The organism is Tenacibaculum ascidiaceicola, assembly GCF_047470925.1.
In the GTDB taxonomy this organism is placed as follows: Bacteria; Bacteroidota; Bacteroidia; order Flavobacteriales; family Flavobacteriaceae; genus Polaribacter; species Polaribacter discolor.
The window spans coordinates 1-57,671 of record NZ_JAZKJP010000004.1; the positions used below are offsets into that span (position 1 = coordinate 1).

The 57,671-nt window shown below is 31.1% G+C and carries 42 protein-coding genes (1 of these 42 running past the window's edge); 20 read left to right on the plus strand and 22 right to left on the minus strand.

Going from position 1 to position 57,671, the window contains the following annotated elements; all coding sequences use genetic code 11:
- The 3 genes from VBY68_RS01920 to VBY68_RS01930 form a co-directional block, all read left to right on the plus strand.
- Window positions 1-2,390 (plus strand): gliding motility-associated C-terminal domain-containing protein (locus VBY68_RS01920; protein WP_415268699.1); only part of this gene is annotated, 2,390 nt, incomplete at its 5' end.
- 10 nt (window positions 2,391-2,400) lie between these two features.
- Window positions 2,401-3,339, plus strand: a complete 939-nt coding sequence (locus tag VBY68_RS01925) for a PorP/SprF family type IX secretion system membrane protein (protein WP_121146684.1) — start codon at window positions 2,401-2,403, stop codon at window positions 3,337-3,339.
- 11 nt (window positions 3,340-3,350) lie between these two features.
- Complete coding sequence (locus VBY68_RS01930) at window positions 3,351-5,228, plus strand: OmpA family protein (RefSeq protein ID WP_415268700.1); 1,878 nt, start codon at window positions 3,351-3,353, stop codon at window positions 5,226-5,228.
- A gap of 88 nt (window positions 5,229-5,316) precedes the next feature.
- On the opposite strand, the gene VBY68_RS01935 is transcribed toward VBY68_RS01930, so the two are convergent.
- The 3 genes from VBY68_RS01935 to VBY68_RS01945 all read right to left on the minus strand — a co-directional run bounded on the left by VBY68_RS01935 (window position 5,317) and on the right by VBY68_RS01945 (window position 6,939).
- Window positions 5,317-5,808 carry a CAP domain-containing protein gene (locus VBY68_RS01935; RefSeq protein ID WP_415268701.1) on the minus strand — a complete coding sequence of 164 codons (492 nt, stop codon included), beginning with the start codon at window positions 5,806-5,808 and terminating at the stop codon, window positions 5,317-5,319.
- A gap of 112 nt (window positions 5,809-5,920) precedes the next feature.
- Window positions 5,921-6,358, minus strand: a complete 438-nt coding sequence (locus VBY68_RS01940; RefSeq protein WP_415268702.1) for a DUF4268 domain-containing protein — start codon at window positions 6,356-6,358, stop codon at window positions 5,921-5,923.
- Window positions 6,358-6,939 (minus strand): MiaE family protein, encoded by a 582-nt coding sequence (locus VBY68_RS01945; protein WP_099214586.1) that lies wholly within the window; start codon window positions 6,937-6,939, stop codon window positions 6,358-6,360. Before VBY68_RS01945 ends, VBY68_RS01940 begins: the two co-directional genes overlap by 1 nt.
- A gap of 255 nt (window positions 6,940-7,194) precedes the next feature.
- On the opposite strand from VBY68_RS01945, the gene VBY68_RS01950 reads away from it, so the two are divergent.
- Window positions 7,195-12,690 (plus strand): alpha-2-macroglobulin family protein, encoded by a 5,496-nt coding sequence (locus VBY68_RS01950; protein WP_415268703.1) that lies wholly within the window; start codon window positions 7,195-7,197, stop codon window positions 12,688-12,690.
- A gap of 138 nt (window positions 12,691-12,828) precedes the next feature.
- A complete protein-coding gene (locus tag VBY68_RS01955) occupies window positions 12,829-14,142 on the plus strand; it encodes a DEAD/DEAH box helicase (protein ID WP_415268704.1) in 1,314 nt (437 codons plus the stop codon).
- 53 nt (window positions 14,143-14,195) lie between these two features.
- Here VBY68_RS01955 and VBY68_RS01960 read toward each other — a convergent pair whose 3' ends face one another.
- The gene (locus tag VBY68_RS01960) at window positions 14,196-15,143 is read right to left on the minus strand and encodes a tRNA dihydrouridine synthase (protein ID WP_415268705.1); all 948 of its coding nucleotides are present in this window, start codon (window positions 15,141-15,143) and stop codon (window positions 14,196-14,198) included.
- A 250-nt stretch (window positions 15,144-15,393) separates the two neighbouring features.
- Here VBY68_RS01960 and VBY68_RS01965 point away from each other — a divergent pair, with 250 nt between their 5' ends.
- From VBY68_RS01965 to VBY68_RS01985, 5 genes are all read left to right on the plus strand, one after another.
- Window positions 15,394-15,795 (plus strand): hypothetical protein, encoded by a 402-nt coding sequence (locus VBY68_RS01965; RefSeq protein ID WP_415268706.1) that lies wholly within the window; start codon window positions 15,394-15,396, stop codon window positions 15,793-15,795.
- An 82-nt stretch (window positions 15,796-15,877) separates the two neighbouring features.
- Entirely contained in the window at window positions 15,878-20,200 is a 4,323-nt protein-coding gene (locus tag VBY68_RS01970; protein ID WP_415268707.1) for a CusA/CzcA family heavy metal efflux RND transporter, read from the plus strand.
- A 10-nt stretch (window positions 20,201-20,210) separates the two neighbouring features.
- Window positions 20,211-21,335 carry an efflux RND transporter periplasmic adaptor subunit gene (locus VBY68_RS01975; RefSeq protein ID WP_415268708.1) on the plus strand — a complete coding sequence of 375 codons (1,125 nt, stop codon included), beginning with the start codon at window positions 20,211-20,213 and terminating at the stop codon, window positions 21,333-21,335.
- Window positions 21,336-21,437: 102 nt separating this feature from the next.
- Window positions 21,438-23,777, plus strand: a complete 2,340-nt coding sequence (gene pbpC / locus VBY68_RS01980) for a penicillin-binding protein 1C (RefSeq protein WP_415268709.1) — start codon at window positions 21,438-21,440, stop codon at window positions 23,775-23,777.
- Between the two features lie 58 nt (window positions 23,778-23,835).
- Complete coding sequence (locus VBY68_RS01985) at window positions 23,836-25,659, plus strand: cation:proton antiporter (protein WP_415268710.1); 1,824 nt, start codon at window positions 23,836-23,838, stop codon at window positions 25,657-25,659.
- Here the strand turns inward: VBY68_RS01985 and dnaX are convergent.
- Complete coding sequence (gene dnaX, locus VBY68_RS01990; protein ID WP_415268711.1) at window positions 25,648-27,351, minus strand: DNA polymerase III subunit gamma/tau; 1,704 nt, start codon at window positions 27,349-27,351, stop codon at window positions 25,648-25,650. The two genes, VBY68_RS01985 and dnaX, sit on opposite strands and share 12 nt — an antisense overlap.
- 144 nt (window positions 27,352-27,495) lie before the next feature.
- Between dnaX and msrA the strand changes: the two genes are divergently transcribed.
- Complete coding sequence (msrA, locus tag VBY68_RS01995; RefSeq protein ID WP_415268712.1) at window positions 27,496-28,155, plus strand: peptide-methionine (S)-S-oxide reductase MsrA; 660 nt, start codon at window positions 27,496-27,498, stop codon at window positions 28,153-28,155.
- Window positions 28,156-28,224: 69 nt separating this feature from the next.
- Here the strand turns inward: msrA and VBY68_RS02000 are convergent, their stop codons facing one another.
- The 13 genes from VBY68_RS02000 to VBY68_RS02060 form a co-directional block, all read right to left on the minus strand.
- Complete coding sequence (locus tag VBY68_RS02000) at window positions 28,225-30,486, minus strand: TonB-dependent receptor (protein ID WP_121146693.1); 2,262 nt, start codon at window positions 30,484-30,486, stop codon at window positions 28,225-28,227.
- 52 nt (window positions 30,487-30,538) lie between these two features.
- The gene (locus VBY68_RS02005) at window positions 30,539-30,862 is read right to left on the minus strand and encodes a hypothetical protein (protein WP_099214575.1); all 324 of its coding nucleotides are present in this window, start codon (window positions 30,860-30,862) and stop codon (window positions 30,539-30,541) included.
- A gap of 78 nt (window positions 30,863-30,940) precedes the next feature.
- The gene (locus tag VBY68_RS02010) at window positions 30,941-31,720 is read right to left on the minus strand and encodes a TerC family protein (protein WP_099214574.1); all 780 of its coding nucleotides are present in this window, start codon (window positions 31,718-31,720) and stop codon (window positions 30,941-30,943) included.
- Window positions 31,721-31,723: 3 nt separating this feature from the next.
- Window positions 31,724-32,140 (minus strand): hypothetical protein, encoded by a 417-nt coding sequence (locus tag VBY68_RS02015; RefSeq protein ID WP_099214573.1) that lies wholly within the window; start codon window positions 32,138-32,140, stop codon window positions 31,724-31,726.
- The gene (gene purB / locus VBY68_RS02020) at window positions 32,140-33,483 is read right to left on the minus strand and encodes an adenylosuccinate lyase (protein WP_415268713.1); all 1,344 of its coding nucleotides are present in this window, start codon (window positions 33,481-33,483) and stop codon (window positions 32,140-32,142) included. The genes VBY68_RS02015 and purB overlap by 1 nt, the downstream gene beginning before the upstream one ends.
- Window positions 33,484-33,788: 305 nt before the next feature.
- On the minus strand, window positions 33,789-34,220 hold the full coding sequence (locus VBY68_RS02025; protein ID WP_415268714.1) for a hypothetical protein: 432 nt from the start codon (window positions 34,218-34,220) through the stop codon (window positions 33,789-33,791).
- A gap of 101 nt (window positions 34,221-34,321) precedes the next feature.
- Entirely contained in the window at window positions 34,322-34,867 is a 546-nt protein-coding gene (locus VBY68_RS02030) for a hypothetical protein (protein WP_415268715.1), read from the minus strand.
- Window positions 34,860-35,699 (minus strand): hypothetical protein, encoded by an 840-nt coding sequence (locus VBY68_RS02035; RefSeq protein WP_415268716.1) that lies wholly within the window; start codon window positions 35,697-35,699, stop codon window positions 34,860-34,862. Before VBY68_RS02035 ends, VBY68_RS02030 begins: the two co-directional genes overlap by 8 nt.
- Window positions 35,696-37,804 carry a hypothetical protein gene (locus tag VBY68_RS02040; protein ID WP_415268717.1) on the minus strand — a complete coding sequence of 703 codons (2,109 nt, stop codon included), beginning with the start codon at window positions 37,802-37,804 and terminating at the stop codon, window positions 35,696-35,698. The genes VBY68_RS02035 and VBY68_RS02040 overlap by 4 nt, the downstream gene beginning before the upstream one ends.
- A gap of 18 nt (window positions 37,805-37,822) precedes the next feature.
- Window positions 37,823-39,250 (minus strand): T9SS type A sorting domain-containing protein, encoded by a 1,428-nt coding sequence (locus VBY68_RS02045; protein ID WP_415268718.1) that lies wholly within the window; start codon window positions 39,248-39,250, stop codon window positions 37,823-37,825.
- Window positions 39,251-40,215: 965 nt separating this feature from the next.
- Window positions 40,216-40,821, minus strand: a complete 606-nt coding sequence (locus tag VBY68_RS02050) for an SMI1/KNR4 family protein (RefSeq protein WP_415268719.1) — start codon at window positions 40,819-40,821, stop codon at window positions 40,216-40,218.
- A 174-nt stretch (window positions 40,822-40,995) separates the two neighbouring features.
- Window positions 40,996-42,294: a RelA/SpoT domain-containing protein gene (locus tag VBY68_RS02055; protein WP_415268720.1), complete on the minus strand. Its 1,299-nt coding sequence runs from the start codon at window positions 42,292-42,294 to the stop codon at window positions 40,996-40,998.
- 309 nt (window positions 42,295-42,603) lie between these two features.
- Window positions 42,604-43,200: a Crp/Fnr family transcriptional regulator gene (locus VBY68_RS02060; RefSeq protein WP_415268721.1), complete on the minus strand. Its 597-nt coding sequence runs from the start codon at window positions 43,198-43,200 to the stop codon at window positions 42,604-42,606.
- Between the two features lie 71 nt (window positions 43,201-43,271).
- Here VBY68_RS02060 and VBY68_RS02065 point away from each other — a divergent pair, with 71 nt between their 5' ends.
- On the plus strand, window positions 43,272-43,685 hold the full coding sequence (locus VBY68_RS02065; RefSeq protein ID WP_028892127.1) for a group III truncated hemoglobin: 414 nt from the start codon (window positions 43,272-43,274) through the stop codon (window positions 43,683-43,685).
- Here the strand turns inward: VBY68_RS02065 and VBY68_RS02070 are convergent.
- Complete coding sequence (locus tag VBY68_RS02070) at window positions 43,675-44,013, minus strand: hypothetical protein (RefSeq protein WP_415268722.1); 339 nt, start codon at window positions 44,011-44,013, stop codon at window positions 43,675-43,677. The two genes, VBY68_RS02065 and VBY68_RS02070, sit on opposite strands and share 11 nt — an antisense overlap.
- A gap of 129 nt (window positions 44,014-44,142) precedes the next feature.
- Here VBY68_RS02070 and VBY68_RS02075 point away from each other — a divergent pair, with 129 nt between their 5' ends.
- The 7 genes from VBY68_RS02075 (at window position 44,143) to VBY68_RS02105 (ending at window position 51,218) form a co-directional block, all read left to right on the plus strand.
- Complete coding sequence (locus tag VBY68_RS02075) at window positions 44,143-46,161, plus strand: VWA domain-containing protein (RefSeq protein ID WP_415268723.1); 2,019 nt, start codon at window positions 44,143-44,145, stop codon at window positions 46,159-46,161.
- Window positions 46,161-46,340 carry a CPXCG motif-containing cysteine-rich protein gene (locus VBY68_RS02080; RefSeq protein ID WP_047790511.1) on the plus strand — a complete coding sequence of 60 codons (180 nt, stop codon included), beginning with the start codon at window positions 46,161-46,163 and terminating at the stop codon, window positions 46,338-46,340. The genes VBY68_RS02075 and VBY68_RS02080 overlap by 1 nt, the downstream gene beginning before the upstream one ends.
- Before the next feature lie 5 nt (window positions 46,341-46,345).
- Entirely contained in the window at window positions 46,346-46,744 is a 399-nt protein-coding gene (locus tag VBY68_RS02085) for an acyl-CoA thioesterase (RefSeq protein ID WP_099214563.1), read from the plus strand.
- 33 nt (window positions 46,745-46,777) lie between these two features.
- A complete protein-coding gene (locus VBY68_RS02090; protein ID WP_415268724.1) occupies window positions 46,778-47,116 on the plus strand; it encodes a hypothetical protein in 339 nt (112 codons plus the stop codon).
- Between the two features lie 109 nt (window positions 47,117-47,225).
- The gene (locus VBY68_RS02095; RefSeq protein WP_415268725.1) at window positions 47,226-49,379 is read left to right on the plus strand and encodes a TonB-dependent receptor; all 2,154 of its coding nucleotides are present in this window, start codon (window positions 47,226-47,228) and stop codon (window positions 49,377-49,379) included.
- 68 nt (window positions 49,380-49,447) lie between these two features.
- Window positions 49,448-50,350 carry a cation diffusion facilitator family transporter gene (locus tag VBY68_RS02100; protein WP_415268726.1) on the plus strand — a complete coding sequence of 301 codons (903 nt, stop codon included), beginning with the start codon at window positions 49,448-49,450 and terminating at the stop codon, window positions 50,348-50,350.
- A gap of 37 nt (window positions 50,351-50,387) precedes the next feature.
- Window positions 50,388-51,218, plus strand: coding sequence for a prohibitin family protein (locus tag VBY68_RS02105; RefSeq protein WP_099214560.1), 831 nt, complete (start codon window positions 50,388-50,390; stop codon window positions 51,216-51,218).
- Window positions 51,219-51,289: 71 nt separating this feature from the next.
- Here the strand turns inward: VBY68_RS02105 and VBY68_RS02110 are convergent, their stop codons facing one another.
- Together VBY68_RS02110 and VBY68_RS02115 are read right to left on the minus strand one after the other, a co-directional pair.
- Window positions 51,290-53,089 (minus strand): DEAD/DEAH box helicase, encoded by a 1,800-nt coding sequence (locus tag VBY68_RS02110; RefSeq protein WP_415268727.1) that lies wholly within the window; start codon window positions 53,087-53,089, stop codon window positions 51,290-51,292.
- A 125-nt stretch (window positions 53,090-53,214) separates the two neighbouring features.
- A complete protein-coding gene (locus VBY68_RS02115) occupies window positions 53,215-54,573 on the minus strand; it encodes a hypothetical protein (RefSeq protein ID WP_415268728.1) in 1,359 nt (452 codons plus the stop codon).
- A gap of 177 nt (window positions 54,574-54,750) precedes the next feature.
- Between VBY68_RS02115 and VBY68_RS02120 the strand changes: the two genes are divergently transcribed.
- A complete protein-coding gene (locus tag VBY68_RS02120) occupies window positions 54,751-56,373 on the plus strand; it encodes an ABC-F family ATP-binding cassette domain-containing protein (protein ID WP_099214557.1) in 1,623 nt (540 codons plus the stop codon).
- A 24-nt stretch (window positions 56,374-56,397) separates the two neighbouring features.
- Here the strand turns inward: VBY68_RS02120 and VBY68_RS02125 are convergent, their stop codons facing one another.
- Window positions 56,398-57,671, minus strand: the 3' portion of a protein-coding gene (locus tag VBY68_RS02125) for a response regulator (protein ID WP_415268729.1). The gene runs 850 nt beyond the window's last position; only the last 1,274 of its 2,124 coding nucleotides appear in the window; its start codon lies beyond the right edge, outside the window — the gene reads right to left on this strand; it ends in the stop codon at window positions 56,398-56,400.

Below are 57,671 nucleotides of genomic sequence, written 5' to 3' on the forward strand. Positions count from 1 at the left end.
ATGACGCATGTGGATCAGAATACTTAATAACTAGAAAATGGACAGTATCAGATTGTTCAGGAAACACGACAACACATATTCAGGTAATTACAGTAGAAGATACTACAGCGCCAGAATTTGTGGAGACTTTACCAGCAGCAGAAATCACTGTAAGTTGTGATAACATTCCAGTGATGGAAACCTTAACAGCAACCGATAATTGTGATGCTTCTGTAACAGTAATTCCAAGTGAAGTAACCAGTGGAGATGATGACGCATGTGGATCAGAATACTTAATAACTAGAAAATGGACAGTATCAGATTGTTCAGGAAACACGACAACACATATTCAGGTAATTACAGTAGAAGATACTACAGCGCCAGAATTTGTGGAGACTTTACCAGCAGCAGAAATCACTGTAAGTTGTGATAACATTCCAGTGATGGAAACCTTAACAGCAACCGATAATTGTGATGCCTCTGTAACAGTAATTCCAAGTGAAGTAACCAGTGGAGATGATGACGCATGTGGATCAGAATACTTGATTACTAGAAAATGGACAGTATCAGATTGTTCAGGAAACACGACAACACATATTCAGGTAATTACAGTAGAAGATACTACAGCACCAGAATTTGTGGAGACTTTACCAGCAGCAGAAATCACTGTAAGTTGTGATAACATTCCAGTAATGGAAACCTTAACAGCAACCGATAATTGTGATGCCTCTGTAACAGTAATTCCGAGTGAAGTAACCAGTGGCGATGATGATGCTTGTGGATCAGAATACTTAATAACTAGAAAATGGACAGTATCAGATTGTTCAGGAAACACGACAACACATATTCAGGTAATTACAGTAGAAGATACTACAGCACCAGAATTTGTAGAGGAATTACCAGCAGATGTAACAGTAAGTTGTGATGCAGTTCCAGCAGCAGTAGTTTTAACAGCAACCGATAATTGTGATACTTCCGTAACAGTAAATTACTCAGAAGAATTTACAGGACAGGACGATGAATGTGCATCAGTATATACAATCACAAGAACATGGACAGTACAAGATTGTGCGGGTAATACTACATCACATACTCAAGTAGTGACAGTAGAAGACACTACAGCACCAGAGTTTGTAGAGGAATTACCAACAGATGTAACAGTAAGTTGTGATGCAGTTCCAGCAGCAGTGGTTTTAACAGCAACCGATAATTGTGATACTTCCGTAACAGTAAATTACTCAGAAGAATTTACAGGACAGGACGATGAATGTGCATCAGTATATGCAATTACAAGAACATGGGAAGTACAAGATTGTGCGGGTAATACTACATCACATACTCAGGTAGTGACAATAGAAGATACAACAGCACCAGAGTTTGTAGGAGAATTACCAACAGATGTAACAGTAAGTTGTGATGCTATTCCTGAAGCTGTAACATTGACAGGAACAGATAATTGTAATTCTGAAGTAATAGTTGTATATTCAGAAGAGCTTTCTGGACAAGAAGAAGGATGTGCTTCAGAGTATACAATTACTAGAACATGGGAAGTACAAGATTGTGCAGGTAACAGTACATCACATACTCAAGTTATAACAATAGAAGATAATGAAGCACCAACCTTGGTATCAACATTAGAAGATATAACAGTAGAGTGTGATAATGTTCCTGAGGTTCCAACTTTAGAGTTCACAGATAATTGTTCTTCAAATGTAACACAAACAAATTTTGAAGAAACAAGCACATTTGATGGAAGCGATAGTGACTATACAATAACTAGAACATGGACAGTTACAGATGACTGTGGAAATGTAGCAGACTTTACACAATATATTACAGTAACTGTAAAGACATCAGTAACTGAAATAGCAGACTCAAGATGTATTGATGATGGAACGATTGATTTGAATGACTATTTAGCAAATCAAAGTGAAGATGGAACTTGGGAAGTAACTCAAGGAAGTGTAACATTATCTGATGATGGAAGTTTTGATCCGTCAGGATTAAACTTAGGAGATTACATATTTACATATACATCACCAAATAATGGATGTTTAACATCAACAAAAGTTACAATTAATATAAACGACGATTGTATAGTATTACCATGTGGACAAGAAGATGTGGTAATATCTAAAGCAGTAACCCCTAATGGAGATTCATGGAATGAATTTTTCGAAGTTACAGGAGTAGAATCCTGTGGATTCATAGTTAATGTAAAAATATTTAACCGTTGGGGAGCTAAAGTTTTTGAATCAAACAATTATGCAAATAATTGGAACGGAGTTTCAGACGGAGCTACGTTTGGAGGAGCTGAAAGACTACCAGCCGGTACATATTACTACATTGTAATATTAGAAAATAGTGGTTTAAAACCATTTACAGGAGCAATTTACTTAGGAACCAAATAATATTATAGCTATGAACCATAATTACAAACTATTACAGGCAGTTATTGTACTGTTTTTTACAACAGTTTTAACAGTTCAATCACAACAGTTACCACAGTTTACTCAGTATATGTATAATACAATTTCTATTAATCCAGCCTATGCAGGAAGTAGACAAGTATTGAGTATTGTGGGGTTACATAGAAGCCAGTGGGCGGGATTAGATAGAGCACCAGAAACGCAAACACTATCTATTCACACTCCTCTTAGAAATGATAAAATAGGATTAGGATTATCATTTATAAATGATCAATTAGGATATGAAAAATTCACCTATTTATATGGAGATTTTTCATATACCATTCAACTTAATGATGACTTAAAATTAGCCTTTGGACTTAAAGCAGGGTTTACACAATATAATATTGATGATGCTTTAATAGCAGCCGAAGGTTCAGATCCAGGGATTTCAGGAATTCAAAATAGATGGGAACCAAATATAGGTAGTGGATTGCTACTACATACCAATAAATGGTATGTAGGGCTTTCTGCCCCAAGATTATTGAATATAGATCATAATGATTTAGAAATTAATGGAATTAATTACGGAGTTGTAGATAAAGTAAGTTATTACTTAACAGGAGGGTATGTTTTTGATGTAAGCGATAACGTAAAATTCAAGCCTTCTACATTATTAAAAGCAACCAATGGAGCACCGTTATCATACGATATCACAGCAAACTTTTTATTCAATGAAAAATTTTGGTTAGGAGGTTCGTATAGAATTAATGAAGATACAGGAGCTTTAGGAGCATTAGTAGATTTTCAAGTATCACGACAGTTCCGAGTAGGTTATGCGTATGAATACCCATTATCAGATATTAATCAGTATTCAAATGGAACACACGAAATACTATTGATGTTTGAATTGCATAAAGTAAATAGAGTTAAATCTCCTAGATATTTTTAAAAAGCATAGTTATGAAGACAAAAATTACACTTTTAATCTTAATTTTTTCATTCTCTTATTCATTTTCTCAGAAAAGAGTAGCAGATAAGTTCTTTAGGGATTATGCTTATGTAAAAGCAGCTGAATTTTATGAAAACGCAGTGAAAAAAGGAGATAGTACTACATATACGTTAGCAAGACTTGGTGATTGCTATTATAACAATTCAGATTCAAAAAAAGCAGCTCATTGGTATCAATTAGCATCAGAAAGTGAAGAAGGGTTGAGTAATGAAAATATTCATAGATACGTACAAGCATTAAGAAGTATTGGTGAATATGAAAAAGCAGATGAATGGTTACAAAAATTACCTGACGCTAAAGGGAGTTTATCAAAAGAAGATTATGAAAAACTCATGACCTTAAATAATGATACGATTAATATCTATAATCTAGAGGTAAATACTAAAAACTCGGATTTTGGACCTTATGTAACAGGAAATAAATTTGTTTTTTCATCAGCAAAAAACAATGAAGGCAAAATTTATGAATGGAATAATGAGCCTTATTTAGATTTATATGAAGCGAAAATAAATGTAGAGAATGGAATAAAAACTATAGAAGATGTAGTGCCAATTACATCCTCAAAAATTAACACAAGTTTTCATGAATCAAGTGTAGCTATTACAAAAGATGGTACCACAATGTACTTTACCAGAAATAACTTAAATAAAAGAGATAAGTTAGATTATGATAAAGAAGGAACATCTCACTTAAAAATATATAAAGCTACATTGATTAATGGGCAATGGGATAATATTGAAGAACCATCATTTAATGATGAAGTATATTCAAGCGGACACCCTGCATTAAGTCCAGATGAAAAAACACTGTATTTTACGTCAGACAGACCTGGAGGATATGGTTTTACTGATATTTATAAAGTTGCTATTTTATCAGATGGAACTTATGGAGATCCTGTAAATATGGGTGATAAAATTAATACTATTGGTAGAGAAATGTTTCCTTTTGTAGCAAAAGATTACACACTATATTTTTCTTCAGATGGATATGCAAATTTAGGACTGTTAGATATTTATAAGTCTAGCTTATTAAATAATAACTCATCAGAAGTAAAAAACTTAGGAGCACCTTTTAATAGTGGTTATGACGACTTTGCCTTCTTTTTAAATGAAGATAATAAAACAGGGTATTTTTCATCAAATAGACCAGGAGGAAAAGGACATGATGATATATATAGCTTCGAAAAATGTAAGCAGTTTATTTCAGGAAAAGTATTTGATAAAAAAACAAATGAGCTATTGGCAGATGCGTTAGTAGAACTAGTTGATGCTACAGGAAAAGTGTTAGAAAAAATTACAACACAAGCAGATGGATCTTACTTTTTTGAAGTGAATTGTGGAAAGAAATATGTTCTCAGAGGATCAAAAAATGATTATAAAGATGATTTAAAAGACATATTAACGACAAATGAAGATAATAAGAATATAGAGCTAGATTTGTATTTAAGACCTTTAATCATAGGTAATGAGATAGTAATTGATCCTATATTTTTTGATTTTGATAAGTGGAATATACGACCCGATGCAGCCTATGAATTAGAGCACATTGTAAGAGTTTTAAATAATAATCCCAAAATGATTATTAAAATAGAAGCTCATACCGATAGTAGGGGAAGTGATAGTTATAATGAAACTTTATCAGATAAGAGAGCTAAATCTACTAGAGATTATATTTTCTCAAGAGGAATAAATGCCAATAGGATAGAAAGTGCTATTGGTTATGGAGAAAAGCAATTAGTAAACAAATGTTCTAACGGTGTTCCTTGTACAGAAGAGGAACATCAAGAAAACCGACGATCAAAATTTATAATCACGAACGATTATAAATAGTAAAATAAGTAATTAGTCTCCCGTAGAGTAGTTTTCTTTAGCCCCGATTCAATGCGCATATTGGATTGGGGTTTTTTAATTTACTTCACTATTTCTTTACAAAAATATTAGTGTAATACCATTTACCGTTAGCGCTTTTTTCAGCAGTAACTTCAAAGTGAGTATAATCACCTTCAATATTTTCTCTGTGCCCATTGCTTTTAATCCAAGCATAAACCACAGCTTCTGCAGTAGAATAGCCATAAGCTACATTTTCACCTACTTTAACAGCATCAGCATTTTCAGCTAAATACTCTTTACGTTGGTAAAAAAAGTCGTGTGAAACTTCGTCTTTTTCAATCATATAATTAGTATGATTACTTGTTTGAGACTTAATAGTTTGTAACTTGTTTAGTGAAGAAAAGCCATTATCAACTCTATAAGAGTTAATTAGGTCTAAAATATCTGCTTCAATCGGTTTTTCACTGACGTTAGCTGACATTTCTGGGGTACTGTCAATTATCTCGGCTTCATTAGAAGAACAAGATGTTATTATTAGTGCACAAAATAACACCAATAACTTGAGGGGGTAGTTATTCATGATTATAGGGGTTAAGGGGTTAATCAAAAAACGGTGTAAAGATATAACGAAAACTCAATACAAAACAAGTTAATTGTATGTATTTGAGGTAAAAAGGGGTTTTTTCCTGTGACTAGATAGCTTGTTTTATAAAGTCTTCATACTCGTAAAAAAAGAGTTCAAACTGTGTCATAGTTTCAACATAAAACTCATAACAATCTCGCCAAGTATCTTTATTGTGAATGCTAAATTTCTTGTCAAAAGGAACATAAATTCTACGAATAATTTTATGACTATCTAATTCAAAACTATCATCAAATATAACTTCAGGTAAATACTCACTTTCCAATATTTTCTTTAAAGAAAGGAGTTGATCATAAAGTAATTCATTGGCTATTTCTTCAGGATGTTCAAAATCTAAACAAACAGAAGCTTTTTTTCTGTCCGCTTGAAATTTAAAAGCAAATCCTTTTATTTTGGTATTGTATAACAACCATTTTCTTGGAAAGGACTTTCCAAAACTTGTCCAAAACTCTTTACGTAAACGAGCAGATTCTTCTTTACTAAACACTATCCGTGGACTTTTGCAGTTTTACCCCTTTCACGCATCATTTCAGCTTCAAAAGCCAATAAATCTTCCCATTTTTTATCAACTATTTCACGATCCATATACTTACGAGCATACCCTAAAAATAAGGTATAATGATTTGCTTCAGAAACCATTAAATCTATATAGAATTTTGATAATTCTTCATCTTCCATATTATCAGCAAAAACTTTAAAACGCTCACAGCTACGTGCTTCTATTAAGGCAGCAACCAAAAGTCGATGAATTAAAGCTTCGTTTCTATTTTTGGTATGTGGGAAGAATTTTTGCAATTTTAAAGCATAGTCATTTTTAGTAGCTTGTCCTAAAACCATACCTCGTTCTACCATGATATTATGTACCATTCTAAAATGTTCCATTTCTTCAATGGCAATATCACTCATGTCTTTAACCAGTTCAGTTTCTTCAGAGTAATTAATGATAATTGACACAGCGTTCGAAGCCGCTTTTTGCTCAGCAAAAGCATGATCGGTTAATAACTGTTCTAATCCATTTTTAGCAACTTCAACCCAAGAAGTTTCTGTGTCAAATTGTAATCCAAGCATAATGTATTATTGAGGTTGTAAAAGTAAAAAATATAAGCACTAATTGTATACTAAATAGCCTAAAAATAGCTAGATTTGTTGTTAAAAAAAACTCTTAAGAAAATTGCTTAAAAATATTGATTCGTAATAACGAATACTAAATGAATTGCTACAAATTCTAAATAGATAATCTTTTAAAAAGATTTTTCAGTAGTTTTAGGTAAAATTGAGAAAGACAAAACTCCTAAGGAAATGAAATCACAGTTATTTAAAAAAATGAAAAAAATTATTGGGGCTTTTACATTAATATTTTTGATGCTTATCGCAAACTCATGTAAAAAGTCTATTGTTACGGAAAGTAACGTTAATGAGTTTAGCGAGTATATTAGTGTTTTTCCAGATAAATTAATATCGGTAACTCCAAACTTAAAATTTGTATTAAAAAAGAAGGTAACTACAAATTTCGAGGCTACAGAAGTTATTACTACCAAACCAGCTATAAAAGGAGAAGTAGTTTTAAATGACAACGAACTAATTTTTGTCCCTGCTGAAAAATTAAAAAGCAATCAAGAATATTCTATAACACTCCATTTATCAAAATTATATGAAGATGTTGATGAGAATTTAGAAGACTTTACTGTTAATGTAAAAACAAAAGAGCTATTATTTAATGTCTCTTTACAGTCTCCAAGCGTTTATAATAAAAACCTATATGCAGTTGAAGGAGAGTTGATAGCTAGTGATATAATTGAAACAGAGAAAGTATCATCTTTGGTAAAAGCTACATACAACGGAAAAGCAAAACCTATAAAATTTAGTACTGTAGGAAAAGTAAGTTCTAAAGTTTATTTTAAAATAGATAGTATACAACGTTTTGAAGATGATAAACAGTTAAAGGTTGAATGGACTGGAGCTCCGGTTCAATCAGAATCTAAAGGAAGTAGAGAAGTAACTATTACAGGAAAAAATAACTTTAAAGTATTAAGCGTAGAAGTTATTGATACAGACAAACAGCACATAGAAATAAGTTTTTCTGACCCATTACAAAAATCACAAAACTTAAAAGGATTAATTCAGTTTTTAAATACCCAAAAAAGAGCTTTCACTTATAAAGTAAATAGTAATAAAGTAACTGTATACCCTAAATCATCATTTACGCAAAAAGTTGATATAGAAATATTCAAAGGAATTAAGAGTACTGATGGTTATGCTTTGAAAGAAAATACGATTAAAACAGTGTATTTTGAAGAATTAAAACCAGCTGTAAAGTTTATAAAAAGTGGATCTATACTTCCAAATTCTAGTAATTTAAAAATCAACTTTAGTGCAGTAAACCTAAAAGCAGTTGATGCAACTGTCTATAAAGTTTATAAAGAAAATGTACTACAATTTTTACAATATAATGATTTAAGTAATCAAGGAAATTTACGTTATGTAGGACGTCCAGTAGCAAAATACACAGTAAACCTAGGTAATCAAGGATTAGATTTAAGTAAAGAAAATGCTTTTGCTATTGATTTAGCTGAAATAGTAAAAGTGGAGAATGGAGCAATGTATAGAGTTGAGTTTTCTTTTAACAAAGACTATTCAAATTATAAATGTGATGAAGGTGCTTCAACCAAAACCATAGTTTTTGGAAAAAAAGAAATAGACACTAAAAGTTATGATAGTCCTAATTATTATGATGATTACTATTATGATTATAGCTGGAGAGATAGAGAAAACCCTTGTACAACTTCATACTATTACAATAAAAATATTAGCACAAACATTTTAGCTACGAATATTGGTGTTATAGTAAAAAAAGGAAACAATAATAAAATAGTAGTAGCAGTTACAGATATACTTACTACTAACGTTATTGAAGGTGCTAAAGTAACTTTATACAACCTACAAAAACAAGAAATAGCTTCAGCTACAACTAATAAAGAAGGTGTAGTTTCTTTTTCTGATGTAACAAATGCCTTTTTTGCAGTAGTTACTAAAAATAATAACACAACTTACATAAAATTAAAAGATGGAGAAGCACTTTCAATGAGTAAGTTTGATGTTTCTGGAGTGAAATTACAAGAAGGAATTAAAGGATATATTTATGGAGAACGAGGAGTGTGGCGACCAGGAGATCAATTATTCTTAACATTTGTCTTGAATGATAACGCGAATCCAATTCCAGAGGAACACCCAATAAAGTTTGAATTAATAAATCCAAGAGGAAAGATAATCGATAGAAAAGTACTTCCAAAAAAAATAAACAATGTATATGCATACGCTCCAGTAACAAATCCAGAAGCTATTACTGGTAATTGGAAAGTACGTGTAAGTGTTGGAGGAGCTGTTTTCAACAAAACATTAAAAGTTGAAACCATAAAACCGAATCGATTAAAGATTAAACTAGCTACAGATTCAGAATTTATTAAAGCAAACTCAACTATTACAGGAAATGTAGAAGTAAAGTGGTTGCATGGAGCAATAGCAAGAGGTTTAAAGTTAGATATCAACGGAAAATTCTCACAAACCAACACAGAGTTTCCAAAATTTAAAAACTATAATTTTGATGATGTAACTCGTAGATTTGGAACTGAAGAGTTTAAAGTTTTAAAAGGGAATTTAAGTAGCGAAGGAACTACTAAATTTTCAGTAAAGCCTAAATTAGATAGTAAAGCTCCAGGAATGCTAAGAGCGAGCTTTATAACCAAAGTGTATGAAAATGGAGGAGACTTCAGTACTGATGTATTTTCTAACAAAGTGTCACCGTATACTTCATATGTAGGGTTACAAGATGCTGAAGAACCACAATCTAAAAACTATTTATTTACAGATGAAGAATATACATTTAATGTAGCTTCAGTAAATGAAGATGGGGTAGGAGTAACAAATAGTTTAGAAGTAAACGTATATAAATTATCATGGCGTTGGTGGTGGAGTACTTCTGATAACGGTTTGTCTAGTTATGACGGTACACGTTATCATGAACCTTATAAAAAACTAAAAGTAACTACAAACGCAAATGGTAAAGGAACCTTTAAATTAAAGGTTGATGAAAACGATTGGGGACGTTATTTAATAAAAGTAAAAGATTCAAAAAGTAATCACGTTACCTCAAATGTAGTGTATTTTGATTGGCCTTCTTGGTATGCTAAGAAAAAAGGAAACCAAGATAAGAGCAACGCTACGATGTTGATATTTACAACCGATAAAGAATCGTATGAAGTAGATGAAAAAGCAACTGTTAAGTTTCCTTCTTCAGAAGGGGGAAAAGCGTTTATAACAATAGAAAACGGAACAGAAGTATTAGATCATTTTTGGGTGCCAACACAAGCACAACAAACAACGTTTAGTTTTCCAGTAAAAGCGAGTTATACACCAAATGTGTTTGTAAATATTTCGTTACTACAAAAACACAGTCAAACAGTAAATGATTTACCAATTCGTATGTATGGTTCAATTCCTATGCTAGTGAATAATCCTGCAACCAAATTGGAACCAAAAATTCAGTTAGCAGACGAGTTACGACCAGAATCTACCGCAACTATTCGAGTGAAAGAAGAAAAAGGTAGACCAATGACCTATACGATTGCATTAGTAGATGAAGGCTTATTAGACTTAACACGTTTTAAAACGCCAAACCCTTGGGGAGTATTCTATGCACGTCAGTCTTTAGGTGTAAAAACTTGGGATATATTTGATGATGTTATAGGAGCTTATGGGGGAAAAGTAAATCAAATATTAAGTATTGGGGGTGATGAAGCTGAAGCAGGAAGTAAAAACAGAAAAGCCAACCGATTTAAACCAATGGTTACCTATTTAGGTCCTTTCGATTTAGAAATGGGAGATATTAAGGAACACAAGGTTAAAATTCCAAAGTATGTAGGATCTGTTCGTGCAATGGTAGTGGCTACTGATACTAAAAAAGATGCGTATGGTAGTGACGAGAAAACAGCTTTTGTAAGAAAGCCAGTAATGATTTTAGCATCATTACCTCGTAAAATAACGCCACAAGAAACTGTTACCTTACCAGTTACTGTTTTTGCAATGAAACCAAATATCAAAAATGTAAAAGTTACAGTACAACCAAACGAGGCATACACAATTGTAGGAGATAAAACACAGACAGTTTCATTTAATCAGCCTGATGAAAAAATGGCCTACTTTACTTTAAAAGTGAATGATTTTAAAGGAATAGGTAAAGTAAAAATAGATGCAAGTTCAGGAAGAGAAAAAGCATCTTACGAAGTAGAAATAGATGTGTTAAATCCAAATCCTGTAACTACTGAGATAAAAGACGTAGTATTAAAATCAAATGAAGTAGGAGAAATCAACTTTACAAGTTTTGGTACAAAAGGAACTAACGCGGCTACAATAGAATTATCGACATTGCCTCCAATGAACTTTACCAAACGTTTGGGGTATTTAATTCGTTATCCACATGGTTGTGTAGAGCAAACCACATCAAGTGCATTTCCACAATTGTTTTTACCAGAAATATTTGAATTACCGAAAGAAAAAATAGCTTCTACAGAAAGAAATATTAAAGCAACAATTCAACGATTATCAGACTTTCAATTGTCTAATGGAGGACTTTCATATTGGCAAGGAAATAGTACCGCAGATAGCTGGGGAACATCGTATGCAGGTCATTTTATGATAGAAGCTGAAAAGAAAGGATATGTATTGCCTATAGGTTTTAAATCAAAATGGGTAGGGTATCAAAAACAACAAGCACGTAATTGGAGAAATAGCTCACGTTATTACAATAACTCACTTTCACAAGCATATAGATTATACACGTTAAGCTTAGCAAATAGTCCTGATTTAGCTTCAATGAACCGTTTACGTGAATCAATGGGAGTTTTAGATGAAGCAAAAATGAGATTAGCTAGTGCGTATGCTTTAATAGGTAAAAAAGCTATTGCTAAATCTATTTTAAAAGAAATAACAGGTTATACGTATACAAAGCGATATTATTCAAATTATGGGTCTGAAACGAGAAATAAAGCAATGTCGTTAGAAACCTATATGTTGTTAGACGACGAAACTAAATCAATAAAATTAGCAAAAGAAATTGCCGAAAACCTATCGAGTGAGCGTTGGATGAGTACACAAACTACAGCTTATAGTTTATTAGCAATGAGCCAATATGCTTTAAGAAATGGAGGTAGTAATGGAATTAGTGCTAGCTATATTTTAAATAAGGCTTCAGGAGAAGCAAGTACTTCAAAATCGTTGTTAGCAAAAGATTTAATAGCTATCCAAAAGGAGAATTCATTAAAAATAACAAACAAAAATAATGGAGTTTTATATGTACGTGTACTAAACAAAGGAATCTTACCAGTTGGTGAAGAAAAAGTATTCCAAAAGAATTTAGAAACAACTATTACATATAAAACAAAAGATGGAGCTCGTATTACTCCAGATAACTTGTCACAAGGAACTAACTTTGTAGCTGAAGTTACAGTAAAGAATCCAACGAGTGAAACGATTGACAATGTAGCATTAACACAATATATTCCTTCAGGATGGGAAATTGTAAATACTCGTTTTACTGATTTTGGTAACAATACAATATCTTCAAAAGTAGATTATACAGATATAAGAGATGCAAGTATTAGTAACTATTTTACATTAAAAAAATACGAGACAAAAACATTCCGAGTATTGTTAAATGCGTCGTATTTAGGTGAGTATTATTTGCCAGGAGTACAAGTAGAAGCGATGTATGATAACGATTACATTGCACGTACGAAAGGTGAATGGATTAAAGTGGTGAAGTAGTTTATAAATAATTAAAAGAGATAAATAAAGCTTACTGATTTCAGTAAGCTTTATTTATTTCTAAAATACTTAATCTTTCCTTGTGTAAGACTACCTATCTTTGCCCATCAATATAAAATTCATAGATATAAAAAGATTATGGTAAATACAGTTAAGACACAAGAAGATATTTTAGCAAAGCTAAATATCTATGAATTAAATGAAATGCAACAAAAAGCCATTTCAACTATTGATAAAACAACCAATACAGTAATATTATCACCTACAGGAACAGGTAAAACATTAGGATTTTTATTACCAACATTAAAGTTAATAGATCCTAATAATAAAGAGGTTCAGGTTTTAATTTTAGTACCCTCAAGAGAATTGGCTATTCAAATAGAACAGGTGATTCGTGAAATGGGAACAGGTTTAAAAGTGAATGCCGTATATGGTGGTCGTTCAATGGCAAAAGATAAGATAGAACTAAAACATACACCAAGTATATTAATAGGCACACCTGGTAGAATCTCTGATCATTTTGCTAACGATCGTTTTTCTAAAGAAAGTATTAAAACCTTAATTTTAGATGAGTTTGATAAATCGCTAGAAGTTGGCTTTGAGTATGAAATGCGCGGAATTATTAATCAGTTACCTAACATTAACAAACGTATTTTAACTTCAGCAACTCAAGAAGCTGAAATTCCAGATTTTGTACGTTTAAACAATCCTACTGTATTAAACTATTTAACAGATAAGAAACCAAAGAAATTAACTTTAAAAACGGTTGTTTCTCCATCAAAAAATAAAAATCAAACCTTAGTTGAGTTATTACATCACATAGGAAACCAACAAGGAATTATTTTTTGTAATTTAAAAGATAGTATTGCCAACGTAAGCGAGTTTTTAACGAAGAACAAAATAGCACATAGTTGTTTTTCTGGTGGAATGGAGCAAAGAGATCGCGAACGTTCTTTAATAAAGTTTAGAAACGGAACAAGTCAAGTACTATTAGCTACTGATTTGGCTGCAAGAGGAATTGATATTCCAGAAATGAAATACATTATTCATTATGAGTTACCACAAAGAATAGAAGAGTTTACGCATAGAAACGGGCGAACAGCAAGAGTAAATGCCAAAGGAACTGCTTATGTTTTAAAGTGGCAAAAAGAAAGCTTACCTGAATTTCTTAAAAACATACCCAATGCGGATATTTCTCAGAAACAAAAGTTAAAGCCTGCTTATTGGGAGACTTTATTTATTTCAGGAGGAAGAAAAGACAAAATATCTAAAGGAGATATTGCAGGTTTATTCTTTAAAAAAGGAAATCTGACAAAAGAACAGTTAGGAGTTATTGAACTAAAACAAGATTGCGCTTTTATTTCGGTTCCTGTTACTGAGTCAAAAAGATTATTAGAAGATTTAAACAATACACGTTTAAAAAACAAAAAAGTTCGTATTAGTGTTGTGTAAAGTAAATAAAAATAAAACTATAAGTTATTACTGTTTGTTAGGGGGAAGTAATGTTATTTTTCACTATCTAAAATATCCTTAACAGCCGCTTGATACTTCTTAGGATTTGTCGCTTTTTTAATTTTTTTATAAGTTTTACGAGGATCAGAAAACGATTGAGAAAAATACTCCCAAAAACCTAGCATTTTCATTTTTATAGGCGTTGGTCCAGATAAGGCAGCATCATATTGCTGGTATATTTCATCATGAAACTCTCCAAATATTTTCCATCTGTCTTTTGGATATTCAGTAGTGTTATCTTTAATCATTTGTGGTAAAAACGGATCTGCAATTAAACCACGTCCAATCATAAAATGTGTAATACTAGGAAAACGCTCTTTCATGGCTTTAAAACCTGCTACTGTAGTAATATCACCATTATAATATAATTGATGTTTGGCAACATCTATACATTTTTGAAAAGCATCTAAATCAACACCTCCTTTGTACAATTGTTTTCCAATTCTTGCATGAATAGCTACGTTTTTTAACGGATACTTTTCTAAAATAGGAAAAGTATGCAATATTTCTTCACTGTTTTCATAACCCATTCTCATTTTCATTGATACTAGAATGTCGGTTTCGTTATGAGCGCGATGTAGTATTTCATCTATACGAGTAGGATTACAAATTAAACCAGAACCCATACCTGATTTTGTAACCATAGGGTAGGGACATCCTAAATTCCAATTCAACTCTTTATATCCTAAACTTTGTACATATTTGGCAACAAATAAAAACTCTTCAGCATCATTGGTTATAACTTGCGGAATAACCGTTAAAGTTGTGTTATTTTCAGGGAGTAAATCACGTTCATAACTCGATTTTATTTTAAACTTCCCATTTAATCGAATGTAAGGAGCATAAAAAGTATCAATACCACCAAAATATTTTTGTTGGGCATTCCTAAAACGAAAATCGGTAAACCCTTGTAAAGGTGAAGAAAGTAAGTTAAAACTCATAGTATAATTTGAGTTGCAAATATAACAGACTTATCGACTAAATGTTTGCTGTAAACTTTATACTTTTGAGATATATAAGTTGTCTTTGAAAATTGTTTTGTTGATGCCGATTGTGTTTCTTAAAAAATAAAAACATTAAAATTTTTATAAAAAATATAGAGAATCATCACTATACAGTGGTTATTTTTTGTTATTAACATAATATTAAGAATATTTAAATGTAAAAAAAGAGCTAAAAAAGTATCTTTGTTTGCAAGTGAGAACATCATCCATAATATTATCTATAGTAATGCTTTTTCAAAGTTTAAATATTACGTGTAATAATATTTTAAACTTAGATAAATTAATAGAGCATGCACAGTTTCATAAAGAAGCCTATAGCGATGGTTTTATTACTTTCTTATCTAAACACTATGGAGAATTAAAAGTAACTCACTCAGAAAAGCATCAAGAAGAAAAAGAAGAACATGAGAAACTTCCTTTTCAATTTGATTATCATTTAGTAGACTTTCACACAATTACATTCGAAAATACAGAAGTTTCTTTACCCTCTACATTAGCTTTCATTGAAAGAAAGCTAATATTTTATCACCAAAATTTTTATAACTCACCAGACGCATTAGGGGTATTTCAGCCACCTAGGTATATATAATTCATATACAAATAGTAATTAAAATATCGATTTAATCCATAACAGATCGGTATAAAACATGTAATTATTTAAAAGATGAATTATGTTATCAAAAATTATACAATTCACTATAAAGAATAAATTTATAGTCCTGCTATTTACAAGTTTTATTGTAGGGTTCGGAATTTATTCACTTTCACAAATCCCTATAGGGGCTGTACCAGATGTAACAAATAATCAGGTGCAGGTAATCACCACATCACGAAATCTTTCAACACAAGATATAGAACAGTTTATAACTTATCCTGTAGAACTAGAAATGGCAAATCTACCAGGGGTAAAAGAAATAAGATCTGTTTCAAAATTCGGTTTATCTGTAGTAACCATAGTTTTTGAAGAATCTATGGGAACTTATTTACCGAGGCAGTTAATAGCCGAAAAAATTAAAACCGCTTCAGAAAAGATACCAGAAGGATTTGGTTCACCAGAAATGGGGCCTATCACTACAGGACTAGGAGAAGTATATCAATATATATTAGATGTAAAGCCAGAGTTTAAAGACCGTTACAGTACAACAGATTTACGAACTATTCAAGATTGGGTAGTAAAGAGGCAATTATCAGGTATTCCAGGAGTTGTTGAGGTTAATACTTGGGGAGGCTATTTAAAACAATATGAAGTAGCTATTAATACTCAAAAACTAAATGCGATGAATATTTCAGCAAAAGAAGTATTTACAGCATTAGAAAATAACAATAGTGTTGCAGGAGGAGGATATATAGAAAAAGTAAATCAGTCTTACTTTATAAGAGGAGAAGGATTAGCTAAAACGCTTGAAGACATAAAAGATATTGTTGTAACAAATAAAGAAGGAATGCCTATTTATGTTAAAGATGTTGCAACAGTAGGCTATGGAAGTGCTACACGATTTGGAGCCATAACCGCAAATGGAGAAGGAGAAAAAGTGTTAGGACAAGTAATGATGTTGAAAGATGCTAGCTCAAAAGATGTAATTGAAGCTGTAAAAGAAAGAGTAGCAAGCATTGAAAAATCATTACCTGAAGGAGTATTCATTAATGCATTTTTAGAGCGAAGTGAACTTATAGGTAAAACAACATTTACAATTACTGAAAACCTAGTATTAGGATGCATAATTGTAATTTTTGTAGTAGTTCTTTTATTAGGAAACATTCGCTCAGGATTGGTAGTAGCATCTGTAATTCCTTTATGTCTCTTATTTGCTCTATCGTTAATGTACATTTTTGGGATTGATGCAAACTTGATGAGTTTAGGAGCTATAGATTTCGGAATTATAATAGATGGAGCTGTAATTATTGTTGAATACATTACTTTTAAAATCACCCAGCAAAAAGACACCTTCGTTACACTAAACAAAAAAGATCAACAACAAGTTAAAGACTCAGTTAGTAATGAAGGAGCTTCAAAAATGATGAGTTCTGCGGTATTTGGGCAATTAATAATTCTCATTGTTTTTATACCAATTTTATCCTTAAGTGGTGTTGAAGGAAAAATGTTTAAGCCTATGGCTTTAGTATTCAGTTTTGCATTGATAGGGGCTATTTTACTATGCTTAACTTATGTTCCTGTGATGGCATCTATATTTTTAAAACCTTCAAACATTACAGATAAAAACATTTCGGTACGATTAATAAATAAACTGAATCAATGGTATGCACCAGTAATACATTGGGCATTGCATCGAAAAAAGGTAGTTCTAGGAATAGCATTATCTATGTTATTATTTTCTGTCTTTATTTATACAAAAATGGGCGGAGAGTTTGTTCCTACATTAGATGAAGGAGATTTTGTAATTCAACCTGTTTTAAAAACAGGAACAACGCTGAGCAACACAATTGAGACAACTACAAAAATTGAAAAAATTTTAAAAGACAACTTTCCAGAGGTTAAACAGGTAGTATCGCGTATTGGTGCTGCTGAAGTACCAACAGACCCTATGAGTATGGAAGAAAGTGATGTAATAATTACGTTACAACCCAAAGATGAATGGACTTCTGCTGAAAGTAAAGATGAGTTGGCAGATAAGTTTAAAGAAGCTTTAGAGATAATTCCAGGAATGGAAGTTGAATTTACACAACCAATTGAAATGCGTTTCAATGAGTTGATTACTGGGGTGAGAGCTGATATTGCAATCAAGATTTTTGGAGAAGACCTATCAGTTTTAGCTCAGAAAGGAAATGAAATAAAAAAGTTAGTAGAAAATGTAGAAGGAGCTTCTGATATCATTGTCGAAAAAATTGAAGGTTTACCTCAAATGAATGTTGCTTACAACAGAACTAAAATTGCAAGATACGGTCTTAATATAAAAGAAGTTAATGAAATGGTATCTATGGCATTTGCAGGAAAAACAGCAGGAAATGTTTTTGAAGGTGAAAAACGCTTTGATTTAGTGGTGAGGTTAGATAAAACTAACCGTACTGATATCAGTGATTTAAAAGAGTTATATATAGATTTACCTAATGGAGGAAAAGTACCGTTAGATGAATTAGCAACTATTACGTATCAAAAAGGAGCAGCAAAAATTTCAAGAGACGATACTAAACGTAGATTAGTAGTAGGAATCAATGTTCGTAACAGAGATTTACAATCTGTAGTAGATGATGTTCAACAATTGATAAACAAAAATGTAAAACTACCTACTGGGTATACAATTACGTATGGCGGACAGTTTGAGAACTTACAAAGTGCTTCTAAACGTTTAATGATAGCTGTTCCTGTAGCGTTAATATTAATATTTATTATGTTATATTTTGCTTTTAAGTCAGTAAAAGAAGCATTGATTATTTATTCAGCAATACCATTTGCAGCTATTGGTGGGGTATTATTGTTATGGATACGCGATTTACCTTTTAGTATATCAGCTGGTGTTGGTTTTATTGCGCTTTTTGGAATAGCAGTGCTCAACGGAATTGTATTAATAGAGCATTTTAAAGAATTAAGAAATAAAGAATTCTCTACTATTGAAGAATTGGTAAAACAAGGAGCAGCAGATAGGTTAAGAGCTGTACTACTAACAGCATCGGCAGCAGCATTAGGTTTTTTACCTATGGCGATATCAACTAATGCAGGAGCAGAGGTACAACGACCTTTAGCAACAGTAGTTATAGGAGGTTTAGTAACTTCTACAATTTTAACATTGGTAGTGTTGCCTGTATTGTACACAATTTTTGATAACCCGAAGAAATTAAAAATTAATAAAAAGGTAGCGAGTTTAGGTGTTATACTTCTTATGGGATTGTGTACTGTTCAAGCACAACAAACTCCTAAAGGATTACAAAGTTTAATAGACTTAGCTGAAGAAAATAATAAAGGCTTGCAAGCTCAACAATTAAAGGTAGAAAAAGCCAAAGCAGCCATTACTTCAGCTTATACTTTTGATAAAACAGAAGTTTATTATAGTCGAGATGAAAACAATACAGTAGCAGATCATCCTTTAGATATTTTTGGTATTCAACAAACATTCGCTTTTCCAACAGTTTATGGAGCTAATAAGAAAGTACAAAGATCAGCATATAGCTTAGAAAGTAATCGATACGAAACAGCTAAAAAGAAGCTGATAAAATCAGTTGTAAACGCTTATTACACCTATCAATACACGAAAGCGCAAGAGAATATTTATAGGAGTTTAGATAGCCTCTATAATAAGTTTTCGTATGCAGCGAAACGACGATTTGAGTTGGGAGAAACTAATTATTTAGAAAAAATAACAGCAAAAGCAAAACAGAAGCAAGTAAAAAATGATTATCGAAACACAGTAGTTGCTTCCCGCATAGCTTATCAAAAAATTAAAGCGCTAGTTCAGGTGAAAGATAGTTTGGTAGTAGAAAAAGAAGCTATTATTCAACCAATGCAAGTACAAAGCATTAATCTAAATAAAATTACTGAACTTCAGGGTTATTATGAAAGAGAGCAGTTAGCAAAAAGACAATTGTCACAACAAAAACAACAATTGTTACCAGACTTATCTTTAGAAGTCTTTAGAGGAAGTAATCAATATATAGCTAAAGACTTTTATGGATATCAAGTAGGAATTAAAATTCCATTATTATTTAGTGGAGAATCTTCTAAAATAAAGCAATCAAAAATAATAAAAGAAATTGCTAAAAATGAAACTTTAAATTATCAAAAACAGTTAGAAACCTACTATACAAACCTTAAAAATAAGTTACAAGAACAAACAGTATCATTAGCTTATTATCAAGAAGAAGGGATGCCTTTGGCGAATGAAATCCTGAAAACAGCAAACATGAGTTTTAAACATGGTGAAATAGATTTTTTTCAATACATACAAAGTGTTGAAAATGCATATCAACTAAAGTTAGCTTATGTAAACAGTATAGAGTCGTACAACAATATTGTGATAGATATTAACTACTTAACGTATTAAAAAAATAAAGATGAAATATATAATTTATAGTATCCTACTTGTAACTGTAATAGGATGTAAATCAAAAGAAGCAGAAAGTACTACTGAATCTTCAGTAGTAATTACTGATGATAGAGTTTTTATAACGAATGAACAATGGGAAAAAAACAGTATGAAATTAGTTACTGTTGAAGAAAAAGATTTTCCAACAACAATTAAGGTAGTAGGAAAAATAGATGTACCGCCTAAAAATAAGGTTGTAGTAACTGCTAAAATGGGAGGATTTATAAAAAACATTCCTTTATTAGTTGGTGATAAAGTTAAAAAAGGACAACGTTTGATAGCGATAGAAAATCAAGAATTTGTAGCTATGCAACAACAGTATTTAGAAACAAAACAAGAAATAACTTTTTTAAAGTCTGAATACGAACGTCAAAAGACTTTGTTTGATGAAAAAATAACATCAGAAAGAAATTATTTAAAGGCAAAGAGAGATTTTGAAGTAGCACAAACTACGTTGGTTAGTTTACAAAAACAGTTACAAATGATTAATATATCTGCAAGTAAATTAAATAGTAGTTCAATAACTTCTGTAACGGGTATTTATGCTCCTATTTCAGGAAATGTTACTAAAATCAAAGCAGTTACTGGTTCGTATATATCTCCTGCTGATGAAATTTTAGAAATTATAGATAATAAGCACTTGCATTTAGAGCTTTCTGTTTTTGAAAAAGATGCTTTAAAATTAAAAGTTGGTCAAGAAATCAGTTTTAGGGTTCCAGAACTATCATCAGAAAAATACAAAGCAGAAGTTCATTTAATAGGAAAAAGTATTAACGAAAACAGAACGGTAGATGTACATGCACATATTGAGGAAGAGAAAAAAAGAAATTTCTTGTCAGGTATGTTTGTAGAAGCTGTAATAGAAACGAATAGCAATAAAGTTAATTCATTACCAGAGACTTCAGTAGCTGAGATAGAAGGAGAAATGTTTGGATTAATTTTAGATGAAAAATCAAATGAAGGCTATTATTTTAAAAAGAAAAAAGTTGAGGTTGGAAATACGTTTGAGAAGAATGTAGAATTAAAAAACTCAGAACTTAAAAAAGAAACAAAATTTTTAGAAAAAGGAGTTTTTAATTTATTAATAGAATAGAAAAAATGAGCTAAATCATAATTTTTATATTTTTTTTATAATAAAAAAGCAAAGAAATGTATGAAAATATATATTTCTTTGCTTTTTGTTAAAAGAAGGAAGATGATTAAGACTAAGAAAAAGAAAATATTATTAATCTTGACTTTTATAGGAGTCATTTTCTACTATTTCTGTCTACCTAAAAACCTATTTGATAACCCAACATCAACAGTCGTAACAGCAAAAAATAATGAATTGTTAGGAGCTGTTATTGCTAGTGATGGTCAGTGGCGATTTCCTGAGTTAGATTCCGTTCCTAAAAAGTTTGAACATTGTATTTTACAATTTGAAGATGTTTATTTTTATAAGCACTTTGGTTTTAATCCTGTTTCCATAGGAAAAGCAATGGTAGAAAATATCAAAGCAAAAAGAGTTGTAAGAGGAGGAAGTACACTAACACAGCAAGTAATTCGATTATCAAGAAAAAATAAAGAGCGTTCGTATTTTGAAAAGTTGCAAGAGTTAGTATTAGCTACTCGATTAGAATTTCGTCATTCCAAAAAAGAAATTTTAAAATTGTATGCTTCGCATGCACCATATGGAGGTAATGTTGTTGGATTGGAAATGGCATCGTGGCGTTATTTTGGATTAAAACCATATCAATTATCATGGGCAGAAACAGCCACTTTAGCAGTGTTGCCAAATGCTCCATCATTGATTTATCCAGGAAAAAATCAACAAAAATTAAAAATCAAAAGAAATAGGTTATTGCAAAAATTACATGAGGAGGGAATTATTGATCAAATTACGTATGATTTAGCTATTGAAGAAGAATTACCGCAGAAACCATATCCGTTACCCACAGTAGCACCTCATTTTGTACAAGAAGTAACTCAACAGTATAGAGGACAACGAGTAAAAAGCTCTATAGATATTCATCTACAAAAACAAGTAAATAATTTAGTTAAGCAGCATTATTTCCATCAAAAACAAAATGAAGTATATAATATGGCTGTGTTGGTGTTAGATGTTAACACAAGAAAGGTAGTATCTTATGTAGGGAATTCTCCAACAGATAAAGCACATCAAAAAGATGTAAACAATATTATTGCTCCAAGAAGCACAGGAAGTACTTTAAAACCATTTTTATATGCACAAATGCTTCAGTCGGGAGACTTATTACCCAGTCAATTAGTTGCAGATGTACCAACTGAAATAGCAGGGTATTCTCCTAAAAACTTTAACTTAACTTTTGATGGGGCAGTTCCAGCGAATGAAGCATTAACACGTTCTTTAAACATACCTTCAGTACGTATGTTACAGAGATATGGATTGGAAAAATTTAGAGAAGATTTAAAAGCATATCACATTAACGATATTAATAAATCAGCAGATTATTATGGGCTTTCATTAATTTTAGGAGGAGCGGAAGCTAGCTTATGGGATTTATGTAAAACCTTTGCAGGATATGCAGGTATTGTAAATCACTATGAAGAATTAAAACATAATTATTATCAAAATGAATTTACAGAACCGAGTTTTTTGTTTGAAGGAACTCCAGATTTTGGTAAAGTTCAAGAAGACTATACAACTTTAGACGCTGGAGCTACTTTTTTAACACTAAATACTTTAATAGAGGTAAACAGACCTTATACAGATCAAGCTTGGAAGTATTACGATTCGTCTCAAAAAATAGCGTGGAAAACAGGAACAAGTTTTGGAAATAAAGATGCTTGGGCTGTTGGAGTTACCCCTAAGTATGTAGTAGGAGTATGGATAGGGAACTCAGATGGAGAAGGACGTCCAGATCTTACAGGAGTTGGTAGTGCAGCCCCTTTATTATTTAATGTTTTTGATGTGTTACCGAAGTCTAATTGGTTTTTGGAACCTTATGAAGATTTAATAGAAGTAGCTATTTGTGAAAAAAGTGGTTTTTTGGCCAAATCAATTTGTCCGTCTGTAACAAAAAGAGTTCAAAAAAGTGCGATGAAAGCAAAATCATGTTCATACCATCAAGAAATAACTGTAAATATATCTGAAAAATTCAGAGTGAATTCAAACTGTGAATCTATTTCAAATATGGTAACAAAATCATGGTTTGTGTTACCTCCACTAATGGCATACTACTATCAACAAAACAATGCGGATTATAGATCGCTGCCCAAGTTTAGATCAGATTGTAACCAGTTAGAAAGTAATACAATGGATTTTGTTTTTCCAGCTAAGTATACATCAAAAATATCTTTAACGAGAGGAGAAAACAATAAACTAAACCCTATAATTTTAAAGTTAACACATGCTAATGCAGAAGCAAAAGTTTATTGGTATTTAAACAAAGAATTTATCGGAATAACAGAGCAATATCATGAACAAGCAATTATACCTAAAAATGGAATTCATACAATTACAGCGATAGATGATTTTGGTAATGAGTTAAAGAGAATTATAGAGGTAAAAAATTAAATAAATATAAATACGGTTTAATTAAAAGCTGTATTTTTAGTCTTTTTAAAAATAAACTATGTTAGAACTAGCAGGGATAATTATACTTGGAATTTTGGCGCAATGGGTAGCTTGGAGGTTTAAAATACCAGCAATTTTACCTTTAATCTTAATTGGATTACTTGTAGGGCCTATTGCAGCAGAATTTTTTAATGATGATGGAAGTAAATGGATAGAACCTATATGGAATGGAGAAAAAGGATTGTTTCCTGGTGATGGACTGTATTATTTCGTGTCATTATCTATTAGTATTATTCTTTTTGAAGGAGGACTAACTTTACGACGAGGAGAAATAAAAAATATAGGCCCAGTTATTACAAAATTAATAACCCTAGGATCGGCGATTACTTTTTTTGGAGGAGCCATAATTGCTCACTATGTGTTTGGTTTAAATTGGGAATTATCATTTTTGTTTTCAGGTCTAATAATTGTTACAGGGCCTACAGTAATAACACCAATTCTTAGAAATATACCGCTTAAAAAAGACGTTTCAGCAGTTTTAAAATGGGAAGGAATATTAATAGATCCAATTGGAGCTTTAGTAGCTGTACTTGTTTTTGAATTTATAAGTGTAGGAGGTGGTGCAGGTTTTACAGGGACTGCTTTATTAGAGTTCTTAAAAATAATCCTTTTCGGAACCACTTTCGGATTCACTTTTGCACACGCCTTAATTTTTGTGATAAATAAAAAATGGGTGCCACATTACTTATTAAATGTGGTTTCTTTATCCACTGTTTTACTAGTGTTTGTAGAATCTGAATTGTTTGCTCATGAGTCAGGATTACTAGCTGTTGTGGTTATGGGAATGGTACTAGGAAATAGTAAACTTAAGAATTTAAAAGAGATATTATACTTTAAAGAATCATTAAGTGTTTTATTAATCTCAATACTATTTATTTTACTATCAGCAAATATTGATTATAAAGAACTAACACTATTATACGAGTGGAAAACATTGCTTTTATTTGCTTTAATAGTGTTCGTAATACGTCCATTAGCAGTATTTTTAAGTACATCAAAATCAAACTTAAAAACAAACGAAAAACTGTTTATTAGTTGGGTAGGACCAAGAGGTATTGTTGCGGCAGGTATTGCTTCTTTATTTGGAAGTAAACTGCTAAAGCAAGGAATTGATGGTGCTGAGTATATAACTCCTTTGGTATTTATGGTAGTTTTAGGAACTGTTTTGTTAAACGCAACAACAGCAAGATTGTTTTCTAAGCTAGTAGGAGTGTTTTTAGAGCGTTCTAATGCAATTATGATAGTTGGAGCTTCAGATTTAGCAAGAATGATTGCTAAGTACTTAAAAGAGAATAAAAGAAGAGTAGTATTAATTGATTCTAATATTGAAAATGTAGAAAAAGCTAAAGAAGAAGGATTAGAATCAATTGAAGTAAATATTTATGATGATGAGTTAACAGATAATATTGAATTAAATGATGTAGGATATTTAATAGCAATGACAGGAAGTGATTCAATTAACAAATTTGTGATCTCAAACTTTTCATCGATTTTTGGTGAACAAGGAGCTTATCGTTTAGCAACTTCACAAGAAGTCATTACGAAAGATTATGAAGATGAAGATCATTTATTTACAATAGAAGATGATTATATTAATTTAATGGAAGCTGTAAGAGAATTCCCTGAAATTCACGAAACAGTAGTAAATTCTATTGATGACTATAAAAATAAAATAGATGAAATTAATCGTGATCAAAAATCAATACCAATTTTTGTTAAGAGCCAGAAAAATGAAATTCTATTAATTTCAGAATTTGAGAAAAACGTTAAGAAAATAGAAGATTGGAAGTTAGTTTATGTAGGTAAGAATTTAAACATCTAACCCGAAAGTATTCTTTAACGTTTCAATTAACGGATTTTTTTCTTTTAGTTTGTCATACTTCTCTTGAGGAGTATAGGCAAACTTTTTTTCTACAGTTTCATTTACAATAACATTAATTTGAATACCATAGTTATTTAACTTTTCACGTAAAAAGCGTAATAGTTTAGGCTTACCTTTTTCAAGTTGAGACTTCATTAAGTCATTAGGTAATGAAAAAATAATAGTAAAATCCTCTTGTAACTTAGGCTCATCAGAAGCTAAAATGGCAGCTATACTTCGTTCTCCAAAATTTTGTAGTTGGAAATAGTATTTTTTCCAGGCATCTTTTAACTCATCTTGAGTGAAAGGAGTTCTTGGATGATTGTCGTAGTTTTCTTCTACATCTATAGTACTTTTTACTTCTTTCTTTTGATGTAAACTTTTTAAAGATAAAGCAGAAGTACGACGCTTAATATTCTTTAAAACAGGTTTAGTAGGAGGAGCCTCTTTTGTAACTGTAGTTATTACAGGAGTTGCTTCAGCTTTTTTAGGACTTTTAGCAACAGCAGGTTTTACCTCAGTCTTTTTAACTGAAGGAGATAAAGAGGTAAAAAAAGTAGCAGGAATTATGTAGTTGCTAGATTTTTTTTTTGCTCCATCAAAAGTGATAGAGGCAATTTGCATTAAAGTAAGTTCTACCAATAATCGTTGGTTTTTACTTCCTCGATATTTCAAGTCGCAATCATTAGCCTTGTCTATAGCAGGGAGTAAAAACTGCATACTAGCTTTAGAAGCCTGTTCTAAGTATTTTTTCTTAGTATTATCACCAACCTCTAGTAAAGCTATAGTAGCTTGATCTTTTGCAACTAACAAATCTCTAAAATGAGAAGCCAAACCGTTTATAAAATGATGTCCCTCAAAACCTTTTCCCAACACATCATTAAAAGCCATTAAAACTTCTGGAATTTTATTTCCAAGTAATAAATCGGTAATGTTAAAATACACATCGTAGTCTAACACATTTAAGTTTTGGGAAACAGCTTCGCGAGTTAGGTTGTTTCCTGAGAAACTTACAACCCTATCAAAAATAGAAAGGGCGTCACGCATTGCACCGTCAGCTTTTTGAGCAATTACATGAAGTGCATCATCTTCAGCAGTAATATTCTCTTTAGCACAAATTGTTTTTAAATACTCTTTAGCATCTAAAACACCAATGCGTTTAAAATCAAAAATTTGACAACGAGATAATATCGTTGGTATAATTTTATGTTTTTCTGTAGTCGCTAAAATAAAAATAGCATGTGCTGGTGGTTCTTCTAACGTCTTTAAAAAAGCGTTAAAAGCAGCTTGAGAAAGCATGTGAACCTCATCAATGATATACACTTTGTATTTTCCTGTTTGAGGAGGTATACGAACTTGATCAGTTAAGTTACGAATATCATCAACCGAGTTGTTAGAAGCCGCATCTAATTCAAAAATATTAAAAGCAAAATCTTCATCATCTGTAGTTGCATCTTCTTGGTTAATACGTTTAGCCAAGATACGAGCACAAGATGTTTTACCAACACCACGAGGTCCTGTAAACAATAAAGCCTGAGCTAAATGGTTGTTTTGTATAGCATTTTCTAACGTATTAGTAATGGCTTGTTGCCCTACGACATCCTCAAAATTTTGAGGACGATATTTACGTGCCGATACTATAAAATGTTCCATTAAAATCTACTGTTTACTCGAACAAAAATAGAAAACACGGTGGCAACACGCAAACAAAATTATTAAGGAAATATTAAAGTTGTAAACAATTGTAAAATTTGCATACTTTCTACGACCAACTAACATATAAATAATAGTAATTACATGAAGATATTCAAAGGAGTAGCAGTGTTTACGGCTGTTGTTTTAGCGGTAACGTTATTAAGTTTCTCACAAAAAAAAGAAGAAAAACTAAAAGAGGTATCAATACAAACAACCTCAGAAACAAAAGTAGCTTACTTTGCAAGTGGTTGTTTTTGGTGTGTAGAAGCAATTTTTGAAAGTGTGAATGGAGTAGAGGAAGCAGTATCAGGATATGCAGGAGGACACACTAAAAACCCAACTTATAAAACAATTGGAACAGGCCGTACAGGACATGCAGAATCGGTAGCAGTATATTACAACCCGAAAAAAGTTAGTTTTCAAACATTAGTAACTGTATTTTTTGGTTCGCATAATCCAACTACTAAAAACGGACAACATCCAGATTATGGTTCACAATATAGGTCAATAGCGTTTTATAAAACACAAGAAGAAAAACAGATAATAGAAAATACTATTAAAAAGTTAAACAAAGATGTGTATCATGGGAAAATAGTTACAGAGGTAAAAAAGATGGAGAGGTTTTATCCTGCGGAAGAGTATCATCAAAACTATGAACGTTTGCACCCAGAGAATCCATATGTGCAAAAAGTATCAATTCCTCGATTAAATCGGTTTAAACGCAAGTTTCCGGAATTGCTTAAAAAAAGAAAAGACGGGTAACTTTATTAAGTTAAAGTTTGTTTATATAAAAAGCTCCCCAGCAACAGCGTTACTGGGGAGTTATTTATTTTATAAAGTAAAGTTTATTCCTAAAACAATATTTCTACCAGGGTTAAAAATATTATCAGGCTTTAATCTAGATAAGTGATTTATGTACTTCTTATCAAAAAGATTATTTATGGTTAAAGATGTAGTAAAAGTGTATTTACTAATGATAATATCACCTCCAATACCTAAATTAACTAGATTATAAGCAGGTGTTGCTGTTTCAAACTCACTAACATTATCTTGCTTAAAAAATGAATGTAAGCTTACAGAAGCATATCCGTTTGGTAACCACTTTTCATTAGAAAACTCAGTTCTAAGTGTGTTTTTTAAGGTATTTGCTGGAATTAGTGGTAAATAGTTTCCATTATCTTGTTTACCAATTACCGTTTCAAAACTACTTTCTAAATGTAGCCAATCAAGAGGGTGAGGGTGTAAGTGAAAACCAAACTCACCTCCATACAATTTTGCATCTTCTTGAGAGTAAGAATATACAGGAGCATCATCTTCAATTTCACCAGTAGGAGATAAGTAGATGTAATCGTTTAATTTATTATAAAAACCATTGGCAAATAACTCAAAGTGTTCAGTGTTATAATCTAAAGAAAGATCAAATTGTAAATTCTTCTCATTAACTAGGTTGTTGTTACCAACTTCAAAACGATTTGTACCGTGATGTACTCCGTTAGAAGTTAATTCAGCAAGGTTTGGAGCTCTAAATCCACTTGCAATATTTAAACGAGTTGTAACAGCATTAAAAAGTTTAGTTTTAGCACCAAAAGAAGCAGTAAAACTATTAAAAGATTTATCTATAGCTTCAAAAATATGTATTTCATCTTCATGAGCTACTTCATGTCTTTCGGTAGTTATAGCTCTATTGTCATATCGAATACCAGCTTGTAAAGAAGTATTATCATTCAATTCAACGTTTGCTGTAGTAAATACACCAAAATCATTTACAGTAGCATTAGGAATTAACAATTCTTCACCAAAGTTAGTGTTGGTTTGGTGTAAACCTTGAGCACCTATTAAAACTTCAAATTTACCAAACTTAGGAAGGTGATATTTTGTGTTGTAACTAAACGTTTTTAGCTTCATATCTAAAGCAGCTTCACCTTCTTCATGCTCTTCGTGTTCTTCTTCAGTTTCCTCTTCCTCATGTTCATGATGTTCTTCAAACTCTTTACGGTTATTAATAGTATATCCTAAATCGATATCTAATTTTGAGTTTTTAAAGAAAATATGATTGTGTAAGCTTATAATATGATTGTCAATATCTTGATAAGGAGTTTCAAAATGCGTTTCTTTCGTTTGTTCTCCAATACCTTCAGTTAATCCTAGTTTAGAGTTGTTGAAGTTATAACGTAACTCTGAAGAAAAATTCTTTTCATGAAACCCTACACCTAATTTTAAATCTTTTTCCTTAAAACGTGTATTAGTTACTCTATAGTCAGGTGTTTTGTAGTCTGCATGTTGCGCATAAGTTCCTCTAGCTAAGAATTGCCAGTTTTTTAAAGAAGATGTTAAGCCAACCGAAGTATTTGTACCTAAAGTATTACTAAAGTAACGCTGATTCACATTAAGTTTAGTAGTATTCTCTGGAGCAAATTTTTCTGGTTGAATATATAAAACACCACCTAAAGCATCAGAACCGTATAAAAGAGAAGCAGGGCCTTTAATAACTTCTACACCAGCAACACCAGCATCGTTAATACCCAAACCGTGTTCTCCACCAAATTGTTGGTTTTCTAGTCGGATACCTTGTGTGTATACTAAAACTCTGTTTCCGCTTAAACCTCTAATAACAGGTTTACCGATAGACGTTCCTGTAGAAACTTGAGATACCCCTGCAATGTTTGTAATCCCTTCCGCCAATGTTGTAGCTCCTGTTTTTTGAAGAGCTCTAGCCGAAAGACGTTCAACTTTCATTACATTTTCTGATTGTAATTTATTAAATGGAGTTGAAATAATTACTTCATCTATTTTAAAAATAGACTCTTCTAAGTGAAGGTCAAAAGAGATGTTTTCATTATTAAAATCAAACTCTTTTGAAACAGTTTTAAAACCTAAGAATGTAAAGTTAAAGGTTACTTTTCCGTTAGGAATGTTTTGTACGTTGTAGGTACCATTTTCATTGGTTACGGTTCCTTTATGTAATTGTTCTGAGTAAACTTCTACTCCTAAAAGTGGTTGATTATCAGTGTCTGTGATTTTTCCTGATAAACTGTTTTGTGCATATATAGCAGATACTCCTATGAATAATAGGAAATTTATAATTTTCTTCATTAAAATGAATTTTACTGTTAACGATGTGTTTTGTTAGTTGTTTATAACAATGTTATGATACAGTAAAATATGGTGGTGCTCTTGAAGATTTTTTATCAGCATACACATAAGAGATTAACTGAGGTTGTGTCTCGTAATCTAATTTGTAAAAGTGTTGCGGAATAACTGAAAAGTATTCAGCAGTTTGATACGTAAATGTATTTAAATGATAATGAGCTAAAGAACAATCTAGTTCTTGCGCATGAAAGTGATGCTCACTAGTAGATGTACAAACAGTATGCTCATGATTTTCAAATAAGTGTATTGTTAAAACTACTGTTGGTAATAGTAGAATTAATATACTTAGTAGTGCAATATGTTTTTTGAGCTTAATCACTGAGTACAAAAGTATAAAAAATAAAACCTAATAGAAATTTACTATTAGGTTTTATTTTTTTATAGTCTTAATATTTTCTTAATGCTTTTTTGAGTTGCCTCTCATTTTCATATTTAGCATTTCTACTACTAAAGAAAAAGTAATGGCAAAGTATAAATAAGCTTTAGGAATACTTCCTATTTCCTCTCCAAAAAGAGTAGCGTGAGATAAGTGAGCACCTTCAGCAATCAGCATAAACCCAATTAAGATTAAGAAAGATAATCCTAACATTTGAATAGTTGGGTGCTTACTAACAAACTTCCCTACAGGGTTTGCAAATAACATCATAATAACCATAGATAATACTACAGAGGTAATCATAATTATCATAGCTCCTTCAATACCATTAGTCATTCCTACAGCCGTTAAAATAGAATCAAAAGAGAAAACGATGTTAATTAACGTAATTTGTATAATAGCTTGTGTTAATGTATAGCCTTTTTTAGGTTTACCATCAGTTTCGTCTTCAAGATGTCCTTCTACTTTATGGTGAATTTCTTTAGTGCTCTTATATAAAAGGAATATACCACCAGCAAATAAAATTAATGCTTGACCTGTAACTCCTGCATTAAGCCAAGATAAATCGATATTAAAAAAAGGAGAATTCATAGCAATAAGCAACGAAATACCAAAAAGTAAAGCAATACGAAGTATCATGGCTAAGAATAGCCCAATATTAGTAGCTTTTTTTTGTTGATTTTCAGGTAGCTTATTTGCCGCTATTGAAATAAAAATAATGTTGTCAATACCTAATACAATTTCTAAAAAAGTTAAGGTAACAAGTGCACCCCAAGTATCAGGTTGTAAGAAAATTTCCATAGTTTATTTTACTTTATATACAGTTCCTTTTTGCTTAAAGTTAGAATAGCCAATTTTTGCGGTAAAACTATAAGAGCTGTCAGTTACTTTAGTTATTTGAACAAATATAGGATCTTTATCTAAATCAGTTTTCGGATTTTTCATTTGCAAAGTGTATGCAAAATTATTTTTCCACTTGATGTAGAGTGTATCTATATGTTTTATTTCTTTTTCAGTAACTAAACTGTCAGTTGAAATACTTACTTTTTTAGTGTATTCTTCTATTTGTAAGCTATCTTTTCTTACAATAGTTGTTTTTCCGTAGTTATCACCAGCAGGAATTTCAAACGTTCCGTGAACAAAACGTGTTGGATCTCCTTTTTTTTCTGGAGCACACGAAATAGCTAAAAATAAAACTAAAAAAGTAAGTAAATATCTCATTATATACCTGTGTAATTAGATGGTGTAATTTGTTTTAATTCATTCTTAATCGCATCAGAAACTTCTAAAGTATCAATGAAGTTAGCGATAGAATCTTTGTTGATTTTTTCGTTGGTACGTGTTAATCCTTTTAACGCTTCGTATGGATTAGGGTACGCTTCACGACGTAAAATTGTTTGGATAGCCTCAGCAACTACCGCCCAGTTATTTTCTAAATCTTCAGCAAATTTAGCTTCGTTTAATAATAACTTGTTCAATCCTTTTAAGGTAGAAGCAAAACCGATTAATGTATGTCCAAAAGGAACTCCAACGTTACGTAATACCGTACTATCAGTTAAATCACGTTGTAATCTTGAAACTGGTAACTTAGCAGATAAATGCTCAAAAATAGCGTTGGCAATACCTAAGTTTCCTTCAGAGTTTTCAAAATCAATAGGATTTACTTTATGTGGCATTGCAGATGAACCAACTTCACCTTTTTTAATTTTTTGTTTGAAGTAGTCGTTAGAAACGTACGTCCAAACATCGCGATCTAAATCAATTAAAATTGTATTTACACGTTTTAATCCGTCGTATAAAGCTGCCATGTGGTCGTAGTGCTCAATCTGCGTAGTAGGGAAGGAGTGGTGTAAACCTAACACTTCTTCAACAAAATGAGTACCGAAGTTTTTCCAGTCGATATCTGGATACGCTACTTTGTGTGCATTGTAATTACCTGTAGCTCCACCAAACTTCGCAGCATGTGGTGTATGTTGTATGTGAATAACTTGATTGTTAATACGCTCTACAAATACAAAAAACTCTTTTCCTAAACGAGTAGGAGAGGCTGGTTGTCCGTGAGTTCTTGCTAACATTGGTACGTTTTCCCATTCTTCAGATAAATCAGCTAATTTGCAAACTAAGGTATCTAAAGTAGGGTAGTATACTTCTTCCATAGCATCTTTAATAGATAATGGAATAGCAGTGTTGTTAATATCTTGAGATGTTAATCCGAAGTGGATAAACTCCTTATACTTATTCAAGTTTAGCTTGTCAAACTTTTCTTTAATAAAGTACTCAACAGCTTTTACATCGTGATTGGTAACGCTTTCAATTTCTTTGATTTTTAGCGCATCTTCAGCAGAAAAGTCTTCATAAATTTTACGTAAATCATCGTATAAATCTTTGTTGAAATCGGCTAATTGAGGTAATGGAATTTCACATAAAGCAATGAAATATTCAATTTCTACCTTTACACGATATTTTATTAGAGCTTCTTCTGAAAAATAGTTCGCTAAGCTTGCTACTTTGTTACGGTATCTACCATCAATAGGAGAGATGGCGTTTAATTCTGTTAAGTTCATGTTTTGTTGTTGTGTTGAAAGGCACAAAAATAGAAAATACTTCCCTTTTTTTAGAGATAAACTACAGGAATTTTAGTACTAAATAAAAGCAATCTCATTTAGGTACAAAGAAGTATATAGAATTTTGTTTGTGATAACCAAACTAAAAACTTTTTTCTAAAAATATTTTCATACAATCATTTGTTTAGTCTCACTATAAAAGAAAAAAGCATTAAAGTTTCACTGAGTGATACTAAAATTAAAAATAGGTACCCAAATAACGATACCTATTTTTAATTTTAATAAGAAAAAATATTTACTATAAATTAATACTGAAAATCTCCATACTTACTGTATTTATTAATCCATAAAAAATATTCACCAAAAAACGTACCTGACAAAAATTCGTCATAAATGTCTTCAATTGATTTACCTTTAAAAATTAAACCAATACTTTCGTTAAAATGAAAGTCTTCTTCAATCTCTCTTAAAAAATTAAAAGCAGTATCGTCTAGAGTTTTTAAAATAAGCTTATCTAATTGTTCTTTTTGGGTGTCACTTAAACTATTTATAAATTCAAATCTTTCATCTTCAATCTTCTGTAAATTACTATCGTAATTTTCGTTTCTTTTTAAATTATAATACTCTTTTATTGTGATTTTTCTAGCTTGTTCTGTGCTTTTTAGATAATTAGCATAGTTTTCATCTCTGAATTTTTTTATAATAATTTCACCAAACTTTTTATATTTTTCTTCCATAATGTTAATTTATTCCATTCCAAGGAATGTAGAATATTATTATCTTTTTCTTTCCAATATCTTTGAAACTAAACTAAGATACAGATAAAAGCTCTTTTTTATTAAAAGTATTTAACTTCATTATATACACAAAGAAGTATAAAGAATTTTTGCTTATAATAATCTAACTTAAAATCTTCCTCAGAAAAAACTTCATCCATTTTTTTAAATAGTAAACTTAGATCTTCTGTCTTTTCTTTTGGTATCAAAGATTCCATTTTTTCTAAATGTTTTGTAAAATCGTCATTTAATACTATTTCTTTTACACAAGAACTATCTAACTTAAAAAAAATAGGCTTTCCGTTTTCAATATTGTGCATTGAGTCTAAGTATGGATATGTAAAAGAAGCTTTCATAACTTTTCCTTTGGAGGTATGTAGTATATTTAAAAACTTCTTATAACTACTTTCTGAACTATCTTTTAGAATTTCTTTATTAATTAAATAATTTTCAAATTCTTTGTTTATTCTTTTTAATTTTTTCCCTTTATCATGTAGCGAGTTATACAAGCATTCTTGATACATTTCTTCTATTTTTTTCTCTTGAGAGAAAGATTTGAAAGCTAAGAAAGAAGATAGTATTAGCGTTACTATTATTTTTTTATTCATGTTTCAAAGGTGTTAATTGATCAGTGGTATACTCAATAATATTGTGCTTAACTAATAAATCACAAAACTCTTTAGAAATGATTATTTTCCTATGACCTCTTAACAGTTCTTCTTGACTATAGCATATATGAAAGTCAATTTTTTTTTCGAAAGGGGGGAAAAAGTCTAAAGTTTGTAAAGCATATTGTTTATACCCGCCAGTTTCACTTAATGGATGAATATCATAAGCCGATCCCTCTAACAATAGTTTACTTTTCGCAGTAGGAATAATCAATTGTACCGTATCTTCCAAAGGTTTACCAGTTTTATAATCTAAAACATCCATGGCTTGTAAACCAAGAGGTGCAAGCACCTCTTGGTAAAACTCTTTTTTAAAGAAAGCAAATTCAAATTCCCACTCTAAACTAAATCCCTTTTGAGTTTTATTCCACTTAGGTTTTTTAACGCTAAAAGGGGCTATTTGAGTTTTATTTACTCTAAACTTTTTATTGTCATATTTGAATATAATATCTTCATATTTTAAAGAATTTTGAGGTTCAGGGTAGCCATTATTTTTTTGAAAAATACCATTAAGAGCATAATATCCTGCATTATCTAATTCTTTTTTTGAAAACGTTACAGATTGAAATTTTAAAGAAAACTCAGAAGGTTTTGTTTTTTGAAAAAGAGAATCTTTTTTTGAGTAATGTTCCAAAATCTTTTTTTTGACTTCGCCTTCTTCTAACGGTATACCAAAGTATCCTTCTTCAACTAGTCTATCTAATTTTAAACTATTTAAAAATTCAACATCTTTTTTTCGCCATTTTGCAAAAAGCAAATAATGTTTTATCATAATCCTAATGCTTTTAATATTTCAGGGTAATCTTTATATATCTCTTTTGCAGCCATATAAATATCATCTATAGTAGCTGAACTTGTTGTTTTTTTAGTCCAACCTGCGGCTTGCCCATCATAACCTATTGCTTTCTTCCAAGCCTGTGTGAATTTATAGTGTTCACTTTGTGCTAATTTATTAGTTTTTTCTACAACTATACTTAACCAATCATCTGTATTTCTACCTAATTTGTCACCTAGCTGCTTAACAAATCTTTGTTCAAAAAGATGATGCTTTTCAACTCCTAACTGTTTTGCAGAGATACCTAACTCTTTAAATTGTTTTCCTAATTGCTTATATGATTGTATGCCAAATTTTTTAGCATGCTTTAAGTTAGAAAATGCTGATGAAGCAGGTGTTCTAAGTCTAGTAATTACATTTTTAATAGGTGTTGTTAAATACCTCACAGGTAGTTTACTCAATACTTTTAAGGCCAAACCACCACCTACTTCCCATAGTGCCATTTCTATAACTGGCTGAAAACTTTCAAATGTTTGACCTACAATAGCTCTAACATAATCCCATGCTAATTCCCCTGCTTTTTTTCTTATTGTTTTATATAGTATTTTATAATCTTCATCTGAAAAAGAAGAATCTAAGGGTAGAAGGCTTTCTAGATAATTTCCAAATTCTTTGTTTCCCCATTGTTTAAAAGAAGTTGCATATTTTTTAATTTTAACTTCGTAATCCTTTTTTTGAGCTGTATTTGGTAAAATAGGGTCAAAAGAATTATAAGCTATTACAAACTGGTTGTACTTTTGAGAACTTGTAAGGTTTTGGTTACTTAAAATTTGTATAGTTGTGTTTGAAAATATTTTAGCTTTGTTTGTTATTTTATTACTAACTCTATTACTGTTAGCAAATCCGATAAAATTATTAGCGGCTGTTTTGTGTTCATACAACCAGTTTTTTTGAGTATTATTAGTAATGTTTAATTCACCAATTAAATTAGTTATCGCAAAATCAGCGGTACTCGTAGAGTTTAATAATTTATCTAATGCTTGATTTTTTAATCTTTCCCATTCCATTTTGGCCATATACTCACCTCCAGGTAAAGCAGGAGGTGACGTATAAGCGCTTAATAACTTGTAATAGGTTCTACCATCAAAAACTGAAAAACCACCTGTTCTATTTTTTATAGACAAATTTTCTATTAACTCAGGCGTAGCTTTATCGATATTATTAAACTTTTTAAACATATTATTAATATGTTCAGGAACAAGGTATGGAGGAGAACTTAGCTTTTTATACTCTTCATAATGAACTAAAAACTGTAATAAGCTTAGCCTGTCCCAAGTGTTTAAACTATTGTAATGTTGGTTTTTAAGTTTTATTACCTCTGATTCAACTCCTCTACCTATACTTTTAAACATATGGTTATTTATATGAGTTTCAGCGATGTTCTTGCTAAAATCATCAAATAAAGGAGTCCATTTTGACTTTAAAGAGCTTAAACTCTTTATATCTTTTAAGTATACTCCTTGTACTTTAGTATAACCAAAGGAAGGATTATTTATATTTCCTGATTTAATTTCTGCTTCTCTTAGCTTTAATAACTTTAGCTCTTTTAAATGCTTTTCTTTAGCTTTAAATCCGCGAGTTCTTAAACGAGAGTATTTATCTCTAAGAGGTCTTGAAAAAGTAACGATATTTCTTCTTTCAGAATCTATTAAAAGCTCATTTTTAGCTTCATTAAAACTAGAAAATGTTCTGCCGAATTTTTTATCTATAGCAGGTTTAACTATTTCATTTACTTGTCTATTATACCATTTTTTTAATTTCTTTTTTGCAGCTCTTCTGATTAAAGTTTCATTAAGTGCAGCAGCATCGAAAGAGTTACTCCAATTGGATGAATTGTCTCTAATATCTAAATCAGGTATTTCACAACCGCTACATCTTCCTGCTAAAATTGGTTTTAATTCACTATATGTACCATCTGGAGCTATTAAGAATTCATCTCCGATAGTTGATTTTTCAAGTATACTTAATCTTTGAGCTTGTAAATCAATATTAAATGTACTTACTAAAAGTAGTAGTAAAAACTGTATATATATTCTTTTCATTTGTGTGTTTTCTAGCAATTATTTTTTGATGATAATTCTTGTTTTTCTTTCTTTTCCTACTAGTATGGTTACTACATACATTCCTTTAGGTAAATCCGTTCCCTCAACATAATATTGGTAGTTACCAGTTTCCTGACTAGCTAAAGGTTTTATTACTCTTTCTCGTAATCCATTCATGTTGGTGATGGTAACCTTTGTATTTGCTGGCTGTTCTAATGAATAGGATACAATTACATCTTTTTCAAAAGGATTAGGGTATAGCTTTATAAAACTATCTTCTTGTTTTGAAAGTGCAGCTAAAGCATCTTCTGAAAGCTCTTCTTCTGAGTTTTCTAATTTCTTTTTCTTTTTTAAGACAAAACGAATAGGTACTCCCGATTCTTTCCAAGCACTCACATAAGTCTCCAAGTTTCCTGTTAAGTAGGTTTCAGAATTAAACTGTTTGATAGAAACATCAGCAGAAAGTAATTGATGCTCTAAAACAGCAGGAATGTTTTTACTAAATGAACTATGTGGTAATTCAACAGTAAAATTGTTAAAGTAAAGACTGTTGTCTAATTTAGTAAAGTCTACATTTTGTTTTTTATCAGCAATGGTCGTAGTGATATGTAATACATCACTTTCTGCATTATACTTCGCTGTAATTTTAAAAGGAATTTTGTTTTCTATATGAGTTGCTGACCAATCAAAAAACAATAAATCGCCTTCCCACACTCCGTTAAGTTGTTGTTTGGTAACTTCTGCTGATGTAGCTGTCTCTTCTTCATTTATAACATGCTTAATTTCCTCTACATTTATTACTTCTGAGTTTTTAGAAGCTTCACTTGTGTTAGCTCCTTTTACTGTATCGAAATTGGTTTTTAATAACTCATTTGCTTTGGCTACATTTTTCTCTACTCCATAACCGTGGTAGTAACAAATCCCTAACCAATATTTCGCCATAGGATAGTCGCTCTTTTCAAACCAACTAACTGCTTTGGTATAGTCTTGTTGTATGTTTCCAAAACCTTTTAAATACAAGTAACCTAATAAATAAGCAGCTTTGGTATTTCCTAGTTCAAATCCTTTTTCAAACCATTTTCTCGCTTTGTTATAGTTAAGTTTACACCCTCTACCATACTTATATAATATTCCTAAATCAGTAGCAGCAATAGCATTGTCTTGTTTTGCAGCTACTTTAATTAGCTTAAAAGCTTTTGTGTAACTTTCTTCTGTGGCTTCCTCTAGTAAAATACGTCCCATCATTAGTTGTGCCACTGGGTTTTCAGTTTCTACACAAGGGGTTAGGTATTCAATAGCTTTTTGTTTGTCTTTTTTAAAAAACTCATTTCCTTCTAAATGGTAATAAGCTCTGTTAATGTTGAAATCGCAATCAACTTCTTTTTCTTGTGCATTGAGTACTGATGTAAATAAAGCAATCAATACAATAATCCTAGTAATTTTCATTTTTATGTATTAATAATTAAGTTAAAATTCTTAGCAATAATATTTTTCTCATACCTAAGGGGAATGATTAAGATTTTACGTGTAGGGGTGTATAATTATGAAGCGTTGGAAATAAATTACATAGCTTTTTTCTGTGATCTTCATTTTTTTGTTCTTGTGCTTGTACATGAATACAAGCAAAGCAAAGAACAACTAATAAATAGTTGAATTTTGTTTTCATATCGATTTAATTATTCGGGTTGCAATTTTTTAAAGAGAACAATTTTTTTCGCTAATGAAACAAGTAGATAATAATTTACCCTACCAAAAAAATAGAATAGTATTACAGATTTATTTTAAGATATAATTATAGAAGACCTATGCCGTTGTGTCAACGGAGCGTGCCGTAGTATCAGCGACCCGTGCCGTGGTGTTAACGGAGCATGCCGTGATATCAGCGACCCGTGCCGTGGAGTTAACGGAGCGTGCCGTAGTATCAGCGACCCATGCCGTGGTGTTAACGGAGCATGCCGTGATATCAGCGACCCATGCCGTGGTGTTAACGGAGCGTGCCGTAGTATCAGCGCCCCGTGCCGTGGAGTTAACGGAGCGTGCCGTAGTATCAGCGACCCGTGCCGTGGTGTCAACGGAGCGTGCCGTAATATCAGCGACCCATGCCTTGGTGTTAACGGAGCATGCCGTGATATCAGCGACCCGTGCCGTGATGTCAACGGAGAATGCCGTAGTATCAGCGACCCGTGCCGTGGTGTTAACGGAGCATGCCGTAGTATCAGCGACCCATGCCGTAGTGTTAACGGAGCGTGCCGTAGTATCAGTGACCCATGCTGGAGTATTCGGGAGTATTCAATAAAGTGTGTAGAGAATTGTATAAATGAATTGTAACAATCTCGGTTATGAGAGTGTTATGGAAAAATCCGCAGTAATGAATTATAGCCAGTGTTGTAATACGTTTTTATCATTGTTTTTTAGCCTAATCCTAATTTGTTTTCCACATCTAACTCCCTAATCACTTCATATCTTCCCTTGGTGAGTAACCTTAACCATTCTATAAAATTTTCAACCTTGTAATGAAGTTTTTTATCGTTCAAACTGTAATAAGCTAAAGGCCATTCACCGTTTTCATCACTTTCGGATGTCAACCAGACCCAAGCTCCACCATTTGAATCCTCTGTCATTAAACAAAGAAGAGAATGAACTTTGTATTCTTTTTCATTCAATAATTCGATAGTTGCGCCTAAATCTTTGCGATATGTGTTCAAAAAGTTTTTTTGTTTAATATCATCTATGGAATTCATATAAAGCGAATAAGCTCCATTGCCAAATTCCTTTAAAAATAATTTATACGAAGGAGGAAGCTTTAAACTAAGTTCATTTTCTACCTTTTGAATTTCAGGGTCGGTTAACTTTGCTCCAATTTCTTGATGTTGCTTAGAGTCCGTGTTTAATATTTTTATCAATTTTTTCATTTGACTTTCTGTCGTAGATATTTGTTCAAGATTTGATTTTTTGTTTTTCAATCCGCAAGAACCAAATAGAAACATGATTAATATTAAACATCCGTATTTTTTCATTTCTTGTTAATATTTTTTTATTGACTTCTGTTTTTTTAATGTATTACAATGGGTTTGTATAAGATTAGTTGCGTAGGTTAGCGGTTAACTTTGCAAATACACAGCAAATTGAAAATCCGCGAGGATTTTCAGAAGTAGGAGAGAACAAGCAATTACTTATAGTTATTGTTGTAGCTAATATTTTTTTATTTTTTTTCTATTTCTCTTCATAATTCTCTTTAGTCTATAAGTCAAAAATATTTTGACAATTCTTGATTCAATTTTATATTTATTTGCTTCAAGATATAACTTTTTTTCGTTTTTTTCTATTTTCTCTCTCTGTCTCCTAATATCAGCTTTCCATTCATTTTGTTTTATTTTATTATTCATTCCAATCGATTTTGAAACCAATATTTCCGAGTTTAAATTATTTATATGATTATATAAAATTGATAAATGTAAATTGTAATATTTTAGAAAAAGAAAATACTTTTTTTCTTTGATGCATTCAATAATTAATTCTCTTAAAATGATTGTGATGTCATCTAGAACACTATGTACTGTTAAAATGTAATTTGAATAAGCACTACTTATGTTTTTATAACTTGGTTTTGTTAAATGAGTTAAAACTATATTAGAATTATGATTAGTTAAATATCGTTTGAAGTATTCGTCTTCCGCTTTATTAAATCCATCAAACGAGTTTATTTTAGGAATTTCATCTTTTTTTGTTTCTATTAAAAAGAATTTGTGATTGTATTTCATTTCTAAATCTAACCATCTGTTTCTTACTTTAAGGTAGTTACGAGTAAAAACTTTACTTAAGTTTTCAAAATACTTATATTCTTTTAAAACTGACGCAATGAAAATTTTGTCCTTAAAAACAAGTGATTTTCTTTTTGAGAGTAAAAACAGGAATCTCTCTAGTTTTTTATTTTTTCCATATTCTTTTAATTGGGAGTCAAAGATTACATCGGTTATCTCTACAAGAGTAGCCCAATTATGGTCAATTCTATTTCTTAATTGAACTTCGACAACTTTACTGTCATTTGGCAGTTGTAAATAGAGATGAAGAGATTTATATCCATTAGGTTTAGGTTTTTTTATGTAATCTGTTCGTTTTCGAACTGTGAATTTTTTAGAAATTAATTTTTCTAGCTTATAAACTTCTCTATCATTATCAACTATACACCTACATCCAGAAATATCCCACATCCTTGCAAATAATTGCTTTTTTTTTGGATCAGTATTTAATCTTTTTAATTTTCCTATAATCGTTTCAATTCGTTTAATACGATAAGTAATAATTGCATTTTTGTTGACTCGTTTGCTTAAGGAACATAAAGAGTTAAAAGTAGCATTAGTGGTTTCTTTGAAAGAGATTCTGTGTTCTTGAATTTGTTCTTTTGTAGAGTTTTTAATGTTTGGATATTCATCTCTAATTTTATCGCCAAGTCTATTTATGTCTCCGTTAGTTTTTAACGTCATTTTCATTTAATAAATTTCATTTTCATTTGATTTGCGATATTAGCTACCACTCGTTATATGTCAAACTTTAGTTTTTTACCCTGAAAAAAATGTGAGATATCGTAAAGTTTAGCAATTTTATACGTTTTCAAATATATTAAAACCAGTACGTTACCTAAAACAAAGTTATTAACGAGTTGCTGTTATTTATTAACTAATTATACAATTCCAGCGAACTTACTACAAGAGATGTACAAATTCTTACGGAATTCCATAAAGCTATTAATTTTATGATTTGTAACACACTTAATTGAAATGGTTTCTTTAAAGAAAGCTTTAACGATATACCTTTCGTTTGCTAATTTTTACGTCTCCCTTTTTTTCTAAAGATTTTATGACCCGAATAACCGTTTCTACACGTAAACCTAAAATATCAGCTATTTGTTGACGTGTATAGGCTACTTTAAAAGTGTATTTTCCTTCAACTTTATATACATCGTCTTTTAAATAATCAATAAAGCGAAGGACTCTGTGGGCAGGCTCTTGACTCGATATTTCTGAAGCTATAATTGCTTTATAGTACAAACGTTTGGCTAAACTTTGGGTAATTTTTAAATGAATTTCAGGGTTATCTTGTAATAACTCAAAAAGATTTTTCTTTGATAATACTAAAATGGTACTATAAGAAATTGCTACGGCATTGGCTGGATATTTAACATCAATAAATAAGGGAGGTTCACCAAAGCTTTGGTTTTTATAAAATATTCCTTGAATAAACTCTTTGCCATCATCGTTGAAATTATTCATTTTTACAGCCCCAGTTACTATTTGATAGTAATGATGAGCTGTTTGTTTTTCAGAAAAAATAATTTCGTCTTTTTGAAAACTTTTGGTTTCAGCGTGGTATTTTAATAAGAGTTCTTCTGGAATCATTATGATTTAAGTCATAAATTGCAATAGCATAAAGATATACTTTTGTAGCGTATTTCAACAACGATTTGTAAATGGATAAAAGAGACATAGAAAATAGGGAAGATGTGTATAAGTTAGTATCAACCTTTTATAATGATAAAATTAGAAAGGATGATTTTATAGGTCCTATTTTTTTAAAAACAATTCCAGAAGAAACTTGGGAACCTCATTTACAAAAGCTCACCGATTTTTGGGAAACCAATTTGTTTTTTGTTAGAAAGTTTAAAGGAAACCCTATGAAAGCACACAAAGACGTAGATAGAGATTTTGAGTATTCTATTTACCAAGAACACTTTGGACGCTGGCTACAATTGTGGTTTGAAACGGTTGATGAACTTTTTGACGGAACAAAAGCGCATGAAGCTAAAGAAAGAGCACGAAACATAGCTTCTATGCTCTTTTTTAGAATGTTTGAAGCAAAGCCGAAGCCTACATCTACGACATAAGTAGGTAAAAAATCAACGAAATATTACCTACTATATTAATAATAAATGCCCAAGCAATTATTTTAAAAGGGCGTTGACTTATGGCGGCAGCATTAGCTCCCATAGCCGTTACACAAGCAAAAATTAGGGCAAATAAATTAACATCACCGTTTACGGCTAAAGCAGCTGTTATGGAGGCAATCATAGAGCCTACAGTAATTAATATAATAGATACACCAATGCTATTTCGTTCTCCTTCAGCAATTTTTTTATTGATGTAAGCTGTAATTCCCATACTATTTGTTTTTTGAATTGTTTTTTCAGCGGTTAAGTTTTCAGTAGTTACCATACATACTAGTTTTTGATAAAATTATGTAGCTGATAACTAGTTTTTTATGATTCAAGTCATAAATGAAAAAGAAGAAAAGGTCTTTTTATTTGTTAGATATTTTTATCTTCACATACTAAAATAAGCTGAGTGGAGTCAATAACTATAATTTACATTGTATTAGCCGTATTCATAAGCGTAGCCATTGCTTTTTTTCAATATTTCTATAAGGTAAATAGAACTCCGAAAGTACATATCTTACTTTTTAGCTTAAAGGCACTGAGTCTCTTTTTAATTGGGTTGCTATTGATTAATCCGAAGATAACAACTCTTGAAACGGAAAATATAAAACCTGTGTTATCTGTATTGGCAGACAATTCGTTATCTACTCAATTTTTTAAAGAAGAAAAAAAGGTTCAAAAATTAATATCAAAAGTAGAAAACAACGAAGAACTTCAAGATAAATTTGACGTACAGTATTTTTCGTTTGGGAATGATATTAAGGTGTTGGATAGTTTATCTTTTGCTGAAACACAAACAGATATTTCAAAAGCAGTTGAAGCTGTTAATGAATTGAATAAAGATAAAAATGCAGCTACTATTTTAATAACCGATGGAAATCAAACCCAAGGAAATGATTATGAGTTTTCATCAACAAAGCATAAAGTATTTCCTGTAGTTATAGGTGATACTATTAAGTATCAAGATATTCAAATTTCGCAGTTAAATGTGAATAAGTATAGCTATGTAAAGAATAAGTTTCCAGTTGAAGCATTGTTGTATTATGAGGGAAAAGAAACGGTGAATACTACTTTTTCAATCGTAAAAAACGGGAGCAGAGTTTTTTCTAAAAGAGTGCGCTTTTCACCAGAAAATCCTGTGCAAACTGTTACAGCCAATTTAGTGTCTAATACCAAAGGAGTACACTATTACACAGCGTCGATAAGTAGTATAGCGAATGAAAAAAACACGAAGAACAATTATAAAAGCTTTTCAGTAGAAGTTTTAGATGAGCAAACCAAAGTTTTACTATTAAGTTCTTTTTTACATCCAGATTTAGGAGCGCTGAAAAAAGCGATAGAGAGCAATAAACAACGCAAAGTAGACATTGCTTTGATACAGGATAAGAATATAAACTTAGATGCGTATCAGTTTTTTGTTTTGTATCAACCTAACAGTTATTTTAAAACCACTTTAGAAAAAATACAATCTAACTTTTTACTGGTTTCAGGAACTAAAACAGATTGGAACTTTTTGAATAGTCAAGGTTTAGGAATTCAAAAAAGAGTAATCAATCAAAAAGAAGAATATACAGCTATTTACAATCCAGATTTTCTAACTTTTTACCAAGAGGATATAGGTTTTGGTCAATTTCCACCACTAAAAGACAAGTTTGGAGAAGTACAGACTAAAAAAGAGTCTCAAAGTTTGTTGTATCAGAAGTATGCAGGGGTAGAAACCACTCAACCGTTATTATCAACCTTTGAAGAGAATGATAAAAAGTATGCAGTACTATTTGGTGAGGGTATTTGGAAATGGAGAGCAGCCAGTTATTTAAAAGAGAAAAATTTTGAAAGTTTTGACACGTTTGTAGGAAATTTGGTTCAGTATTTAGCATCCACTAAAAAGAGAAGGCGTTTAGATGTAAAAGCACAACGTTTGTATGCAGCTAATGAGCCCATAACCATAAGTGCTTTTTATGTTGATAAAAACTACCAATTTGATAGCAGAGCATCTTTAGAGTTAACAGTTACTAATTTAGAAACAAAAGCTAAAAAGAGTATTCCGTTTTCGTTATTTAACAACTCGTATCAAGTTGCTGTTGAAGGATTAGCCTCAGGTGAATATTCATATACAGTAACAGTAAAGAACCAAAATATAAGTAGTTCAGGTAGGTTTAAAATTGAAGATTATCAGATAGAAGAGCAGTTTACCAATGCCAATTTTAAGAAATTAGAACAGCTAGCGTTAAAAACAGATGGAGCAATTGTTTATGCAGATAAAGTTGACGATTTACTAAAAAAGATACAAGAAGATGCATCTTTTTATACCACACAAAAGTCTATTACCAAAAAACAAAGTTTAGTTGATTGGAAATGGTTGTTATTACTAATTATAGTTTTATTGTCAATAGAATGGTTTGTTAGAAAATATTATGGTAAAATATGATGTATGAACACTTTTTTCAATGTCCGCATTGTTGGGAAGAAATTTCCATGTTGCTGGATGCTAGTACATCTGAAACCTATGTAGAAGATTGTGAGGTATGTTGCAATCCTATACAAATAACATTTACCTTTGTAAATAACGATTTAGTAGCTTTTGAAGCTAAAAATATAGAACAATAAATACGATGAGATTTCACACACGTAAATGGGTAAAACCAGAAGATTTAAATCCTAACGGAACACTTTTCGGAGGACGATTATTACAATGGATTGATGAGGAAGTAGCGTTATATGCTATTATTCAGTTAGAAATTCCAAAAACAGTAACCAAGTTTATGTCTGAAATAAATTTTGTTAGTTCAGCAAAGCAAGGAGATATTGTAGAAATAGGAATTGATGTAGTAAAGTTTGGTACAACGTCTATCACCTTAAGTTGTGAGGTTCGTAACAAAATAACCCGAAAAACAATTATTGCAATTGATAAAATTATCATGGTGAGTTTAGATGAAGAAGGGAAGCCTTTTGCACATGGTAAGACAAAAATTGAGTATGTTAAAGATAGATTGGATAATGAAGATTCATAAATTTTTATAATTTTGTAACCCTAAACAGTATTCGTGAAAAACAGTATCATCATATTATTAACCTTATTATTAGTTGTGCCTCCTTTACAGGCACATACTGATGCTGTGGTTTTTGTTGCTGAATCAGAAGTACATCACGATGTGTTAAATGAAGATCATCAAGATGAGCATCATCTACATGATACTGAAGAAGAAAAAAACAAAGAACATCACCATCATTGTAACGTAATTACTGTTACAGCAGATTTTATACCAACCGATTATAGTTTTGATATTCCTATTTTTTTAGAAATAAGAAATAGTATTAACTTCTATCAAAACACATACTACAATTCATACTTGTCGGCTATTTTTCAGCCACCAAAATTTTAAATTAATTATTCTCGGTTTGCTTTCGAAGATATACGAAAGTAGTTCTTGCATCTTTTTTATTAAAAAGTTGTCAGCTTACAAAAACATATAATTAATTTAAAAGAAACACATGTTAAAAAATATAGTGTTAGCGGTAGTTATGGTACTATCTGCTATTCAAATAAACGCGCAAAATTCAGTAGAATTTAAAGTGATTTCTGATGAAAAAGAACCAGTTATTGGTGCATCAGTATATATAAAAAACACCACATTAGGAGAAGAAACTAATTTAGACGGAATTGCAATTATCAATAATATCCCTGACGGGAAGCAAACTTTTGTAGTATCGTTTATGGGGTTTGAAACGGTTGAAAAAGTCATAACCTTTCCAACAACAAAGAAACAATTTGTGATAGAGCTTCACGAAGATGAAGAAACTTTAGAAGCGGTTGTAATTCAATCAACAAGAAGTAAAAGAGCAATTGCTGAAATTCCGACTAGAATAGAGGTAGTAGGAGCTGAAGAATTGGGTGAGAAAGCGATTATGAATTCAGCAAATATAGCCATGGTTTTACGTGAAAGTACAGGGATACAAATGCAGCAAACATCTGCAAACTCAGCCAATCAAAGTATACGTATTCAAGGGTTAGATGGGCGATTTACGCAATTACTAAAAGACGGATTTCCTTTATTTGGAGGATTCTCTAGTGGATTGAGTATTATGCAAATTCCACCGTTAGATTTACAACAAGTAGAAATTATTAAAGGAAGTTCATCAACCTTATATGGAGGAGGAGCTATTGCAGGTTTGGTAAACTTAGTGTCAAAAAAGCCAAAAGACAAACGAGAAGTTAGCCTAATGTTCGATCAAACTTCACGTAACGGAAGCACCATAAATGCTTTTTATAGTGAACGTTTTAATAAATTTGGAATTACTTTGTATGGTTCAGCAAACAGACAAGAAGCAACCGATGTAAACGATGATCATTTTTCTGATATTCCAAAAGTTAGAAGTTTTAGTATTAATCCGTCGTTATTTTATTACCCGAATGAAAAAGAAGAATGGCGCTTGAATTTTGGGACAACTATAGAGAATCGAATAGGTGGAGATACTGATGTAATAGCAGGAAATATGACTCCTGATCATAGTTTTTTTGAAGAAAACAAATCGGAACGTTATTCAACACAATTGTCATATTCTAATGATATTTCAGAAGATAAAAGCTTTCATTTTAAAAACAGTGTAAGCTATTTTAAAAGAAATTTAACCTTACCAGATTATGAATTTGATGGAAAGCAGTGGGCTACTTTTACTGAAGCAACATATAACTTATACAACCTTACTTCTGATTGGGTTTTTGGAGGGAACATCATAACTGAAAACTTTATAGAAAACCCAACAACAGATTTAGATAGAAGTTACAAGCAATTTACCTTTGGAGGGTTTACTCAAAATAACTGGCGACTTTCAAACAATTTAACGCTGGAAAGTGGTTTACGAACAGATTATAATGATCATTATGGAACATTTGTACTGCCTAGAGCTTCATTGTTTATTAAATATGATGAAAAGATTTCAAGTAGGATAGGAGGAGGTTTAGGTTATAAAATTCCTACAATCTTTACAGAAGATGCTGAATTACGCTCGTATCAAAATGTAATGCCAATTAACCTGACTGATTTTGAAGCGGAAACTTCTATTGGATTTAATGCAGATGTAAATTATAAAACAAGAATATTTAATGATAATGTGTCATTATCTTTTAATCAATTAGTGTTTTACACACAGTTGAAAAACTCTCTTTTATTGGAAGAGAACGGGACGAATTATGAATTTATAAATGCTAGCAGTTCACTAAATAGTTATGGAGCTGAAACCAATTTAAAGTTGAAATACAAAGATTTTATACTTTTTACGAATTATGCTTATAACAATGTTGAAATTGATAATAATCAAAAAGCATTAACACCAAAGCATAGTTTTGGAGGAGTATTAATGTATGAAGTACATGATAAGTGGCGAATAGGTTATGAAGCTTATTACAAGAGTTCTCAGTTGAGAAACAACTTAACAGAAACTCCTGATTATTGGACAATGGGCTTTATGGCAATGAGAACGTTTGGTAAGGTTAGTTTGTATGCAAATTTTGAAAATTTTACAGATACCAAACAACAAAACTATCAAGATATGATAGAAGCACCACATAACGATCCTTCTTTTACAGATATTTGGGCACCAACAGACGGATTTATTTTCAACGCTGGTATCTTAGTTAAGTTATAAGAGAAAGAGGAGTTTTAACTCCTCTTTTTTGCATCTTTTTTATACATTTAAAGTCAATTAATAAAAACATGGGACACAACCATCACCATCATTCACACGGAAGTTCTACAGAGAATATAGCCGTTGCCTTTTTCTTGAATTTAGCATTTACAATTATTGAATTTATAGGAGGTTTTTATACCAATAGTTTGGCAATTATGTCAGATGCCTTGCATGATTTAGGAGATAGTTTAAGCTTGGGGTTGTCTTGGTATTTTCAAAAAAAATCGACAAAAAGAGCAAATAAGAAATATTCATACGGGTATAAAAGGTTCTCTCTTTTAGGAGCTGTAATTAATTCAATAGTACTAGTTATTGGTTCGGTATTTATAATAAAAGAGGCGATTCCTAGAATTATTAATCCAGAAAATGCAGATGCTAAAGGAATGATGTGGTTGGCTGTTTTAGGAATTATAGTAAATGGGGCTGCTGTATTAAAATTAAAAAAAGGAACCTCAATTAACGAGCGAGTAGTTTCATTACATTTATTAGAAGACGTGTTAGGTTGGGTAGTAGTACTACTAGCAAGTATTGTAATGCAGTTTTGGGACGTTCCGGTTTTAGATCCAGTCTTATCTATTGCTATTGCTGGTTTTGTGCTGTATAATGTGTATAAAAACATTAAAGAGAGCCTTAGAGTTATATTGCAAGGAACTCCTGAAAATGTTTCTGTAGAAGAAGTTCAACAAAGAATAGTTTCTATAGAAGAGGTAGAAAGTATTCACGATTGTCATTTATGGACGATGGACGGCCAGTATAACGTGTTTACAGCTCATTTAGTAATAAAAAACAGCAAATTATCTTGGGAAAAAAATCATCAAATAAAGCAAGAAGTTAAGCGAGTTTTGCATGATGAATTTCACTTAGAACATATTACTCTTGAGCTTGAGTTTGCATCACAAGAATGCGATTATGAAAACTGCGGTTCATAAATTTAATTGTACATTTGAGTATAAAACATAAAAAAAAATGACAAGAAATCAAGTAGAGTTAAAGTTTCCAAAATTTGGATTGTTAATTCCAGTAGTTGTAGTTCTAATAATTTTCATAGCAAAATCAACTGTAACAATTAATTCAGGAGAAGCAGGAGTGTTGTATAAAACGTTTGGAGGAGGAGTTGTTACAGATGAACCACCATTAGGAGAAGGTTTTCATGTGGTTGCTCCTTGGAATAAAGTACATGTATATGAGGTAAGACAACAAGAACTTTTTGAAAAAATGAAAGTATTGTCATCTAACGGATTAGAAATTCAAATAGATGCATCAGCTTGGTATCAACCAGTTTATAAAGATTTAGGAAACTTACATCAAACACTAGGTGAAAATTATTTACAACGTGTAATTCAGCCAGCAATTCGTTCAGCAGCGCGTAGTGTAGTAGGCCGTTATACACCTGAACAATTGTATTCAAGTAAAAGGGATGCTATTCAAGATGAAATATTTATAGAGACAAAGAAGATATTAGAAAAGCAATATGTTCAGTTAAATGAAATTTTAGTTAGAGATGTAACGTTACCATCAACTATTAAAGAAGCAATTGAACGTAAGCTAAAGCAAGAGCAAGAGTCATTAGAGTATGAATTTAGATTAGTTACGGCTCAAAAAGAAGCAGAAAAGCAAATTATTGAAGCAAAAGGTAAAGCTGATGCAAATAGAATTTTAAGTGCTTCATTAACAGATAAAATTTTGCAGGATAAAGGTATCGAAGCTACCAATAGATTAGCAAATTCTAACAATAGTAAAGTGGTTATTATTGGTTCTGGAAAAAGTGGAATGCCAATTATTTTAGGAAATCAGTAAGAAAATAAAATAGTCTTATATAAAAAAGCAGCTCAATTGAGCTGCTTTTTTTATTGTGATTTGTTTATATTTTAATCTCTTCTGCGCTTTCTACCAAAACCAGCAGCAGGTTTGTTATCACTTCTTCTAGAAGAACTATTTTCACTACGTCTTCTACCAAAACTTTTTTTGTTGTCAGAAGAAGGTCTATCGCTTCTACGTTTTTTACCATTGAATCCACCACCACTGCTTCTGCGTGGTTTTCTTCCACCACCGCCACTACGGTCGTTTTTAGTAATTTCAATATTTACTGATCGCCCATTAAAATCAGGGTCGTTAGCAGCAAAAGCATCTAAAGTTTCTTTTTCGAAATTTTTATCGATTTCAAAGAAAGAAAAAGTATCTAAGATGTCTATAGCACCAATTTCAATCTTATCACCAATGTTTTGATCGTTGATTAAACCAATTAATTTGGCAGGATTTAAACGATCTTTTCTTCCTAAATTGATGAAGAAACGTGTCATATTCTCACTAGAAGAACGACCTCTTGAGTTATCTTTTGATGATAAATTATTTAAATCAGCAGCATTCTCGTAGTATGATAAGAAAGTGTTGAATTCTAATGATACAAATTTTTGAATTAACTCTTCACGAGTTAAGTCTTCTAATTTTTCATAAATACCAGGTAAAAAACCTTCAATCTGATCCGTATTTACTTCAGTATTATGAACTTTATCAATTAAATGAAATAATTGATTTTGACATATTTCTTTACCAGAAGGAATAGGAGTGTGAACAAATTGTTTTTTTATAATACGTTCAATAGGACGTAATCTACCTTGTTCTTTTTTACTAACTAAAGCAATAGAGATTCCTTTATTACCAGCTCTACCAGTTCTTCCACTACGGTGGTTATAGTTTTCAATTTGATCTGGTAATTTATGGTTAATAACGTGTGTTAAGTTATTAACATCTAATCCACGAGCAGCAACATCAGTAGCTACTAGTATTTGAATGTTCTTTTTACGAAACTTCTCCATTACAGAGTCACGTTGAGCTTGCGATAAGTCACCATGTAAAGAATCAGCATTATAACCATCTCTAATAAGATTATTGGCTACTTCTTGCGTTTCTCTACGTGTTCTACAGAAAACGATTCCGTAAATATCAGGATTTAAATCAGCTACTCTTTTTAAAGCAGGATAACGAGTTTTTTCGTTTACTAAATAATATTCATGACTTACATTATCTGAACCTTGATTCTTTTGTCCTGAAGTTATTTCAACAGGGTTAGTCATGTAGTTTTTTGCAATAGCCTCAACTTCTCTTGGAAATGTAGCAGAGAATAATAAAGTTTGTTTGCTATCTGGTGTTGCATCTAATACTTGGTCTAATTCATCTTTGAATCCCATATTAAGCATTTCATCTGCTTCATCAAGAACTAACCATTGTATGTTTCCTAACTTTAAGGCTCTTCTTTTAATTAAGTCTACAGTTCTACCAGGAGTACCTACAACTATTTGAACACCTTTTTTAAGTTTTCTAATTTGTTCATCAATATTAGCACCACCATATACAGTTGCTACTTTCAGGTTTGGTAAATATTTTGAAAAATCTTCAATGTTTTTTCCTATTTGAACTGCCAGTTCACGAGTAGGAGATAAGATAATTGCTTGTGTGCTTACGTTCGTTTGATCTATAAGCTCTATAATAGGCAAACTAAAGGCTGCAGTTTTACCTGTACCTGTTTGTGCAAATGCTTTTAAATCTTCTTTTGAAGAAATTATTTGTGGAATTGCTTTTTCTTGAATTACTGTTGGCTTTTCATAACCTAGATCGGTTAACGCCTTATTGATAGGTTCTTGCAAACCTAAATCTAAAAATGTTGACATACTGTGTTTTTAGAGAACCCACAGATGCCCCTCCGCGAATTCTATAATTAATATTAATTAAATCGTTTAGTACGATTTTTTTTGGACGGTGCAAAAGTACACTAAATAAAATGAATAGAGGTTAACTATTTCGTTTTTTGTAAATTACTGATTTCTAAGTTTATATCATTAGCAGATAAACTAGTATAACCATTTTGAATAATTCCGTATTTATCAACTAAAATCATACGAGGAAATTTACTAGTTGTAAAATTACACACAGCGCTTTCACTTGGTATGGTGTATTGATACTTTACATCTACATTTTTAGTAAACCTTTTAGAAGAATCACATAGGTTAACCAATACAAAGTTAACGTCAGGGTTTTTCTTAACTAAGTAATTGAAACGTGAAGATACCCAATCATCTGAAGCGTATTGATAGTTTTTTAATAAAACAACAGTGTTTTTATTCTTAGAAATACTAGAGAAATCTTTAAGTTCACCATCTGCTGCAATTAATTTAAAAGAAGGTAATCGTTCTCCTTTATTTAATATTTTTAAATCATTAATTAAACGTTGAACATTTTTTTTATGCTCGTTATTAGTATTTAACTTGAAAAATGTAAAAAAAGCTTCACTTTTCATTTCACTGCTAGGTTCTTCATAAAAGTTGCGAATAACAGCATTATACAGCATTTTATTTTTAACAGTTTCAAGCTTTACATTTTCATCAATAGCTTGCAGTAAATTTTGTGTGAATTTCTCTGTTTTTACTCCATTATCTTTTAAGTAAGCATCATTTTGTATTTTCTTAATAATAAACCTATAATATGGTCCATAGAACATTAAAGAGTCTTTATTTATTGGAGCACTTTTGCGATAATCAAAGTAAGAATTATTAATTTTCTCTGATGTTTCTTTCTTTAAACTTTGTATAGCATACTCTTCTAGCTTTGCATACAAAGGAAAATTTAAAGAAATATTTAAAATATCTACAAAGCCTGAAGCATCATTGCTACGAGTTTTATAGCTCTCAAGAGTAGCACTTTTTATAGATTTCATAGAATCTATTTTAGCTAAAAATTCCTTTTTTGGTAATGAAAGATATTTAGATGAGTTTTTATAGTCTTGCTCGTACTGTAAAAAAGACTCAATTAATAGATTATTTCGTTCAGCATTAACACCACTAAAAACAAGAGATTCGTCAAAATCCCAAGTATTTAATCTAATTAATAAACTATCAGAAGGTTGCATGTACACATACTGAAGTTCATTACCATGGTGAAAAATATATAGACCCTCTTTAAATTTATCGTAGCTTCCTAAAAATGTATTATTCTTACTAAGAGGAATAGTATCGTTAAAGTTGTAATTATCAGATAACACAACGAAGTCACATTTAGGATTGATGATTTTACCCCCAAAATAGGTAGGCTTATTTTTATTAGACTCGTTACATCCAATAAATAGAATTAATATGAGAGGTATAAAATACTTAATCATGATTTAAATTACCCTAAATATTAGAGTTCAAAAATAGATAACTCTTTAATATTAGGCTGTTAATTCGTTGTTAAAAAGAATTAAAACGAGCCAAAAGTAAGATGTTAAAAACTTTCATGCAAATTCTTTTATAGTCTTTAGTTTTTATACTTTTGCACGGAATTAAAAAAAATATACATGTTATCAGTTTCTAATTTATCAGTTCAGTTTGGAAAACGTGTTTTGTTTGATGAAGTAAACACTAAGTTTACACAAGGAAATTGCTACGGAATTATCGGAGCAAATGGAGCAGGGAAATCTACATTTTTAAAGATTTTATCAGGAAAACAAGAACCTACTTCTGGTCAAGTTCATTTAGAACCAGGAAAAAGAATGTCTGTATTAACACAGGATCACTATGCTTTTGATGAGTATACTGCCTTAGAAACTGTGTTAATGGGAAATAAAGAACTACATAAAATAAAGTCAGAAATAGATGCTTTGTATGCAGATTATTCTGATGAAAATGCAGAGAAAATAGGAGAATTACAAGTTCGTTTTGAAGAAATGGATGGTTGGAACGCCGATGCTTCTGCAGCAAGTTTATTATCTAACTTAGGTATTAAAGAAGAAGATCATTATACTTTATTAGCAGAATTAGACTCTAAAAAGAAAGTACGTGTGTTATTAGCACAAGCGTTATTTGGTAATCCTGATGTATTAATTATGGATGAGCCTACGAACGACTTGGACTTCGAAACCATTGCTTGGTTAGAAAACTTCTTGGCAAATTATGATAATACTGTAATTGTAGTATCTCACGACCGTCACTTTTTAGATGCTGTTTGTACACATATTTCTGATATTGATTTTGGGAAGATAAACCACTATTCAGGAAACTATACATTCTGGTATGAGTCATCTCAATTAGCAGCTAAACAAAGAGCGCAACAAAATAAAAAGGCAGAAGATAAAAAGAAAGAATTAGAAGAGTTTATTCGTCGTTTTTCTGCTAACGTTGCAAAATCTAAACAAGCGACTTCTCGTAAGAAAATGATCGAGAAATTAAATGTAGATGAAATTAAGCCATCTTCACGTCGTTACCCAGCAATTATTTTTGAAAGAGATAGAGAGGCGGGAGATCAAATTTTAAATATTGAAGGTCTTTCTAAAAAAGATGCAGAAGGCGAATTATTATTCTCTAAAGTAGATCTTAACCTAAATAGAGGAGATAAAGTAGCTGTTATTTCTAAAAACTCTAAAGCAACTACAGCTTTTTATCAAGTAATTTCAGGAAATGAAGAGCCAGATGCAGGGAAATATAGTTGGGGTGTAACTACTACACAGTCTTATTTACCGGCAGATAACTCTTCGTATTTTCAAAATGGAGATTTAAACTTAGTAGATTGGTTACGTCAATATGCACAAACTGAAGAGGAGAGAGAGGAAGTGTTTTTAAGAGGATTCTTAGGGAAAATGATTTTTTCTGGAGAAGAAGCCTTAAAGAAAAGTAATGTATTATCAGGAGGTGAGAAAGTACGTTGTATGCTATCTCGTATGATGATGACTAGAGCTAACATTTTAATGTTAGATGAACCAACAAACCACTTAGACTTAGAATCTATTCAAGCACTGAATAACTCTTTAATTAACTTTAAAGGAACTGTGTTGTTTACTACACATGACCACGAGTTTGCACAAACAGTAGCGAACAGAGTTATTGAAATTACACCTAAGGGTATTATTGATAAATACGCTACTTTTGATGAGTATTTAGATGATCCTAAAGTAAAAGAGTTAAGAGAGAAAATGTACTCTTAAAATTATAAGATATAAAAAAGGGAGCTAATTAGCTCCCTTTTTTATTGTGCTTTTATTTAGAGGAAGCACCCCAAAACGTTGTTTATATATTTTAGAAAAATGTGTTGAATGTAGGTAACCTACTTCCAAGGCTAATGTTTTTAATAATACAGAAGGATTTTGTTCTACAATACTTCGAGCCTTTTGTAATTTAATTTCTGTAATAAATTGATTAGGGGTTAACCCGGTAGCTGCTTTTATTTTTCTATTTAAAGAACTTCTTGAAGTATTGAGATGTAGAGCAATATCTTCTTGTGTCATGTTTGGATCAGAGCATTGCTTGTTAATAAACTCTTCTACTTTTTTTATCCATAAATCACTTTCATTCAATTCTTCCTTTTTAATAGTATTTTCTTTAATATAGGTTGTTCTGTTTATGCTATTGTTTAAGGCATTTTGTATTCGAATAAGTAACTCATCTTTTTCAAAAGGTTTATTTAAATAATCATCAATACCTAATCGTAGAACTTCTAATTTACTTTTAGTTTCAGTACGGGCTGTAAGCATTAAAATAGGAACATTTATTTTCTTTGCCTTAATTTTTTCTATCAAAGCTAAACCATTCATTACAGGCATCATATAATCGGTAATAACAAAGTCAATTTTTTCTTTAGAAAGAAAATCTAAAGCTTCTTCTCCATTTTCAGCTTCAAAACAAGTGTAATTGCTTAGAATCCTCTTTAAATAAGCTCGCATTTCAAAATTATCATCAACAATAAGAATTCTATAGTGACCTGATGTAGGTTGTTTAATTTTGTCTTTAGAAATTAAAGTACTTTTATGTGCATTCTTTTTTGAGGGTTTTTCATGTTGTATTTCTTTGTCAATTTTAGTTGTTTCTGGTAAAGAGATTATAAATGTGCTGCCTTTACCCAATTCACTTTTTACAGTTAAGTTTCCTTGGTGTAGCTCAATAATTTCTTTGCTAAAAGCTAAGCCTATACCGCTACCCCCAGCTTTATTAATATCATTTTTTACTTGATAAAAACGGTTATAAATGAGTTTAATATTTTTTTCAGAAATTCCTATACCAGAGTCTTTGATAGAGATAATAATTTGTTCGTTTAGCTTGTTTAAAGAAACTGTAATGTTTCCTTTTTTAGGAGTGTATTTAATAGCATTGAGAATAATGTTATTTAACGCTCTTTCTAAAAAAATAATGTCAGATAATACCCAGCACTCATCTTTTTCTTTTTTAACAGTTAAAACAATGTCTTTTTGGTTGCATAAAGGTTCAAAAGAGGTATAGAGTTTATCAA

What these genes read in the sequence shown, in the direction of transcription:
- VBY68_RS01925 (WP_121146684.1), top strand. Translation starts at nt 2,401, where the DNA reads ATGAACCATAATTACAAACTATTACAGGCAGTTATTGTACTGTTTTTT.
- VBY68_RS01930 (WP_415268700.1), top strand. Translation starts at nt 3,351, where the DNA reads ATGAAGACAAAAATTACACTTTTAATCTTAATTTTTTCATTCTCTTAT.
- VBY68_RS01935 (WP_415268701.1), bottom strand. Translation starts at nt 5,808, where the DNA reads ATGAATAACTACCCCCTCAAGTTATTGGTGTTATTTTGTGCACTAATA.
- VBY68_RS01945 (WP_099214586.1), bottom strand. Translation starts at nt 6,939, where the DNA reads ATGCTTGGATTACAATTTGACACAGAAACTTCTTGGGTTGAAGTTGCT.
- VBY68_RS01950 (WP_415268703.1), top strand. Translation starts at nt 7,195, where the DNA reads ATGAAAAAAATTATTGGGGCTTTTACATTAATATTTTTGATGCTTATC.
- VBY68_RS01955 (WP_415268704.1), top strand. Translation starts at nt 12,829, where the DNA reads ATGGTAAATACAGTTAAGACACAAGAAGATATTTTAGCAAAGCTAAAT.
- VBY68_RS01960 (WP_415268705.1), bottom strand. Translation starts at nt 15,143, where the DNA reads ATGAGTTTTAACTTACTTTCTTCACCTTTACAAGGGTTTACCGATTTT.
- VBY68_RS01970 (WP_415268707.1), top strand. Translation starts at nt 15,878, where the DNA reads ATGTTATCAAAAATTATACAATTCACTATAAAGAATAAATTTATAGTC.
- VBY68_RS01975 (WP_415268708.1), top strand. Translation starts at nt 20,211, where the DNA reads ATGAAATATATAATTTATAGTATCCTACTTGTAACTGTAATAGGATGT.
- pbpC (WP_415268709.1), top strand. Translation starts at nt 21,438, where the DNA reads ATGATTAAGACTAAGAAAAAGAAAATATTATTAATCTTGACTTTTATA.
- VBY68_RS01985 (WP_415268710.1), top strand. Translation starts at nt 23,836, where the DNA reads ATGTTAGAACTAGCAGGGATAATTATACTTGGAATTTTGGCGCAATGG.
- dnaX (WP_415268711.1), bottom strand. Translation starts at nt 27,351, where the DNA reads ATGGAACATTTTATAGTATCGGCACGTAAATATCGTCCTCAAAATTTT.
- msrA (WP_415268712.1), top strand. Translation starts at nt 27,496, where the DNA reads ATGAAGATATTCAAAGGAGTAGCAGTGTTTACGGCTGTTGTTTTAGCG.
- VBY68_RS02000 (WP_121146693.1), bottom strand. Translation starts at nt 30,486, where the DNA reads ATGAAGAAAATTATAAATTTCCTATTATTCATAGGAGTATCTGCTATA.
- VBY68_RS02010 (WP_099214574.1), bottom strand. Translation starts at nt 31,720, where the DNA reads ATGGAAATTTTCTTACAACCTGATACTTGGGGTGCACTTGTTACCTTA.
- VBY68_RS02015 (WP_099214573.1), bottom strand. Translation starts at nt 32,140, where the DNA reads ATGAGATATTTACTTACTTTTTTAGTTTTATTTTTAGCTATTTCGTGT.
- purB (WP_415268713.1), bottom strand. Translation starts at nt 33,483, where the DNA reads ATGAACTTAACAGAATTAAACGCCATCTCTCCTATTGATGGTAGATAC.
- VBY68_RS02025 (WP_415268714.1), bottom strand. Translation starts at nt 34,220, where the DNA reads ATGGAAGAAAAATATAAAAAGTTTGGTGAAATTATTATAAAAAAATTC.
- VBY68_RS02030 (WP_415268715.1), bottom strand. Translation starts at nt 34,867, where the DNA reads ATGAATAAAAAAATAATAGTAACGCTAATACTATCTTCTTTCTTAGCT.
- VBY68_RS02035 (WP_415268716.1), bottom strand. Translation starts at nt 35,699, where the DNA reads ATGATAAAACATTATTTGCTTTTTGCAAAATGGCGAAAAAAAGATGTT.
- VBY68_RS02040 (WP_415268717.1), bottom strand. Translation starts at nt 37,804, where the DNA reads ATGAAAAGAATATATATACAGTTTTTACTACTACTTTTAGTAAGTACA.
- VBY68_RS02045 (WP_415268718.1), bottom strand. Translation starts at nt 39,250, where the DNA reads ATGAAAATTACTAGGATTATTGTATTGATTGCTTTATTTACATCAGTA.
- VBY68_RS02050 (WP_415268719.1), bottom strand. Translation starts at nt 40,821, where the DNA reads ATGAAAAAATACGGATGTTTAATATTAATCATGTTTCTATTTGGTTCT.
- VBY68_RS02055 (WP_415268720.1), bottom strand. Translation starts at nt 42,294, where the DNA reads ATGAAAATGACGTTAAAAACTAACGGAGACATAAATAGACTTGGCGAT.
- VBY68_RS02060 (WP_415268721.1), bottom strand. Translation starts at nt 43,200, where the DNA reads ATGATTCCAGAAGAACTCTTATTAAAATACCACGCTGAAACCAAAAGT.
- VBY68_RS02065 (WP_028892127.1), top strand. Translation starts at nt 43,272, where the DNA reads ATGGATAAAAGAGACATAGAAAATAGGGAAGATGTGTATAAGTTAGTA.
- VBY68_RS02070 (WP_415268722.1), bottom strand. Translation starts at nt 44,013, where the DNA reads ATGGTAACTACTGAAAACTTAACCGCTGAAAAAACAATTCAAAAAACA.
- VBY68_RS02080 (WP_047790511.1), top strand. Translation starts at nt 46,161, where the DNA reads ATGTATGAACACTTTTTTCAATGTCCGCATTGTTGGGAAGAAATTTCC.
- VBY68_RS02085 (WP_099214563.1), top strand. Translation starts at nt 46,346, where the DNA reads ATGAGATTTCACACACGTAAATGGGTAAAACCAGAAGATTTAAATCCT.
- VBY68_RS02095 (WP_415268725.1), top strand. Translation starts at nt 47,226, where the DNA reads ATGTTAAAAAATATAGTGTTAGCGGTAGTTATGGTACTATCTGCTATT.
- VBY68_RS02100 (WP_415268726.1), top strand. Translation starts at nt 49,448, where the DNA reads ATGGGACACAACCATCACCATCATTCACACGGAAGTTCTACAGAGAAT.
- VBY68_RS02105 (WP_099214560.1), top strand. Translation starts at nt 50,388, where the DNA reads ATGACAAGAAATCAAGTAGAGTTAAAGTTTCCAAAATTTGGATTGTTA.
- VBY68_RS02110 (WP_415268727.1), bottom strand. Translation starts at nt 53,089, where the DNA reads ATGTCAACATTTTTAGATTTAGGTTTGCAAGAACCTATCAATAAGGCG.
- VBY68_RS02115 (WP_415268728.1), bottom strand. Translation starts at nt 54,573, where the DNA reads ATGATTAAGTATTTTATACCTCTCATATTAATTCTATTTATTGGATGT.
- VBY68_RS02120 (WP_099214557.1), top strand. Translation starts at nt 54,751, where the DNA reads ATGTTATCAGTTTCTAATTTATCAGTTCAGTTTGGAAAACGTGTTTTG.